Origin of the sequence: Solwaraspora sp. WMMD937 (assembly GCF_029581175.1) — a bacterium.
In the GTDB taxonomy this organism is placed as follows: domain Bacteria; phylum Actinomycetota; class Actinomycetes; order Mycobacteriales; family Micromonosporaceae; genus Micromonospora_E.
Genome location: NZ_CP120738.1, coordinates 2,877,031 through 2,933,035, shown reverse-complemented (window position 1 = coordinate 2,933,035; position 56,005 = coordinate 2,877,031). Strand labels below are relative to the sequence as shown.

56 protein-coding genes and 2 pseudogenes (1 of these 58 cut by a window edge) are annotated in these 56,005 nt (G+C 71.7%); 30 read left to right on the top strand and 28 right to left on the bottom strand.

Features of this window, described 5'->3' with window-relative positions; genetic code table 11:
• The first annotated feature begins 18 nt into the window (after positions 1-18).
• Positions 19-570 carry an ATP/GTP-binding protein gene (locus O7621_RS12900; RefSeq protein WP_282234574.1) on the top strand — a complete coding sequence of 184 codons (552 nt, stop codon included), beginning with the start codon at positions 19-21 and terminating at the stop codon, positions 568-570.
• A gap of 21 nt (positions 571-591) precedes the next feature.
• Positions 592-1,014 carry a hypothetical protein gene (locus tag O7621_RS12895; protein ID WP_282234174.1) on the top strand — a complete coding sequence of 141 codons (423 nt, stop codon included), beginning with the start codon at positions 592-594 and terminating at the stop codon, positions 1,012-1,014.
• Between the two features lie 45 nt (positions 1,015-1,059).
• Here O7621_RS12895 and O7621_RS12890 read toward each other — a convergent pair whose 3' ends face one another.
• Positions 1,060-1,452, bottom strand: a complete 393-nt coding sequence (locus tag O7621_RS12890) for a cupin domain-containing protein (protein ID WP_282234173.1) — start codon at positions 1,450-1,452, stop codon at positions 1,060-1,062.
• Positions 1,453-1,527: 75 nt separating this feature from the next.
• The gene (locus O7621_RS12885) at positions 1,528-2,118 is read right to left on the bottom strand and encodes a TMEM165/GDT1 family protein (RefSeq protein WP_282234172.1); all 591 of its coding nucleotides are present in this window, start codon (positions 2,116-2,118) and stop codon (positions 1,528-1,530) included.
• A 382-nt stretch (positions 2,119-2,500) separates the two neighbouring features.
• On the opposite strand from O7621_RS12885, the gene O7621_RS12880 reads away from it, so the two are divergent.
• Together O7621_RS12880 and O7621_RS12875 are read left to right on the top strand one after the other, a co-directional pair.
• Positions 2,501-4,579, top strand: coding sequence for an Hsp70 family protein (locus O7621_RS12880; RefSeq protein WP_282234171.1), 2,079 nt, complete (start codon positions 2,501-2,503; stop codon positions 4,577-4,579).
• Positions 4,563-5,918 (top strand): Hsp70 family protein, encoded by a 1,356-nt coding sequence (locus O7621_RS12875; protein WP_282234170.1) that lies wholly within the window; start codon positions 4,563-4,565, stop codon positions 5,916-5,918. Before O7621_RS12880 ends, O7621_RS12875 begins: the two co-directional genes overlap by 17 nt.
• An 83-nt stretch (positions 5,919-6,001) precedes the next feature.
• Here O7621_RS12875 and O7621_RS12870 read toward each other — a convergent pair whose 3' ends face one another.
• Complete coding sequence (locus O7621_RS12870) at positions 6,002-6,922, bottom strand: Gfo/Idh/MocA family oxidoreductase (protein ID WP_282234169.1); 921 nt, start codon at positions 6,920-6,922, stop codon at positions 6,002-6,004.
• 28 nt (positions 6,923-6,950) lie between these two features.
• Entirely contained in the window at positions 6,951-7,634 is a 684-nt protein-coding gene (locus O7621_RS12865; protein ID WP_282234168.1) for a hypothetical protein, read from the bottom strand.
• A gap of 199 nt (positions 7,635-7,833) precedes the next feature.
• Between O7621_RS12865 and O7621_RS12860 the strand changes: the two genes are divergently transcribed.
• The 5 genes from O7621_RS12860 (at position 7,834) to O7621_RS12840 (ending at position 12,950) form a co-directional block, all read left to right on the top strand.
• Positions 7,834-8,202 (top strand): hypothetical protein, encoded by a 369-nt coding sequence (locus O7621_RS12860; RefSeq protein WP_282234167.1) that lies wholly within the window; start codon positions 7,834-7,836, stop codon positions 8,200-8,202.
• Entirely contained in the window at positions 8,195-8,659 is a 465-nt protein-coding gene (locus O7621_RS12855; RefSeq protein WP_282234166.1) for a hypothetical protein, read from the top strand. The genes O7621_RS12860 and O7621_RS12855 overlap by 8 nt, the downstream gene beginning before the upstream one ends.
• Before the next feature lie 246 nt (positions 8,660-8,905).
• Positions 8,906-9,928, top strand: a complete 1,023-nt coding sequence (locus O7621_RS12850; protein ID WP_282234165.1) for a LacI family DNA-binding transcriptional regulator — start codon at positions 8,906-8,908, stop codon at positions 9,926-9,928.
• A gap of 79 nt (positions 9,929-10,007) precedes the next feature.
• Positions 10,008-10,676, top strand: a complete 669-nt coding sequence (locus tag O7621_RS12845) for a DedA family protein (RefSeq protein ID WP_282234164.1) — start codon at positions 10,008-10,010, stop codon at positions 10,674-10,676.
• A 300-nt stretch (positions 10,677-10,976) separates the two neighbouring features.
• Positions 10,977-12,950 carry a heavy metal translocating P-type ATPase gene (locus tag O7621_RS12840; RefSeq protein ID WP_348775315.1) on the top strand — a complete coding sequence of 658 codons (1,974 nt, stop codon included), beginning with the start codon at positions 10,977-10,979 and terminating at the stop codon, positions 12,948-12,950.
• Positions 12,951-13,010: 60 nt separating this feature from the next.
• On the opposite strand, the gene O7621_RS12835 is transcribed toward O7621_RS12840, so the two are convergent.
• Entirely contained in the window at positions 13,011-14,384 is a 1,374-nt protein-coding gene (locus O7621_RS12835; RefSeq protein ID WP_282234162.1) for a cellulose binding domain-containing protein, read from the bottom strand.
• A gap of 101 nt (positions 14,385-14,485) precedes the next feature.
• Positions 14,486-14,668: pseudogene (locus tag O7621_RS12830) on the bottom strand (DUF664 domain-containing protein); the annotation flags it as partial.
• 88 nt (positions 14,669-14,756) lie between these two features.
• On the opposite strand from O7621_RS12830, the gene O7621_RS12825 reads away from it, so the two are divergent.
• On the top strand, positions 14,757-15,752 hold the full coding sequence (locus O7621_RS12825; RefSeq protein WP_282234161.1) for an aldo/keto reductase: 996 nt from the start codon (positions 14,757-14,759) through the stop codon (positions 15,750-15,752).
• Here O7621_RS12825 and O7621_RS12820 read toward each other — a convergent pair.
• Positions 15,727-17,145, bottom strand: coding sequence for a carbohydrate-binding protein (locus tag O7621_RS12820; RefSeq protein WP_282234160.1), 1,419 nt, complete (start codon positions 17,143-17,145; stop codon positions 15,727-15,729). The genes O7621_RS12825 and O7621_RS12820 overlap by 26 nt on opposite strands.
• Before the next feature lie 370 nt (positions 17,146-17,515).
• On the opposite strand from O7621_RS12820, the gene O7621_RS12815 reads away from it, so the two are divergent.
• The 4 genes from O7621_RS12815 (at position 17,516) to O7621_RS12800 (ending at position 21,629) form a co-directional block, all read left to right on the top strand.
• Positions 17,516-18,304, top strand: coding sequence for a hypothetical protein (locus O7621_RS12815; protein ID WP_282234159.1), 789 nt, complete (start codon positions 17,516-17,518; stop codon positions 18,302-18,304).
• Positions 18,305-18,373: 69 nt separating this feature from the next.
• Positions 18,374-19,540: a glutamate--cysteine ligase gene (locus O7621_RS12810; protein ID WP_282234158.1), complete on the top strand. Its 1,167-nt coding sequence runs from the start codon at positions 18,374-18,376 to the stop codon at positions 19,538-19,540.
• A 1-nt stretch (position 19,541) separates the two neighbouring features.
• Positions 19,542-20,921 (top strand): FAD-dependent oxidoreductase, encoded by a 1,380-nt coding sequence (locus O7621_RS12805; protein ID WP_282234157.1) that lies wholly within the window; start codon positions 19,542-19,544, stop codon positions 20,919-20,921.
• Between the two features lie 63 nt (positions 20,922-20,984).
• Positions 20,985-21,629, top strand: coding sequence for a DUF1707 domain-containing protein (locus O7621_RS12800; RefSeq protein ID WP_282234156.1), 645 nt, complete (start codon positions 20,985-20,987; stop codon positions 21,627-21,629).
• Positions 21,630-21,639: 10 nt separating this feature from the next.
• Here O7621_RS12800 and O7621_RS12795 read toward each other — a convergent pair whose 3' ends face one another.
• Positions 21,640-22,524 (bottom strand): DNA-formamidopyrimidine glycosylase family protein, encoded by an 885-nt coding sequence (locus O7621_RS12795; RefSeq protein ID WP_282234155.1) that lies wholly within the window; start codon positions 22,522-22,524, stop codon positions 21,640-21,642.
• A gap of 294 nt (positions 22,525-22,818) precedes the next feature.
• Positions 22,819-23,340 carry a MarR family transcriptional regulator gene (locus O7621_RS12790; protein WP_282234154.1) on the bottom strand — a complete coding sequence of 174 codons (522 nt, stop codon included), beginning with the start codon at positions 23,338-23,340 and terminating at the stop codon, positions 22,819-22,821.
• Between the two features lie 164 nt (positions 23,341-23,504).
• On the opposite strand from O7621_RS12790, the gene O7621_RS12785 reads away from it, so the two are divergent.
• The 3 genes from O7621_RS12785 to rocD all read left to right on the top strand — a co-directional run bounded on the left by O7621_RS12785 (position 23,505) and on the right by rocD (position 26,493).
• Positions 23,505-24,158 carry a hypothetical protein gene (locus tag O7621_RS12785; protein WP_282234153.1) on the top strand — a complete coding sequence of 218 codons (654 nt, stop codon included), beginning with the start codon at positions 23,505-23,507 and terminating at the stop codon, positions 24,156-24,158.
• Between the two features lie 311 nt (positions 24,159-24,469).
• Positions 24,470-25,279, top strand: coding sequence for a dimethylargininase (ddaH, locus tag O7621_RS12780; RefSeq protein WP_282234573.1), 810 nt, complete (start codon positions 24,470-24,472; stop codon positions 25,277-25,279).
• Complete coding sequence (gene rocD, locus O7621_RS12775; protein WP_282234572.1) at positions 25,279-26,493, top strand: ornithine--oxo-acid transaminase; 1,215 nt, start codon at positions 25,279-25,281, stop codon at positions 26,491-26,493. The genes ddaH and rocD overlap by 1 nt, the downstream gene beginning before the upstream one ends.
• A 92-nt stretch (positions 26,494-26,585) precedes the next feature.
• On the opposite strand, the gene O7621_RS12770 is transcribed toward rocD, so the two are convergent.
• Entirely contained in the window at positions 26,586-27,224 is a 639-nt protein-coding gene (locus O7621_RS12770; RefSeq protein WP_282234152.1) for a hypothetical protein, read from the bottom strand.
• A 67-nt stretch (positions 27,225-27,291) separates the two neighbouring features.
• Entirely contained in the window at positions 27,292-27,981 is a 690-nt protein-coding gene (locus O7621_RS12765) for an HNH endonuclease family protein (RefSeq protein ID WP_282234151.1), read from the bottom strand.
• A gap of 235 nt (positions 27,982-28,216) precedes the next feature.
• On the opposite strand from O7621_RS12765, the gene O7621_RS12760 reads away from it, so the two are divergent.
• Positions 28,217-29,044 carry a DUF72 domain-containing protein gene (locus O7621_RS12760; protein ID WP_282234571.1) on the top strand — a complete coding sequence of 276 codons (828 nt, stop codon included), beginning with the start codon at positions 28,217-28,219 and terminating at the stop codon, positions 29,042-29,044.
• 149 nt (positions 29,045-29,193) lie between these two features.
• Positions 29,194-29,682, top strand: coding sequence for an SRPBCC family protein (locus O7621_RS12755; protein ID WP_282234150.1), 489 nt, complete (start codon positions 29,194-29,196; stop codon positions 29,680-29,682).
• Between the two features lie 100 nt (positions 29,683-29,782).
• On the opposite strand, the gene O7621_RS12750 is transcribed toward O7621_RS12755, so the two are convergent.
• The 3 genes from O7621_RS12750 to O7621_RS12740 all read right to left on the bottom strand — a co-directional run bounded on the left by O7621_RS12750 (position 29,783) and on the right by O7621_RS12740 (position 32,113).
• A complete protein-coding gene (locus O7621_RS12750) occupies positions 29,783-30,370 on the bottom strand; it encodes a hypothetical protein (RefSeq protein ID WP_282234570.1) in 588 nt (195 codons plus the stop codon).
• A 539-nt stretch (positions 30,371-30,909) separates the two neighbouring features.
• On the bottom strand, positions 30,910-31,710 hold the full coding sequence (locus O7621_RS12745; protein WP_282234149.1) for an NPP1 family protein: 801 nt from the start codon (positions 31,708-31,710) through the stop codon (positions 30,910-30,912).
• Between the two features lie 103 nt (positions 31,711-31,813).
• Positions 31,814-32,113, bottom strand: coding sequence for a SelT/SelW/SelH family protein (locus tag O7621_RS12740; RefSeq protein WP_278167378.1), 300 nt, complete (start codon positions 32,111-32,113; stop codon positions 31,814-31,816).
• A 124-nt stretch (positions 32,114-32,237) separates the two neighbouring features.
• Between O7621_RS12740 and O7621_RS12735 the strand changes: the two genes are divergently transcribed.
• Together O7621_RS12735 and O7621_RS12730 are read left to right on the top strand one after the other, a co-directional pair.
• Entirely contained in the window at positions 32,238-32,861 is a 624-nt protein-coding gene (locus tag O7621_RS12735) for an XRE family transcriptional regulator (protein ID WP_282234148.1), read from the top strand.
• Positions 32,858-34,036: a sugar efflux transporter gene (locus O7621_RS12730; RefSeq protein WP_282234569.1), complete on the top strand. Its 1,179-nt coding sequence runs from the start codon at positions 32,858-32,860 to the stop codon at positions 34,034-34,036. The genes O7621_RS12735 and O7621_RS12730 overlap by 4 nt, the downstream gene beginning before the upstream one ends.
• A 21-nt stretch (positions 34,037-34,057) precedes the next feature.
• Here the strand turns inward: O7621_RS12730 and O7621_RS12725 are convergent, their stop codons facing one another.
• Positions 34,058-34,882: a helix-turn-helix transcriptional regulator gene (locus tag O7621_RS12725; protein ID WP_282234147.1), complete on the bottom strand. Its 825-nt coding sequence runs from the start codon at positions 34,880-34,882 to the stop codon at positions 34,058-34,060.
• 103 nt (positions 34,883-34,985) lie between these two features.
• Here O7621_RS12725 and O7621_RS12720 point away from each other — a divergent pair, with 103 nt between their 5' ends.
• Entirely contained in the window at positions 34,986-35,909 is a 924-nt protein-coding gene (locus O7621_RS12720) for an oxidoreductase (RefSeq protein ID WP_348775301.1), read from the top strand.
• A gap of 104 nt (positions 35,910-36,013) precedes the next feature.
• A complete protein-coding gene (gene xylB, locus O7621_RS12715) occupies positions 36,014-37,399 on the top strand; it encodes a xylulokinase (RefSeq protein WP_282234146.1) in 1,386 nt (461 codons plus the stop codon).
• A gap of 51 nt (positions 37,400-37,450) precedes the next feature.
• Here xylB and O7621_RS12710 read toward each other — a convergent pair whose 3' ends face one another.
• A complete protein-coding gene (locus O7621_RS12710) occupies positions 37,451-40,762 on the bottom strand; it encodes an SNF2-related protein (protein WP_282234145.1) in 3,312 nt (1,103 codons plus the stop codon).
• Between the two features lie 88 nt (positions 40,763-40,850).
• On the opposite strand from O7621_RS12710, the gene O7621_RS12705 reads away from it, so the two are divergent.
• Positions 40,851-41,312 carry an SRPBCC family protein gene (locus tag O7621_RS12705; RefSeq protein ID WP_282234144.1) on the top strand — a complete coding sequence of 154 codons (462 nt, stop codon included), beginning with the start codon at positions 40,851-40,853 and terminating at the stop codon, positions 41,310-41,312.
• A 24-nt stretch (positions 41,313-41,336) separates the two neighbouring features.
• Here O7621_RS12705 and O7621_RS12700 read toward each other — a convergent pair whose 3' ends face one another.
• The 3 genes from O7621_RS12700 to O7621_RS12690 are packed head-to-tail and all read right to left on the bottom strand — an operon-like array spanning position 41,337 to position 43,154.
• Positions 41,337-41,975, bottom strand: a complete 639-nt coding sequence (locus O7621_RS12700) for a hypothetical protein (protein WP_282234143.1) — start codon at positions 41,973-41,975, stop codon at positions 41,337-41,339.
• Entirely contained in the window at positions 41,948-42,811 is an 864-nt protein-coding gene (locus O7621_RS12695) for an ImmA/IrrE family metallo-endopeptidase (RefSeq protein ID WP_282234142.1), read from the bottom strand. The genes O7621_RS12700 and O7621_RS12695 overlap by 28 nt, the downstream gene beginning before the upstream one ends.
• Entirely contained in the window at positions 42,801-43,154 is a 354-nt protein-coding gene (locus O7621_RS12690; RefSeq protein WP_278174377.1) for a helix-turn-helix transcriptional regulator, read from the bottom strand. The genes O7621_RS12695 and O7621_RS12690 overlap by 11 nt, the downstream gene beginning before the upstream one ends.
• A 165-nt stretch (positions 43,155-43,319) precedes the next feature.
• Between O7621_RS12690 and O7621_RS29175 the strand changes: the two are divergent.
• Positions 43,320-44,242 (top strand): annotated as a pseudogene (locus tag O7621_RS29175) (questin oxidase family protein).
• Positions 44,243-44,387: 145 nt separating this feature from the next.
• On the opposite strand, the gene O7621_RS12670 reads toward O7621_RS29175, so the two are convergent.
• From O7621_RS12670 to O7621_RS12660, 3 genes are all read right to left on the bottom strand, one after another.
• Complete coding sequence (locus O7621_RS12670; protein WP_282234140.1) at positions 44,388-44,792, bottom strand: hypothetical protein; 405 nt, start codon at positions 44,790-44,792, stop codon at positions 44,388-44,390.
• Positions 44,793-44,977: 185 nt separating this feature from the next.
• A complete protein-coding gene (locus O7621_RS12665) occupies positions 44,978-45,172 on the bottom strand; it encodes a DUF397 domain-containing protein (protein ID WP_282234139.1) in 195 nt (64 codons plus the stop codon).
• Positions 45,159-45,932: a helix-turn-helix transcriptional regulator gene (locus O7621_RS12660; RefSeq protein ID WP_282234138.1), complete on the bottom strand. Its 774-nt coding sequence runs from the start codon at positions 45,930-45,932 to the stop codon at positions 45,159-45,161. Before O7621_RS12660 ends, O7621_RS12665 begins: the two co-directional genes overlap by 14 nt.
• Before the next feature lie 142 nt (positions 45,933-46,074).
• Between O7621_RS12660 and O7621_RS12655 the strand changes: the two genes are divergently transcribed.
• Genes O7621_RS12655 through O7621_RS12645 form a run of 3 tightly spaced genes read left to right on the top strand, consistent with a single transcriptional unit; the run spans position 46,075 to position 47,279 of the window.
• A complete protein-coding gene (locus O7621_RS12655; RefSeq protein WP_282234137.1) occupies positions 46,075-46,458 on the top strand; it encodes a hypothetical protein in 384 nt (127 codons plus the stop codon).
• Positions 46,448-46,735, top strand: coding sequence for a hypothetical protein (locus O7621_RS12650; protein WP_282234136.1), 288 nt, complete (start codon positions 46,448-46,450; stop codon positions 46,733-46,735). Before O7621_RS12655 ends, O7621_RS12650 begins: the two co-directional genes overlap by 11 nt.
• Positions 46,725-47,279: a Uma2 family endonuclease gene (locus O7621_RS12645; RefSeq protein WP_282234135.1), complete on the top strand. Its 555-nt coding sequence runs from the start codon at positions 46,725-46,727 to the stop codon at positions 47,277-47,279. The genes O7621_RS12650 and O7621_RS12645 overlap by 11 nt, the downstream gene beginning before the upstream one ends.
• Before the next feature lie 12 nt (positions 47,280-47,291).
• Here O7621_RS12645 and O7621_RS12640 read toward each other — a convergent pair whose 3' ends face one another.
• Both O7621_RS12640 and O7621_RS12635 read right to left on the bottom strand, forming a co-directional pair.
• A complete protein-coding gene (locus O7621_RS12640; RefSeq protein ID WP_282234134.1) occupies positions 47,292-48,407 on the bottom strand; it encodes an FHA domain-containing protein in 1,116 nt (371 codons plus the stop codon).
• A gap of 103 nt (positions 48,408-48,510) precedes the next feature.
• A complete protein-coding gene (locus tag O7621_RS12635) occupies positions 48,511-48,804 on the bottom strand; it encodes a 4a-hydroxytetrahydrobiopterin dehydratase (RefSeq protein WP_278167350.1) in 294 nt (97 codons plus the stop codon).
• Between the two features lie 264 nt (positions 48,805-49,068).
• Between O7621_RS12635 and O7621_RS12630 the strand changes: the two genes are divergently transcribed.
• Positions 49,069-49,431 (top strand): hypothetical protein, encoded by a 363-nt coding sequence (locus O7621_RS12630; protein ID WP_282234133.1) that lies wholly within the window; start codon positions 49,069-49,071, stop codon positions 49,429-49,431.
• A 218-nt stretch (positions 49,432-49,649) separates the two neighbouring features.
• A complete protein-coding gene (locus tag O7621_RS12625) occupies positions 49,650-50,426 on the top strand; it encodes a hypothetical protein (RefSeq protein WP_282234132.1) in 777 nt (258 codons plus the stop codon).
• Positions 50,427-50,674: 248 nt separating this feature from the next.
• Here O7621_RS12625 and O7621_RS12620 read toward each other — a convergent pair whose 3' ends face one another.
• From O7621_RS12620 to O7621_RS12605, 4 genes are all read right to left on the bottom strand, one after another.
• Positions 50,675-51,700, bottom strand: a complete 1,026-nt coding sequence (locus tag O7621_RS12620) for an acyl-CoA desaturase (RefSeq protein WP_282234131.1) — start codon at positions 51,698-51,700, stop codon at positions 50,675-50,677.
• A gap of 177 nt (positions 51,701-51,877) precedes the next feature.
• A complete protein-coding gene (locus O7621_RS12615) occupies positions 51,878-55,360 on the bottom strand; it encodes a hypothetical protein (RefSeq protein ID WP_282234130.1) in 3,483 nt (1,160 codons plus the stop codon).
• Positions 55,361-55,488: 128 nt separating this feature from the next.
• The gene (gene cutA, locus O7621_RS12610; protein ID WP_123605207.1) at positions 55,489-55,809 is read right to left on the bottom strand and encodes a divalent-cation tolerance protein CutA; all 321 of its coding nucleotides are present in this window, start codon (positions 55,807-55,809) and stop codon (positions 55,489-55,491) included.
• A 10-nt stretch (positions 55,810-55,819) separates the two neighbouring features.
• Positions 55,820-56,005 carry the final stretch of a 1-acyl-sn-glycerol-3-phosphate acyltransferase gene (locus tag O7621_RS12605; protein WP_282234129.1) on the bottom strand. It continues 837 nt past the right edge of the window, so the window shows 186 of its 1,023 coding nt (coding positions 838-1,023); its start codon lies beyond the right edge, outside the window; the stop codon is at positions 55,820-55,822.

Genomic DNA, 56,005 nt, shown 5'->3' with positions numbered 1-56,005 from the left:
GCACCCCGGACCGCTCCGATCCCGGTCAAGATCGTCGTGGCGGGTGGCTTCGGGGTCGGCAAGACCACCACCGTCGGGGCCATCTCCGAGATCGCCCCGCTCACCACCGAGGCGGAGATGACCACCGTCTCCGTCGGGGTCGACGACCCCGGCCCGGAGTCCGGCAAGACCACCACGACCGTCGCGATGGACTTCGGCTGTGTCACGATCGACCGGAGTCTGAAGCTGTACCTGTTCGGCACCCCGGGTCAGACCCGTTTCGGGTTCATGTGGGACGACCTGGCCCGAGGGGCGTTGGGCGCACTGGTCGTGGTGGACAGCTCACGCCTGGACGACTGCTATCCCGCCGTCGACTACTTCGAGCGGGCCGGGCTGCCGTTCGTGGTGGGAGTAAATACCTTCCACGGCCGCCTTGGTCATAGCATTGACGAGGTCAGGTGGGCGTTGGCGACCGGCCCGGCCGTTCCGGTCGTCGCGTACGACGCCCGCGACCGGCTGTCGGTCCGGGACGCCCTGCTGGTGGTCCTGGACCGGGCGCTGGACCGAGCGGTACGGAGTCAGCCATCCTGAGGTGGTAGCAGAGGAGGACAGATGCGTGGTGACCTGGACGACGCGCTCGCCCGGCTCGCCCGACGCGACCAGCTGCAGAAGCGGGTCAGCCAGGGCAACGACCGGACGGCGTCGGCGGCGCACGAGATCACTGCGGCGGTCCGGCAGGTGGTCGAGCGCCACCCTGGGTTGACCGCGACGGTCCACCTCACCGACGGCGGTCAGGCCGTTCAGCTCACCGTCGGCAACCGGGACGGCCGGGTGCAGGTGACGGTCGACGGCGGTACGCCTGCGGCGGGGCCGAACCCGCCGTCCGGCGACCCGGCGGCGCCCGGGGTGCCGACCGCCGGGCGCCCACCGGAGTGGCCGCCGCGCGGACAGCCCGCCCAGGACGGTCCGGCAGCCCGCCTGGCAGAGCTGATCCGACGCGATCCGTCACTGCTCAACGGGGCGACGGAGGGCTGAATCGACTCGTCGCCGGATGGTCGAGGTGTACGGCACAGGCCGCCGTCACGACGTGGGTGGCTCGTCCCGGCCGGACGCCTCCGCCGCGTCCGCCTCCTCCTTGGTGTGGTGCACCGCACCGTCGGCGTGCTCCGGCGGACCGTAGACGGTGTAGAGCACCAGTGGGTTGGGGCCGGTGTTGACGAAGTTGTGCTTGGTACCGGCCGGCACGGCGACCAGATCACCGGCGGCGACGGCCTGCCGCTCGCCGGCCACCAGCGCTTCGCCGACACCGCTGACGAAGGTGAGGATCTGGTCGATGTCCTCGTGGACCTCCTCGCCGATCTCACCGCCCGGCGGAATGGTCATGATCACAAGCTGGGAGTGCTCACCGGTCCAGAGCACCCGACGGAAATCGGGGCTCTGCTCAGCGACGGTGGCGATCGTGAAGTGCTGCATACCGCTCAACGTACCCAGGACCGGCCGTCGGTACGCGTGTTGCCGTGCTCACGGCCGGCATCGACGGGCGCCGGGTCAGCCGGCCAGTTCGACTACCGCCTCGACCAGCAGCCAGCAGCCGAACGCGAAGAACAGCGCGGCCGCCCCGTACGCGATCACCCGATCGGGAAGCCGCCGGCCGAGCAGCCGGCCCACCACGATGGCCAGCGCGTCGGCCGCGACCATGCCGAGTGTGGAGCCGAGCCAGGTGCCGAACCAACCGTGCCGGGTGGCCAACGTGATCGTCGCCAGCATCGTCTTGTCCCCCAGCTCGGCCAGGAAGAAGGCGGTGAACACGGCGATCACCGCCGTCCTGGTGGTCCGCTGCGCCCGGCGGGACTCCTCATCGGTGAGGGTGTCGCCGTGCAGCGTCCAGAAGCCGAACCCGATGAACGCCAGCGCGGCGGCCAGCGCGATCCAGCCGGTGGGCAGGGCCACGCCGAGGCCGTACCCGAGGGCGACCGACACCAGGTGCACGACGGCGGTGGCCGTAGTGATGCCGATCAGCACCGGCCAGGTCCGGAATCGGGTGGCGAAGGTCAACGCCATCAGCTGTGACTTGTCACCCAGCTCAGCGACGAAGATCACGCCGAAGCTGATCGCGGTCGCGGCAAGGAAGCCGTCCATGGTGCCTCTCATCCGGTCGGGGGCCGGATCGGGGCACGCGGACCTCGACCCGGCTGCTGCAGCCTGGGTCGAAGGTCTCGCCCACCCGACGTACTGCCGGGTCGCCGCGGCCGGGTGCGCAGCACCAGTGTGTCGACCGCGATGTTGGGAGCTACTCCCCTTCGCAGTCGCTGAGTCTAGCGGTTCCAGCAGCGACGATCGCGGTTGGTGACCGAACACACGGGGGCGGGTCCACCAACGCGACCAGTTTCCGTTACGTTCACCCCTGTCCGTGGCGTACCGCGCACATCGCCCAGGGTGGACGTGACGGCGGCACTCACGGACACTGTCCCGGAACTTCCAGGACGATCAATCGCCGAACTGCTGTGGTGAGGGCGGGAACATGACCGAGCCGATCCTGGTGGTCGATGTCGGCACCTCGGGCACCCGGGTGGCGCTGGTCGTCGCGGACCAGACGACCCTGGTCAAGGAACCGGCCAGCGGAGCGACCAGCTGGCCGTCGTCGGTGTGCCTGGCGGACGAGGGCTTCCTCGTCGGCACCCCGTCCGAGGTGCGTAAGCGGGCCATGCCGCGGCGGTACATCGACGGGCCGCGCCGGGCCGTCGACGCCCAGGCAGCCATGTGGCTGGAGCACCGGGAGGTCACCGGCGCCGAGGCGCTCACCGCGTACCTCACCGTGGTCGCCAACGAGGTTCGCCAACTGTACGGCGGCCAGATCGACCGGCTGACCCTGTCCGTGCCGGCGGACTACCTGCCCGGTGATCCCCGTCGGGACACGATGCTCGCCGTCGGTGCGGCCGCCGGGTTCCGCGACGTGGAGCTGATCGACAGCGCGGTGGCGGCGGCGCTGGACCCGACGACCGGCGACAACCTGCCGGCCGGCGCGCTGGTGCTGGTCTGTGACCTCGGCGCGACCTGGACCGTCGCGCTGGTGCAGGTGTACGGCAGCCACACCGTCCAGCTCGCTCAGCAGACCTGCCCGGCCGGGCAGGAGCTCGACGCGCTGCTCATCAACGACCTGCGCACCGAGGGGCGGGCCTGGCTGGAGCCGATGCTCGCCGCACCCGGTGACGCCGGGCTGCGCGCCTACCACGAGGCGATCGACTTCGCCCGCCGACTCAAACACCAACTGGTCGACGCCGACGAGGTGGTCGATCACCTCACCCCGCTCACGCCGCCGTACCGGCTGACCCGGGCCTGGCTGGACGCATTCGCCGAACCGGCGCTGCGCTGGCTGGTGGAGGGCGCCGCAGGTGTGCTGGGCGCGGTCGGCGCCGCACCGGCCGACCTGGCCGCGGTGGTCGTCGCCGGCGGCAACGCCTACCTGCCGGCGGTGCACACCACGTTGCGGTCCGGCCTCGGCATCATCGACGCCGGGTCGCCGGGGCCGCTGCGCTGCGGCCCGGACCCGGAGCTGGCGGTGCTGCGCGGTGCGGCCCGGTTCGCGGCCGGTGCCAGCGGTCGCACCGTCACCGCCGAGCCGCAGCGGTGGCGCACCGAGCCGACCTCGTGGGAGATCCCGGGCGGTAGGGCCCGGCTGCTGCGCTGGTGTGTACCGCCGGGCGAGCCCTACCCGGCCGGGGCGGTGCTCGCTCATATCCGTACCCCCGACGAGCGGGTCTTCGAGCTCACCGCCGCCCAGCACGGCCGGCAGTTGGGCCAGCAGGCGTACCCGGGCGACCTGGTCGGCCCGGTCCTGGTGGTGGCCACCGCGAAGGACGCGGTGGCCCTGCAGCGCCAGCCGCCACCCCGGCGGCGGCACCTGGAGTCGCCCGGTAGCTGGCTGCTCACCCCGGACCGCGAGCATCTGGTGGAGTGCGACCCGGCGGCCCGGCTGGTCCGGCTCCGGGCGATCGCCGACGACACGGTCCGCGCCGAGTTCCGTCCGGAGCACACCGCCGGCGCGCAGCCGACCGGCCGGGTGTTCGTCGACCCGGATGGCCGGCTGGCGGTGGTGGCCTGGGCCACGGACGGGTTCATCTCGGTGTGGGACATCGAGACCGGCAAGCTCAGCGCCCGGTTCCGCGATCCGGGCGAGCCGCACCGGGTGCTGATCGACGAGGCCGGATGGCGGGCGGCGGCCGAGGGCCGGGCGAAGGCGGTGGGCCGGTACCGGCGCATTGTGACGACCCTGTGGGACCTGCGTACCGGTAGCCAGATCGACCGGATCACCGACGACCAGTGGGAGCAGCGAATGCCGGAGTTCGCCGAGAACAGCCGGCGGGAAGGGTTCGGCACGGCTGCGGTCAGCGCCGACGGGCAGCTACGAGCCGCGGTCGCCGACGCGCTCGACGGCATCGCCGCGGTGGTCCTGCAGGACACGTCGACCGGGCAGGAGCTGTTCCGGGTGCTGGGTGGCACCGGGCAGCGGGTCCGGGTCGGGTTCAGCGCCGACAGCCGGCACCTGCTGGCCAACTGGGAGTCCAACGAGCGGAGCCTGATCGATGTCTGGGATGTCTGACCAGCCCGTCCTGGTGGTCGACTTCGGCACCTCCTCCTCCGCCGCGATGGTGGTCACCGGTGAGACCGGCGAGCTGGTACCGGACCCGGTCACCGGCGCGCCGACCTGGCCGTCGGCGGTGCACTGGGACGGCCAGAGCATGATTGTCGGCGCGTTGGCGGAGCGGCGGAAGCGGTCCGAGCCGACCGCGTACGCTGCCGAGTTCAAACGCGGCATGGCGGCCGATGTGCCGATGATGCTCGGCGACCGCCGGTTCCGGCCGATCGAGCAGGTCGCGGCGGTGCTGACCGCGCTGCGGGCGGAGGCCCAGCGGCGGTACGGCGCCCCGGTGCACCGCACGGTGGTGACGGTTCCGGCGTCGTACGGCCCGGACGACCCGCGCCGCGCGCAGATGATCGCCGCAGCCGAAGCGGCCGGTCTCGGCCCGGTCGAGCTGCTGCCGGAGCCGGTCGCGGCCGCGTTCGCCCCGGTCGCCGGCCCACCGCCGGTCCCCGGCGAGCTGGTGCTGGTCTACGACCTGGGCGGAGGCACCTTCGACACGGCGCTGGTGCGCATCGACGAACGCTGGCACGAGGTGCTCGGACACGCGGCGATCGACGACTGCGGCGGACGGGACATCGACGCGCTGCTTGCCGGACGGATTCACGCCGACGGCCAGCAATGGCTGGCGCCGCTGCTGGCCAGTGCCGCAGCCAGCCAGTCCGCCCCGGCCACGTTGCGGCTCGGCATGGCGGTCACCGACTTCGCGAACCGAATCAAGCACCAGCTCAGTGACACCCCGGCGGTGGAGGACTTCCTGCTGCCGGACACCCCGGCGTACCGGCTGACCCGAGCGGACCTGGCGCAGCTGGTGGCTCCGCTGCTGGACCGCACGATCGCCTGCTGCCGGCAGATGCTGGCCGCCGTCGGGGTGCCACCGGCCAGCATCGGATCGGTGCTGCTGGTCGGCGGCGGGGCCCGGATGCCGGCCGTGGCGCAGGCGGTACACGACGCTTTCCAGCGCCCGCTGCGTCAGGTGGAGGAGCCGGAACTGGCGACCGTGCACGGTGCCGCCCGGTGGCTGCCGCGCAGTGGCCCACGGACCATCCGCGCGTCGACGGAGACCACCGCGATGGTTCCGCTGTCGTTCGGCATCCCGGGCGGGTCCGCGCGGCTGCATCGCTGGCTGGTGGTGCCGGGCCAGCCGTATCCGGCGGGCACCCCGCTGGCCCGGGTCCGGCTGCCCGGCGGCGCGCTGTGGGATCTGGTGGCCGCGACGCCGGGCACCCTCGACCGGCTGCTGGTGCCGCCCAGCGCCGAGGTCGCCAGCCACCAGTGGCTGGCGCTGGCCACCGGCTGAGGCGACGGGTCAGCGGGCGGTGATCAGCCGGAACAGGGTGAGCCACTGCTCCGGCCAGTGGCAGGCCAGCCGGCGGGGATCGCTCAGGCGACCGGTCTTCCAGCCGGGACGTCGATGATGCGCTGCTCGACCCGGGCGGTGTCGGCGGCGGCCAGGACGGCCACCACCTGCCGGCCGAACCGGACGTCGCAGGGGTGTCCGGGCCGGCCGGCGGTGACCTGCCCGAGCAGCGCGTCGACGGCCGCGTGGAACGCCTGCCCGGTGGTCACGTCCCGGTGCGGCACCGGCACGATCCCAGGCTCACCGAAGAACGTGACGTCGAAGGTCTTCGCCGCCACCGGGCCGTCCAGATTGAGCGACAGCGTGCTGGTGGCCCCGCCGGTGTGCCGCAGCAACAGGTGCACCCCGCCGGCCGGGCCGGGCATCGCGGCGACCCGGGCGACCGGGCCGAGCACCGGCAGCACCACCGACAGCGCGTGCGGGCCGATGTCCCACAGCCCGCCGTAGACGCGCCGCCAGGGCGAGGCACCGTACGGGTTGCCGGGCTCGGAAATGGCCGCGAACAGCGCTCCCCGGGCGCCGTGCCAGGCACCGTCGGCCGACCGGCCCAGGAAGTCGATCATGGCCGGGTTGAACCGGCTGGTGAAGAAGACCACCGAGGCGACGTCCCGCCGGTCGACCGCCGCGACGATCCGGTCGGCGTCCGGCAGGGTCAACGCCAACGGCTTGTCCAGCAGCAGGTGCCGGCCGGCGTCGGCGGCGCGGACCGCGATCCCGGCCTGCACGTCGGGCGGCAGGGCGACGGCGACCGCGTCGACGTCGGCGAGCAGCGCGTCCACGTCCTGGTACGGCGCGACGCCGTACCGCTGCGCCAGCGCCGTGGCCTTCGCCCGGTCCCGTCCCCAGACCCCGACCAGCTCCGCGCCGGGGTGTGTGGCGAGCCCGGCCGCGTGGGTCTCGGCCGCCCAGTGCCCGGTGCCGAACAGACCGAACCGCAATGTCATCGCCGCGTTTCCCTTCGTAGGCCGGAGTTCAGTGTGACCGCTCGGCCCGGTCGGCGACGTAGCGGGCCTCCTCGGCGTCGGCTGCGGCGGCCGCCGCCTCCTCGGCCAGCGCGGCAGCGCTCAGCTCGGCGATGTAGGCCGCTTCCACGGCCCGACGCGCGGCGGCGGCGACCACGTCGTACTCCCGGCGGGCCGCCTGGTCGCGGACGCGGTGCCGGTCGACGGTTCGGTCGGCCCGGTCGGCCGCCGTCGGATCCGGCGGCGCGCCACCGGCCCGCCGCCACACCGTACGCAGTTGCTGCACCGAGATGTCGCCCCGGCGGTACGCGGTGAGCGCGGCTCGGCTGACGTCGCGGCCGTGCTCGGCGGGCAGCGGCGCACCGGTGCCGACGGCCGCTGGCCGGTCCTCCTGGTCGGCGAGCAACGCCTGCTGATAGGCCCGGCCGGCGGTTTCCTGCCGCTGCCAGGCGTCGTCGCGGGCCAGCTCAGCGGCGGCCGCCCGATCGCGCAGCTGGTCGGCGGCGGTCCGGGCGTTGTCGGCCGCGACGGCGATGGCCTGCGCCTCTACGGCGAGTTCGTCGGCTTCGACCCGCAGCGCCCGCCGGTCGGCCGGGTGCTCCGCCGTACGGGCGGCCAACGCGGCCAGTGCGAGCAGGGCGAGCAGGACGAGACAGCTGGCGATCAGGAGGCCCCAGATGCCGACGCCAACCACCACACCCTCCCCAGGGTGGATCGGACCGTCCCGGACTGACTATAGACTCCGGCTGATACCGAGAGCCACCGTCTGGACACTGCGGATCGAAGCGCCGGCCATCAATCCTCGGCGACCCGCGGGACGCACCTCGGCGGGTCGGATAGCTGGTGAGTAGGGTGTTCGGCGTGACTGTGGCAGCTGAGCCGGTGGTGCGGCGGTGAACGGGCCGATCGCCGCCGTGGTCATCGTCGGCGCGCTGGCCGTCGCTGGCTGGGCGCTGCTCTGCGCGGCGTTGGACCGGCCGCCGGGTCTGATCCAGTACGGCGGGCTGGCGGTGGTCGAGGTCGCCCTGCTCGCACTGACCGTGGCCGCCGTGGTGGCGCTGGTCGGTGGGGAGCGTCCCGGTGAACCACCGGTCTTCGCCGGCTACCTGATCACCACGCTCAGCCTGCCGCCGATGGCGGGGGTGCTGGGTCGGATGGAGCCGACCCGGTGGGGCTCGTTGACCGTCGGCGTCTTCGCCCTGGTGATCCCGGTGCTGGTGGTCCGGCTGCAGCAGACCTGGACGGTGGTCGGCGGTGGCTGACCCGACGTCGACGGACGGCCGGACGGCGCGCACCGAGCGGACAGCGCGGACCCGCAGCGGGCCGGGCCGGGTGCTGATCGGCGTCTACATCCTCTTCGCGATCGCCGCCTCGTCCCGGGCCGGCGTGCAGATAGCCACCCGGTTCGGCGAGGCGCCGGTGGCGTATCTGCTCTCCGCCTTCGCCGCGGTGGTGTACCTGGTGGCGGCCGCCGGACTGATCATCGATGGCCTGGTCGGCCGGCGGATCGCGTACGGCTGCTGCACGGTGGAGCTGGTCGGCGTACTCGGCATCGGCGCGGCGAGTCTCGCGGTGCCGGCGGCGTTCCCGGACGAGACAGTCTGGTCGGGCTTTGGCAGCGGGTACGGCTACATCCCGCTGGTGCTGCCGGTGATCGGGCTGCTGTGGCTGCGTCGCAGCCGAACCTCGGCCGATCCGGAGGCTGACACAACGGCGTAGTTCGGCCACCGGCGCTCGGGCCGGCTCGGCCACCTGCCGTCCGGCGTCCGGTGTGGAACTGTCGTTGATGTCGGTATCCCGACAGTGGACGGTCGATGCATCGCAGCTCAGCGCCGGACGGTATGCGCTACGTCCTGGATGTCCGAACTGGTGGACCATCGCGCTCCGTACCTGGTCTGTAATCATCGTCCCGGGTCCGTGACCGGCACCCCTCGGGTCGGGAGCAAGTGAAGAGGGCGATGAACGATGGCGACCATCTATGACGTTGCGCGGAAAGCGGAGGTCTCCCCAGCTACCGTCTCCCGGGTCGTCAACGGCCACACCAACGTGGATCCCGCGCTGGCGGACCGGGTCCGGCGGGCGATGCGCGAGCTGGACTACCGGCCCAACGCGGTGGCCCGCAACCTGCGCCGCAGCCGGACCACGTTGTGGGCGGTGGTGATCAGCGACATCGGCAACCCGTTCTTCACCGCCCTGGTCCGCGGCGTCGAGGACCTCGCCCAGCAGGCCGGCTACTCGGTCGTGCTGTGCAACACCGACGAGGATCCGGCCAAGGAAAGCCGCTACCTGAACGCCGTCCTCGCCGAACAGGTCGCCGGGGTGATCATCGCCCCGTCCGGGCCGGCCGCCGATCTGGGGCAGCTCACCGCCGCCCGGGTACCGGTGGTGGTGGTCGACCGGCAACTGCACGGCAGTCTGATCGACACCGTACTGGTGGACAACGAGCACGGCGCCCGGCTGGCCACCACGCACCTGCTCGACTCGGGCTACCGGCGGATCGCCTGCATCACCGGGCGACGTGGCGTCTGGACCGCCTGCCGACGGCTGGGTGGCTACCAGCGGGCACTGGCCGATGCCGGGCAGCCGTACCAGGAGGAGCTGGTCCGCCATGCCGATTTCCGCTCCGACGGCGGCTACCGGGCGATGACGGAGCTGCTGCGGCTACGACCGCGACCGGATGCGCTGTTCGCGGCGAACAATCTGATGACCGTCGGTGCGGTGGAGTGCCTGGTCGACCAGGGCATCGCGGTGCCGGCGGAGATGGGTGTGGTCGGCTTCGACGACCTGCCGTGGGCACATCTGGTTCGGCCTGCGTTGACCACCTTGACCCAGCCGACGTACCAGTTGGGCGAGACCGCCGCCCAGCTGCTCATCGAGCGGATCGCCGACCCCGACCGGGCCGCGACCACCGTCACCCTGCCCACCAAGCTGCAGGTCCGGGAGAGCTCGGTACGTCGCCGGCCGCCAGCGGTCGTTGAATCCGGGTGAGGCGTATCCGGTCGTTGAGCAGGTGTAGCGCTGTAGGCCGCCGGGTACCGGATGGGCTTACCGCAACGCAGGGAGCACCATGGCAGTCACCGTCGACACCCCGCAGGACCAGGTCGGTGGGCTGACCGGTTGGGTGGCTGACGTCATCGCCCGGCTGGGCGAGATCGGGGTCGGCCTGCTGGTGGCGTTGGAGAGCGTCGTCCCGCCGATCCCCAGCGAGGTGGTGCTGGCGATGGCCGGCTACCTGGCCAGCCAGGACCGGGTGAATCTGGTCGGGGTCTGGGTCGGGGCGACGATCGGCTCACTGGCCGGCGCGTTGCTGCTCTACTGGCTGGGCGCGGCGATCGGCGAGGCACGACTGCGACGCTGGTTGGACAAGGTGCCGCTGGTCGATCTGGAAGACCTGGACAAGGCCGACCGCTGGTTCGACCGGTACGGGCGGTGGGCGGTGCTGTTCGGCCGGATGGTGCCGGTCGTGCGCAGCCTGGTCTCGGTGCCGGCCGGCGCCGACCGGATGCCGTTGACCCGGTTCAGCGCCTTCACCACGCTGGGCAGCGGGGTATGGAACGCGCTGTTCGTCGGTGCCGGGTTCGCGCTCGGCTCACAGTGGCAGCAGGTCGAGCGGTACAGCCGCTGGTTCGACGTGGGGGTCTTCGTACTGCTCGGCGGACTGGTCGTCTACTGGGTGGTCAACCAGGTCCGGCGTCGCCGCCGTCGGACTGCGGCCGGCCCCCGACCGTTGCCCTGATGCCAGGAACGGTTCGGCCGACGAGCCGCCGGCGCTGTCGATAAGCCCCCGGCCGACCGGCTCAGCGCCACCCGACGGGACGAGGGACCCGTCCAGCCTCGATGCCACAGGTGCATCTTGATGCACCTGTGGCATCAGACCCGCGGAGACACCTCGAGTTCCCCGGAGCCGCGAGGTTCATGAACCCCTTGCGGATATACCCCTAGGGGGTATTGTGACGGCGTGGAAACGGACGGAACCCGAAACGACGAGCACACCGGCCACGGTGGCCACGACAAGCACGCGGGGCACGACCCGGAGATGTTCCGCCGCAGGTTCTGGCTGAGTCTCGCGCTGACCGTACCGGTCGTGGTCACCAGTCATATGGTGATGGACTGGTTCGGCTACTCGCTGAGTTTTCCCGGGATGTCCCTGGTCGGCCCGGTGCTCGGCTCGGTGGTGTTCTTCTACGGCGGCTGGCCGTTCCTGGTCGGCGGGGTACACGAGGTCCGAGACCGTGCCCCCGGCATGATGCTGCTGATCTCGATGGCGATCACCGTCGCCTACCTGGCCTCACTGGCCACCAGCGTCGGTGCCTTCGACCTGGACTTCTGGTGGGAGCTGGCGGCGCTGGTGGCCATCATGCTGCTCGGCCACTGGCAGGAGATGAAGGCGATCGGCCAGGCGCAGGGCGCGCTGTCCGCGTTGGCCGCGCTGCTGCCCGACGAGACGGAACGGGTCGCCGACGACGGACAGGTCCAGCAGGTCACGGTGGCCGACCTGCGAGCCGGCGATCTGGTCCTGGTGCGCTCCGGTGCCCGGGTACCCGCCGACGGGCGGATCACCGACGGCGAAGCCGAGCTGGACGAGTCGATGATCACCGGAGAGTCCCGGCCGGTGCACCGGCGCGTCGGAGACCAGGTGGTGGCCGGCACCGTCGCGACCGACTCGGCGATCCGGGTACGGGTCGAGGCCGTCGGCGAGGACACCGCCCTGGCCGGCATCCAACGCCTCGTCGCACAGGCTCAGGCCTCCAGCGGCCGGGCCCAGATGCTGGCCGACCGGTTCGCCGCCCTGTTGTTCTACGTCGCGATGACCGCCGCCGTGCTGACCTTCGCCGCCTGGTGGGCGCTCGGCAGTCTCGACGACTCCGTGGTACGGACGGTCACCGTACTGGTGATCGCCTGCCCGCACGCCCTCGGCCTGGCGATCCCCCTGGTGATCGCGTTGTCGACGGCCGTGGCGGCCAAGGCCGGGATCCTGGTCAAGAACCGGCTGGCCCTGGAGCGGATGCGCACCGTCGACGCGGTGCTGTTCGACAAGACCGGCACCCTGACCAGGGGCGCGCACACCGTCACCGGGGTCGCGGCGGCCCCCGGGCACACCGAGGACGACGTACTGCGACTGGCCGCAGCGGTGGAAACCGACAGCGAGCACCCACTGGCCCGCGCCATCGTGGCCGCCGCCACCGAACGGGGTCCGACGAGCGCCGCAACCGACTTCCGGTCGTTGACCGGCCGGGGCGTGCAGGCAAACGTGGATGGCACTCAGTACGCCGTCGGCGGCCCGGCGCTGCTGGGCGAACTCGACGCCTCGGTCCCGCCGGAGCTGACCACCACGACCGAGGGCTGGTCGCAGCGTGGTGCCGCCGTACTGCATCTGCTGCGGCTCGGCGGCGGCCGCGCCGAGGTGCTCGGCGCTGTCGGGCTGTCCGACGAGGTCCGGCCCGAGGCCCGGCAGGCGATCGCCGAACTGCGCCGACAGGGCATCGGCAAGATCATGATGATCACCGGTGACGCCCGGCCGGTCGCCGAGGCGGTCGCCGCCGATCTCGGCTTCCGGTCCGGCGTGGACGAGGTCTTCGCCGAGGTGCTGCCCGCCGACAAGGACAAGACGGTGGCGGACCTGCAGGCCCGGGGGCTGACCGTGGCGATGGTCGGCGACGGCGTCAACGACGCACCGGCGCTGGCCCGTGCCGACGTCGGCATCGCGATCGGGGCCGGCACCGACGTCGCGATCGAGTCCGCCGGAGTCGTTCTCGCCTCGTCCGACCCGCGCGGGGTCACCGGGGTGATCCGGCTGTCGAAGGCCTCCTACCGCAAGATGCTGCAGAACCTGGGCTGGGCCGCCGGCTACAACGTCGTCGCGATCCCACTCGCCGCCGGCGTGCTTGCCTGGGCCGGGCTGACGTTGAGCCCGGCGGTCGGGGCGATCCTGATGTCCGCGTCCACCATCGTGGTCGCCCTCAACGCGCAACTGCTCCGCCGGGTGCGGCTCGCCCCGGACGAGCGGTAGCGGCGGGTGGCCGGGCCGGTCGTCCGGCCCGGCCACCCGCACGGGTGGCCGGGCCGCCGGTCAGGGCAGCGTCGCCAGGTGCGGCTTGACGGTCCGGGCGAACCCGTTGCCGTTGGTCACGTCCCAGTTGATCGACCAGGTCATCGCACCCCGGATGCCGGGGTAGGTGCGCGGCGGCCGGAAGCTGCCGCAGCTGGTGCCCCGGGCCAGGCAGTCGAGTGCCTGGTTGACCATTGTCGGGGCGACGATCCCGCCGCCGGCCGCTCCCGGGCCGGCGGGCAGGCCGAGGGCCACCTGGTCGGGGCGCAGGCCCGCTTCCAGTTGCAGGCAGGCCAGTGCGGTCATGAAGTTGACCGTGCCCTGGCTGTAGGCGAACGCCTGGTCGCAGCCGAGCATCGACCCGGAGTTGTAGAACTGGGTGTGCACCACGGTCAGGATGTCGCGGATGTCCAGCGCCAGTTTGAAGTACGACACCGACGGTGACTGCATGTCGATGGTCTGTGGAGCCATCGTGATGATCAGCCCCGGCCCGGTTCGGCTGCGCAGCGCGCGCATCGCCTGCGCCATGTAGGTCGGGTTGAGCCCGTTCTCCAGGTCGATGTCGACACCGTCGAAGCCATAGTCCTGGATCAGCCGGTGCAGGCTGTCGGCGAGCGCCGTGGCGGACGCGGGGTCGTTGACCGCGACCCGGCCGGTCTCCCCGCCGATCGAGATGATCACCTTCTTGCCGCGCTGGTGCAGGGTGGCGACGTCAGCCTTGAACTGACCGTCGGTGTAGCCGCCGAGCGAGGCGGACAGACCCGGGTCGATGCCGAAGCTGACCGCGCCGGGGGTGCTGGTGGCCTCGGCGAAGGCGACCGCGATCAGGTCGTACTCGGCCGGCACGTCGCGTAGCCGCAGCTCGACGGCCGGGTTGTCGAAGTTGTGCCAATAGCCGGTGAGGAAGTGCTCCGGCAGCCCGTCGTCGGTCGGCGGCGGCGTGGGAGGTGGGGCCGTCGTCGGGGGCGCGGTGGTGGGCGGGGCCGTGGTCGGCGGCGGCTGGCCGCCGCAGGGCGCACCGTTGAGGGTGCAGTTGGTCGGGCTGCCCGGCCCGCTGCCGAGGAATCCGAACGAGACCGACGCGCCTGGCGCGAGGTGGCCGTTCCAGCTGCGGTTGGTGAAGGTGAACCGCTGCCCGGAGACGTTGAGCAGGGCGTCCCAGTAGGTGCCGACCGTGGTGCCGGCCGGCAGGTCGAAGGCGACGGTCCAGGCGGTGATGGCGGTGGCGCCGCCGTTGGCGACGGTGACCTTGCCTTCCCAGCCGCTGCCCCAGTCGGAGGTTTTCACGAAGGTCGCGGTGGGGCCGGCGGCCAGGGCCGGGCCGGCCGCCCAGATCACCCCTGCGGCGGCGAGGACCGCGGCCAGCACCGGGGCGGCTATCCGTACGGGTTTCATCGACATCCCTCCCTCGAAGCACCAGTGCGGCAATTATTAAGACTCTTAACAGTTTTGTAAACACCTCGGCCGAGGTCGACGCGGCGGGCGGCGGGCGCGTACTACTCGTTGACGAGCTGCTCGCGGAGGATGTCCGCGTGCCCACAGTGCTGGGCAAGCTCGCGCAGCACGTGCAGGCACACCCAACGCAGCGGAAGCGGACCTCGCCGGTTGCCCTGCAGAACGTCGTCCAGCTCCAGAGACGACGTCGCCCGGCGGGACGCTTCGCAGGCTTCGTGGTGTGCGTTGACACCGGCGGCGGCTGGGTGACGACCTGGTCCGGGAACGCCTCACCCGGGAACCGGCCACCGCCAGTGAACGTACCGTCCCCCAGTGGATCTCGGTTGCGCCGACCTGCTTCTAGTTGAGACCACTGGCAGACGCGTAGACGCCGACGCGGGCGGCTGCCGCTGCCGCAAGGGCCGGCGCGACGCCGTGCTGATCTCGACCAAGAGTGGCCTGCCGACCGGCGACGGACCGAACGACGCGGGAACCTCACACACGCGGCTCATCCGGTCGGTCGACGCGGCGCTGCGCCGGCTCGGCACCGACCACATCGATCTGTTCCAGCTGCACGCCTTCGACGCCGCGACGCCCGTCGACGAGGTCGTCGCGACCCTCGACGACCTGGTACGCGTACGCGACGGGAAGCTCCGCTACCTCGGCGTCTCCAACTTCGCCGGCTGGCAGCTGATGAAGTCCCTCGCCGCAGCCGACCGGGACCACCGCCGCCGGTACGTGGCTCACCAGGTCTACTACTCACTCGTCGGCCGGGACTACGAGTGGGAACTCCTGCCCCTGGGCCTCGACCAGGGCGTCGGAGCCGTCGTGTGGAGCCCGCTCGGCTGGGGACGACTCACCGGTCGGATCCGCCGCGACACACCACCACCGCCCACCAGCCGGCTGCACGCAACCGCCACCTACGGTCCACCGGTCGACGACGAGTACGTGTTCCACGTCGTGGACGTCCTCGAGGAGCTGTCCCGCGAGACCGGCCGGGCGGTGCCGCAGATCGCGGTCAACTGGCTGCTGCAACGACCCACCGTGGCCACCGTCATCATCGGAGCCCGCAACGAGGAGCAACTCCGGCAGAGCATCGGCGCTGTCGGCTGGTCGCCCACTCCCGAACAGACGGCCCGGCTCGACCACGCCAGCAGCCGTACCGCCCCGTACCCGTACTTTCCCTACCAGCGGCAGGAGGGCTTCGCCAGGCTGAACCCTTCGCCGCTCGCGCCCATCGCGGGCCAGGGGAGCCCGGCTCGGCCCACCGAAGCGGGTCGACCGGCCGGGCTCCCCGTCGGGGTCAGCGGCGGAAGTGGAACCAGTTGACGTTGACGAAGTCGTTCGGCTGGCCGCTGCTGAAGGTCAGGTAGACCGTCTGCCGGCCGGTCACCCCGGAGACGTTGCCGGGCACCGTACGCCAGGTCTGCCAACCGCCGGTGTCACCGACGGCGAAGCTGCCGATCGGCGCGGCGGTCGGGCTGCCGATGCGGACCTGGACCAGGCCGCTGACCCCGGCACCGGCGCCGGAGGCGACCCTGGCGACGAAGTCACGCGGCGGCGTCGATCCGAAGTCGACGTTGTCGTAACGCGCCCAGTCGCCGTTGGCCAGCCAGCCGATGTTCTGGCCGCCCTCACTGCACGCCTCGGTCCCGACCCCGTTCTGGGCGTTGAACGCCTCGGCCTGGATCGCGGCGTACGCGTTCACCCCACCGCCGGGCGGCGGGGTGGTCGGCGGCGGTGGGGTGGTCGGCGGCGGGTTCGACCCGCCGCGGGTGTAGACCGCGACGTAGTCGACCAGCATCGGTACGCCGGAGACGGTGTTCGCCGTCGGCGTGGTGGAGCCGGCGACCCCGTTCGGGAAGGCACCGCCCATCGCCACGTTGAGCAGGATGAAGTAGCCGGCGTGGGTGGTCATGTTGGACCAGTGCGGCTCGGGGATCTGCCCCTGGGTGACCGTGTGGTAGTGCTGTCCGTCGACGTACCACCGCAGTTGCTGCGGGCTGGCGCTGGCGTCCCACTCGAAGCGGTAGGTGTGGAACGCCGACTGGCAGGAGGCGCCGGGGCAGGGCCGGGATCCGCCGATGCCGTTGAACTCGTCGCACGGTCCGCCCGGGGCGACACCGCAGTGCAGTACGCCCCACACGTTGTTCAGCCCGTTGACGTTCTCCATCACGTCGAACTCGCCGATCGCCGGCCAGTTCTGGTAGTTGCCCCGGTACGGCGAGCCGAGCGCCCAGAACGCCGGCCAGTAGCCGGAGGCGGCGGCCCCGGTCACGTTGGGCACCTGGATCCGGCCTTCGATCGCCATCACACCACCGGACGGTGGCTTGAAGTTGCTGCGTACCGTCTCGATCCGGGCCGAGGTCCAGTTGCCGGCGCCGTCGCGGATCGGGGTGATCCGCAGGTTGCCGTTGCCGTCGTGCCGGACGTTGGCGGTGCTGTTGGTGTAGGTCTGGATCTCGCCGGTGCCCCACTGCGGCGGACCGCCGGGGTAGCTGGTGCCGGTGTCGATGATCCAGTTGGCCGATGAGGGCAGGGTGTTCGCGGCGCCGGTGAAGTCGTCGCTCCAGACCAGGTCCCAGCCGCTGGGGGTGGGCGGGATCGCGGCGTTGGCGTGCGCGGTGACCGAGGTGATGACGGCGGTCGCGGTGAGCGCCGCTGCGGCGGCGACGATCCGGGTACGGATGCGGCGACGAGGGCGTCGCGGGGGTGAGTTCATCACTGGCCTCTCTGCTGGGGTGTGGGCCGGTCACGGCCTGCTGGGGATGGCCGGTCGCCGATTCTTGGTCCGGGTCGGGGCAGATGCCGTCGACCGGCTGAGAGCGTTTTCTCCGGTGTGGTTGTCGATCTTCGGTCTTTGGACATCAGGACTGATGGGGACGGTCGGGGAGCACTCAACTCGTTTGGGAGAGCGCTCTCCGGATTTGTACGTCTCCAGGCCGGACTTGTCAACCGATGTCGATGTCGCAACCGGCGTGGAGACTGGCTCTGAACCCGTCCGGCCAGGCCGGGCAGCTCGTAAAGTCAGGTAAATCCCTGCATAGCAGTGGATAAGGAGACAGGGTGCGCGTGTCGCATGGAGGAGTCCGGTGAACGGCTGGTTCGAGCAGACCATCGTCTCGACCGGGCGGCTGCCGCTGTTCTGTTTCTTCGTCGGCGTCGTCCTCGGCTTCGCGTTCATCCGCTTCTCGGTCCGGATGATCCGGGCCCAGGTGCGCTGGTGGCCCGGCAACGTCACCCGGGGCGACCTGCACATCCACCACGTCGTCTTCGGGGTGGTCTTCATGCTGGTCGCCGGGGTCGCCGGGCTGGCGATCCCGGTGGAGACGACCTTGTGGCGAGCGGTGGCGGCCGCGCTGTTCGGCGTCGGCGCCGCGCTGGTGCTCGACGAGTTCGCCCTGCTGCTGCATCTGAGTGACGTCTACTGGTCGGAGCGCGGCCGCACCTCGATCGACGCGGTCTTCGTCGCGATCGCCGTCTCCGGGCTGCTGCTGCTCGGCCTGCGACCACTGGGAGCCAACGAATTCCTCACCGGCGAGACCGACCCGGCACAGTTCGCCGGTGCCGCGCTCATCGTGATCAACCTGGTGCTGGCGGCGATCACCCTGCTCAAGGGCAAGATCTGGACCGGGCTGCTGGGACTGTTCCTGCCGGTCCTGCTGATCGTCGGCGCGCTGCGGCTGGCCCGGCCGCACGCGCCCTGGGCACGCTGGTTCTACCGCGGCGAGAGCCGCTGGGCCGAGTGGCGGCGAGCCAGGTCCGCCGACCGCGAGCGCCGCTACCGGCAACCGATCATCCTGGCCAAGATCCGGGTCCAGGAGTTGATCGCCGGTCGGCACGACGTGCCGCTGCCCCGGCCACCCCGCCGCGAACGCTGAGCCGACCGGCGCGGCGGGCGGCACCGCAAAGCCGTACCGCCGGGTCGCGCGAAGGCGCAGGATGGCCCGATGACCAGCAGTACTGTCGCCGCCGAGCCGGCCCGGCACCGGCCCGACGCGCTGACCGTCGGTGTGGAGGAGGAGTTCCTGCTCGTCGACCGCCGGTCGGGCGCCGCCGCACCGGCGGTCGCGGCGGTGCTCGCCGAGATCCCGCCGGAGCTGCGCGGGCAGGTGCAGCGGGAGTTCCAGACCAGCCAGATCGAAATCGGCAGTCCACCCGGCCTGGACCTACGGGCACTGCGGCGCACGCTCGGGACGCTGCGCGGCGGGGTCGCCGACGCCGCCGATCGGGCCGGTGTCCGGCTGCTCGCCGTCGGCACCGCACCGGTCGCCGGACCGCGGCCCGACGTGGTCGACGTGGTCGACGTGGTCGACGACCCACGCTTCCACCGGATCGTCGAACGGTACGGCAGGCTGCTGCCCGGCCCGGGTACCAACGGGCTGCACGTGCACGTCGCGGTCCCGGACCAGCAGGTCGGCGTACAGGTGCTCAACCACCTCCGCCCGTGGCTGCCGGTGCTGCAGGCGGCGACCGCCAACTCGCCGTTCTTCCACGGCACCGACACCGGATACGCCAGTTGGCGGTCGGTGATGTGGCAGCGTTGGCCGGCGGTTACCCCGGCCCCACGGTTACGCTCGTACGAGCACTACCGGTCGCTGGTCGACGACCTGACCACCGCCGGTCTCATCCTTGACGAAGGGATGCTCCACTGGCACGCCCGGCTGTCGGCGCACTACCCCACCGTCGAGGTCCGCATCGGCGACGTCTGCCCGAGCCTGGACGACACGATCCTGCTCGCCGCACTGGTCCGCGGTCTGGTCGGCACCGCGCTCACCGCGGTGGAACAGGACCGGCCACCGGTCGACGTGGAGCATCATGTGCTGGTCGCCGCCCACTGGCGGGCCGCGCACGACGGGCTGGAGGGGCAGGCCGTCGACCTGATCACCGGGGCACCCGCGTTGCGTCCCGGCTGGCATCTGCTGCGCCGGCTGGTCGACACCGTCCGCCCCGAGCTCGACCGGCACGGCGACGTCGCGCTGGTGGACTCGCTGCTGGGCCGGCTGCGGGCCCGGGGCACCGGGGCGGCCCGGCAGCGGGCCGTGCACGCCGGCAGCGGCGACCTGGGCGCCGTGGTGGACTACCTGGCCGCGCAGACCCGACTGGAGACGATGTGAAATGACGCAACGGATGGTGGTGATCGGTGGTGACGCAGCCGGTATGTCGGCCGCGTCTCAGGCCCGGCAACTGCGTGGCCCCGACGAGCTGAGCATCGTCGCGTTCGAGCGGGGCCGGTTCACCTCGTACTCGGCCTGCGGAATCCCGTACTGGATCTCCGGCCTGGTCGACGACCCACAGGAGCTGATCGTCCGCGACCCGGAGACGTTCCGCCGCGACCACCACATCGACGTGCGCATCCGGCACGAGGTCACCCGGATCGACCTGGCCGCGCGGGAGGTGGTGGCCACGTCGTTCGGCGACGGCGGGCGGGAGGTCCGCGAGCCGTTCGACACCCTGGTGTACGCCACCGGAGCGGCGCCGGCGCAGCCGCCGTGGGCGGGCAACGCCGCCTCCGGCGTGTTCGGGGTGCAGACCCTCGACGACGGCGCGGCGCTACGGGACTGGCTCGACCAGGAACCGGTGCCGCGCCGAGCGGTGGTGGTCGGCGGCGGGTACATCGGGGTGGAAATGGCCGAGGCGTTGATCCGGCGTGGCCTGGCGGTGACGCTGGTGGAGCGCAGCCCACAGCCGATGTCCACTGTCGACCCGGATATGGGGGCGCTGGTCCGCTCGGCGCTGGTCGGGCTCGGCATCGACGTGCGTACCGGCGTGTCAGTCACCGGCCTGCACGAACGCGACGGGCGGGTCTGCGAGGTGCTGACCGACGCCGGCGCGGTGCCGGCCGACGTCGTGGTGCTGGGTCTGGGCGTACGGCCGAACACCGGGCTCGCCGAGCAGGCCGGCCTGCCGATCGGCGTCACTGGCGGGGTCCGTACCGATCTGCAGATGCGGGTGGTCGGGGTGCCCGACGTGTGGGCGGCCGGTGACTGCGTCGAGACCTTCCACCGGGTCAGCGGCCAGCCGGTGCACATCCCACTGGGTACCCACGCCAACAAGCAGGGCCGGGTGGCCGGAATCAACATCGGCGGCAGCTACGCCACCTTCCCCGGCGTGATCGGCACCGCGATCACCAAGGTCTGTGACCTGGAGGTGGCCCGCACCGGGCTGCTCGAACGCGAGGCGGCGAAAGCCGGGTACGCCTATGTGAGCGCCACCGTGGAGTCGAACAACCGGGCCGGCTACTTTCCCGGTGCCGCACCGATGACCATCAAACTGATCGCCGAGCAGCACACCGGGCAGCTGCTGGGTGGTCAGATCGTCGGCACCTCGGAGGCCGCGAAGCGGATCGACGTGCTGTCCGTCGCGGTGTGGAACCGGATGTCGGTAGCCGAGATGACCGCCCTCGACCTGGGCTACGCCCCGCCGTACTCGCCGGTCTGGGATCCAGTGCTGGTCGCCGCCCGGCGGGCCAACAACGCCGTCGCCGAGACCCCGTGAGCCGGCGCCCGCCGGACCGGGCGGGTGGCGGTTGCCGTTGGGCGTGGCCGTTAGGCTTGGCGGGTGGACCCGGCGACCCACCCCAGCGACGATCACTTACGCGTCTCCGACGCCGAGCGGGAGCAGGTGGTGGAGCTGCTCGGCCAGGCGACCGCGGAAGGCCGGCTGACCCTCGACGAGTACGCCGACCGGGCCACCGAGGCGCATCAGGCCAAGACCCGGGGTGAGCTGGCCCGGCTCACCGCCGACCTGCCCACCGAGTCGTCGGGTGGGCTGCCGGCCGCCGCCGGACCGGGTGCGCTGGCGGCGCGCTATCCGGCGTACCAGGCGGTGCCGGGCGGCGGCGCGACGCCGCCCGCCCCGGTGGAGCGGATGGTGGCGATTTTCGGTGACGAGGTGCGCAAGGGACACTGGCTGGTGCCGGACCGGCTGGAGGCACGGGCGGTCTTCGGCGACTGCAAGATCGAGCTGCAGGACGCCCAGATCCAGCATCAGGTGACCACTATCGAGGCGGCTGCCATCTTCGGCTCGGTCACCGTGTACGTGCCGGAAGGGGTCGACGTCCGGATGACCGGCACGGCGGTGTTCGGCGACAAGAAGTCGAAGCTGACCGCACCGCCCCGGCCCGGCGCCCCGATCATCCAGGTGGGCTGCAACGTGATCTTCGGTTCGGTCGTGGTGCGGCCGCCGAAGCGCAAATGGTGGTGACGACGGCGGCTCAGCCCGGTTGGCAGGTCGGGCACCAGTAGGTGTTCCGGGCGGCCAGCACCCCGGCGGCCACGGTGGCGCCGCAGCACAGGCAGGGTTGGCCGGCGCGCCGGTAGACGTACACCTCGCCACCGTGCCGGTCGTTGCGCGGCGCCCGGCCCATCGCCTCGGGCAGGTGCTCGTCGCGTACGGTGTCGATCCGGCCCCGGCGCACCCCGATCCGCATCAGGGTGACCAGGTCGGCCCAGATCCGCTGCCACTGGTCGGCGGTCAGCCGCCGACCCGGCGTACTCGGCGCGATCCCGGCCCGGAACAGCACCTCGGTGGCGTAGACCAGGCCGACCCCGGCGACGATCGTCTGGTCGAGCAGCAGCGCGCCGAGCGGTCTGGCGCTGCGCCGGATTCGGCCGCCGGCAGTGTGCGGGTCGGCGTCGTCGCGCAGCGGATCGGCACCGAGCCGGTCGCGCAGGGCGTCGGCCTCCGCCTCGGTGAGCAGTTCGCAGGCGGCCGGTCCGCGCAGGTCCAGCCAGTGCTGTCGGTCCGTCGCGCCGGCTGTCGCGGGCGGCCCGCTGGCGGGCGATCCGTCGGCTGTCACTGCCGGCCCGCCGACCAGCCGCAGCCGGATCTGCCCGACCGGTGCCGGCGGCTGTCCCGGCCCGTCGGCGACGGTGCCGTAGAGGCCCAGGTGCACGTGCAGGATGCCGCCGCCCGGACCGCCCCGGTAGTGGTGCAGCAGGTGTTTGCCGTACGCCTCGGTGGCGGCCAGGGTGGCGCCGGTGAGCCGGGCGGCGCCAGCGGTGAACCGACCCTGCGGGCTGGTCGCGACGACCCGCGCTCCGCCGAGTACGGCGTCGTGGTGGGCGGCCAGCCGGTGGATGGTGTGGCCTTCGGGCATGGCAGCAGAGCCTATCGGCCGCAGCCGTCTTGACCATGATCAGACCCGGCTGATTGCATGTGAGTCAACTGTCGATCACCTGACGATTACCTGTTGATCGACGGCGGCGACCTCGTCGCCGGAGACCTGGTCGCCAGCTCGATGCTGGGCCTGCCCGGCAGCCGGCCGGCCGATGCTGGCCCTCGGCCCGGCGACGCTGCACGTCGGGCACGGCGGCCCGCTCGACCCGCGCCGGGTCGCCCGCTGGGCGGCAAGGGAGGGAAGCAGCTCAGCCGGTTGGCCGGGCGCGGCCGACTAGCCCGTCGTCGGGCCGGCGTCGGAACCGATCAGTAGCTTGCCGATCAGGCCGACCAGCTGGTTCCGTTCGTCGGCGGTCAGGCGCTCGAAGAACCGGGTCTCGAGGGTCGCCGCGTCGGTCGCGATCGTCGCGAGGGCCGCCCGACCGGCCGGACTGATGGTGACGATGTACGCCCGCCGGTTGGTCGGATTGCGCTGCCGGGTGACCAGGCCGGCGCGTTCCAGCGCGTCGACCGTGCCGACCATCGTGGTCCGGTCTGTCCGTAACCCGTCGCTGAGCTCCTGTTGGGAGCGGGGACCGGTGGCGTCGAGCATGCCGAGCACCAGGAACTGGGTGAGGTTACGGCCGGTACGCGCGGCGGCGGCCTCACCGATGCGGGTCGCGGCAGCCCCGGCGCGGCAGAGACCGACGATGTGCCGTCGCCACAGCAGCTGACGGAAGTAGTCCGTGGGCTCCGGCGGACCGTCGGGACCGCGCGTTCCATGATCCGCTTCCGGTCCTGCTGGCCGCACCGTCACCGCTACTCCCGCCCATGATCGGAACCTGACCGCCCGAGGGTATCGCCACCCGCTTGACCGTGACTGGTGTGGCGGACCGGACATCCGGGTACTGCAAGCCGACAACCGTCGGAGACCCCCGCGCAGCCGCAGTGCGGTCCGGCGTACCGATAAGGAGGTCTGTCATGGTCAGGATTCCCTCGCTGTCCCGGCGCACGGAGCCGACGCGGTCGGCGGACGGCCCGCCACCGACCGGCGGTACCTCCACGACCGCGACCGGCACGGCCGACGCCGCAGAGGCCGACAGGACGCGGGCCGGCAGGACGCGGGCCGACAGGACGCGGGCCGACACGACCCGAGCCGACACGACCCGAGCCGACACGACCCGGACCGGCACCCGGGACGGGGTCACCGACCCGGCCACCCGGCCGACGGCGCCGAGACCGCGCCCCGAGCCGCCCGCCCGGGAGGGCAGCGACCCCCGGCCGGCTCCCCCGCCGGCACCGGCCGGCCCCCGGCCCCGGGCCAGCCTGCTGGCCACGGTCAGCCTGATCACCGGGGTCACCGGCGCGTTGTTCGTGCTGTCCGGGCCGCTGGCACCGTACGGCATCGCGATCGGGGTGGTCGCCCTCGCCACCGGCCTCGGCGGGATCTCGGCGACGGCCCGCCGGCACATCGCCGGCCGGACCGAGGCGCTGATGGGCATCGTCCTCGCCCTCGGGACGATGATCGTCGGCAGCCTGGCGCTGACCGGCGCGCTGAGCTGGTTGACCACCGAGACCGACATGGTGCAGCAGGTACGGCAGTGGCTTGACTCACAGTTTGTCGGAATCTTCTGACGGGCAATCGTGACGTCGGGACGGTGGTTCACCGCCCGCAGGGGCCTGGCAGCGGTGGTTCACCGCAAGAGGGCCGACCCGGTGGTTCACCGGGCACCGCATCTTCGGGGGGCGACGGCGTGGTCGCCCCCCGAAAGCAGGTGTACGCAACAAAACACACGTCGCACCCGGCGACGACGCAACGATTCGCCGCTACAAGCAACTCTTGACAATGGTTTCTGCGGGTCTCAGCCCTTAGCGTGGAGGGCAAGCGCCAGCCCACGGCCACCGCCGAGGCGCGCCTTCGACCCTCAGGAGCCAGTCGCATGACGATGCACGCCACCCGCCGGCAGTACCTGATGTGCCGGCCGACGTACTTCGCCGTGGAATACGCGATCAACCCGTGGATGGACCCGGCCCGCCCCGTCGACCGGGAGCTGGCGATCGCGCAATGGGACCAGCTGCGCCGGACGTACCTGGAACTAGGGCACACGGTCGACGAGATCGAGCCGCTACCCGGTCTGCCCGACATGGTGTTCGCCGCCAACGGCGCCACCGTCATCGACGACCGGGCGCTGGCCGTGCAGTTCCGCGAGCCGCAACGGGCCGACGAGGCACCCGCCTACCGCGACTGGCTGGAGCAGGCCGGCTTCCCGGTGCACGAGGCCAAACACGTCAACGAAGGCGAAGGCGACTTCCTGGTGGTCGGCGACTATCTGCTGGCCGGCACCGGGTTCCGCACCTCGCACGCCGCGCACGCCCACGCCCAGGAGGTGTTCGGCCGTCCGGTGGTCACCCTGCAACTGGTCGACCCGTGCTTCTACCACCTCGACACCGCGCTCGCCGTGATCGACGAGCGAACCATCGCGTACCTGCCGGAAGCGTTCTCCCCCGGCAGCCAGGCGGTACTGCGCCGGCTGTTCCCGGACGCCGTCACGGCCAGCCTGGCCGACGCCGCCGCGTTCGGCCTCAACGCGGTCAGCGACGGCCGACACGTCGTGCTACCGGTGCAGGCCGATGGGCTGGCGGCGGCGCTGCGCGAACGCGGCTACCACCCGATCGGGGTCGACCTGTCCGAGCTACGCAAGGCCGGCGGCGGCCCGAAATGCTGCACCCTGGAGCTGAGGGGGTCGAGCCGATGATCGTCGACGGGATGCTGCGGACACCGGGGGCGGTACGGGACGCACAACGCTGGACCGCGCACAACTACCACCCGCTACCGGTGGTGATCAGCGAGGCCGCCGGCGCCTGGGTCACCGACGTCGACGGCCGACGCTACCTCGACTGCCTGGCCGGCTACTCGGCACTCAACTTCGGCCACCGGCATCCGACGTTGACCGCCGCCGCGCACGCCCAGCTGGACCGGCTCACCCTGACCAGCCGGGCGTTCACCCACGACCGGTTCGCCGACTTCTGCCGCGAGCTGGCCGAGCTGTGCGGCAAGGACATGGTGCTGCCGATGAACACCGGCGCCGAGGCGGTGGAGACCGCGATCAAGGTCGCCCGCAAGTGGGGCTACCAGGTCAAGGGCGTACCGGACGGCCAGGCGACCATCATCGTGGCCGACGGCAACTTCCACGGCCGGACCACGACGATCGTCAGCTTCTCCACCGACGCCGAGGCCCGCGCCGACTTCGGGCCGTACACCCCGGGGTTCACCATCGTGCCGTACGGCGACCTCGCCGCGCTGGCCGACGCGATCGACGAGACCTGCGTCGCGGTGCTGCTGGAGCCGATCCAGGGCGAGCAGGGCGTGGTGGTGCCGCCGGACGGCTACCTGACCGGGGTACGCGACCTGTGCACCCGCAACGACGTGCTGTTGCTCGCCGACGAGATCCAGTCCGGCCTGGGCCGCACCGGGGCGACGTTCGCCTGCGACCACGAGGGCGTGGTGCCGGACATGTACGTACTGGGCAAGGCGCTCGGCGGCGGCATCGTGCCGGTGTCGGCGGTGGTCGCCGACCGGCCGGTGCTCGGCGTGCTGCGCGCCGGCGAGCACGGCTCGACGTTCGGCGGCAACGCCCTCGCCTGCGCGGTCGCCACCGAGGTGGTCCGGCTGCTGGCCACCGGCGAGTACCAGCGTCGCTCGGCCCAGCTGGGGGCCCGGCTGCATGCCGGGCTCGACGCGCTGCGCGACGACGGCCGGCTGCTCGCCGTCCGCGGTCGCGGGCTGTGGGCCGGACTGGACCTGGCCCCGCGGCGGATGACCGGTCGGCAGGCCTGCGAACGGCTCGCCGAGCGGGGCGTACTGACGAAGGACACCCACGGTGCGACGATCCGGCTGGCCCCGCCGCTGGTCGTCGACGAGGCCGACGTGGACTTTGCCATCGAACAGCTTTTCCACGTGCTGCGCTGAGCGCACCGGCCGGCCGGGGGGCGATGCGCCGCCCGGCCGGAAGCCGGTCGTCCGGCGGTACGGGCAGGGTCGGGAGTCAGGTTCCGGGTCAGTCAGTGGAACACGAGGGCCCGGCCGCAGGCGATGCTCGCCCGACACGCCTCGTGCAGGGTGAGCCACGCCTGCGTCTCGGCGGAGAAGGCCGTGCCGTCGGGCACCGCGAACAGCCGGGCCGCCTCGGTGTCCGGCAGATCTCCGGCCGGATCCAGCCGGACGCCGATCGCCGGGGCGCAGCGCCGCAGCTCGGCGAGCAGACCCTGACCCGAACCGACGATGCCGCCGCCGGCCACCCCGGCCTCGGCCGGCAGGAACACCGGTTCGCCGAGATCGGCCGGCACGTAGTAGCCGGCGGTGTCGGAGTGGCACAGCAGGTGCGACTCCAGCAACGACGCCTGATCGTCGATCAGCTCCCGGTCCGCGATCAGCCCACTCGCGTCGGTGATCGGGGTGACCGGCCGGGCCAGATCCACAAGGGCCAGCACTCGGCGCAGCTGGTGCAGCCAGCTGGTCGGCAGGCTACGCAGGTGCGGCCGGGTCGACGGCACCACTGCGGCGTACTGCTCCTGCCAGCTGACGCCCTCGGCGGCCAGCGCGGCGCTCAACTGGTCGAGGGCGGCGCGGCTACGCGCCGCCCCCTCGTCGTCAATGCCGGACAGTGCCGTGGTGATCCCGACCGTTACCGCAAGACTCATGCGGGGCAGGGTAACCGGGTTGCCCGACAGGTCGGTCAGGCCAGCAGGTGGCCAACATGCCGCCGGGTCAGCAGGTGGCCAACATGCCGGACAGGGCGGACTTCTCCGCGCTGTCCACTGTCATGTCGTAGTACCACTTCACCTGGATCCAGGCTCGGGCGTAGGTGCAACGGAACGAGACGAGTGGCGGCTGCCAGTCGGCCGGGTCCTTGTCGCCCTTGGCCTGGTTGACGTTGTCGGTGACCGCCCACAGCTCCGGCCCGCCGAGGTCGTTGGCGTACGTCTGACGCCGAGCGGTGGACCAGGCCCAGGCACCGGAACGCCACGCCTCGGCGAGCGGCACCATGTGGTCGATGTCGACGTCCGACGCCTGCGTCCAGGTGGCCCCGTCGAACGGGCTGTACCAGGACCCGGAGGTCGGGTAGCAACTGCTGTTGACCACGACGTTGCTGCCGTCGCGCTTGAGCACCTGCTCCCGGGTGTTGCAACTGCCGGTGATGGTGATCCAGTGCGGGAACAGCGACCGGTTGTAGCTGGACTGGTGTGACTCGGCGGCCACGGTCAGCGAGTTCAGCCGGCTGAGCGCCGTGCTGTACGACGGGATGTTGGGCGGCGTGGCCTGGGCGGGGACAGTGGTCAGGGTGAGTGCGACGATGACGGCGACCGTCGCGGCCACGGCGGCGCTGACGGCACGGCGGACGCCGATGGCAGGGCGGGCACTGACTGCTGGTCGGGCACTGACGGTACGGCGGGTCATGGGTGCTCCTGGCGTCGCTGCCCGCCGCAGCCGGGTTGGGCGCTCCGGCCTGGGGATACGGCGGGCAGGTCGACACCGGGAATCTAAGCTTCTCAGTCGCCTCAATCAAAACAGGTCGATGAATAAGGCGTTAAGTCCAGCGCTCCAACCAGGTGGCTCTATCGTTGTCGCCGTGCCGAACACCGACACCGCCTCCCCGTCGCCGACCAGACCCGGGCTGTACGTTGGCTGTGCGATGTGGACGCACAAGTCCTGGCAGGGGCGACTGATCGCGCACCCGCTGCCGCCGGCCGAGCGGCTGCGCCACTACGCCGCCTGGTGCACTGCGGTCGAAGGCAACACCACCTTCTACGCCATCCCGACCCGGGAGACCGTGGCCACCTGGGCGGCGCAGACCGACCCCGACTTCCGCTTCGTGCTCAAGCTGCCGAAGACCGTCACCCACGAACACCGGCTCACCGACGCCGACGAACCGCTGAACACCTTCCTCGACGCGATCGCCCCGCTCGGGCCGCGTACCCATGCGATCTGGGCCCAACTGCCGGCATCGTTCGGCCCTGACGACGTGCCCGTCCTGGCCCGCTTCCTGCGCCGGCTCCCCCGCGACCACCGGTACGCGGTCGAGGTCCGGCACCGGGCGTTCTTCACCGACCCGGCCGCGACCCGGCTGCTCGAAGGGGTACTGAGCGACGTCGACGCCGAGTGGGTGCCGTTCGACACCACGACGTTCTTCGCCGCCGGGCCGACCAGCGACGCCGAACGCGACGCCTGGGTCAAGAAGCCCCGCGCCCCGCTGCGCACCCGGGCACTGACCTACCGGCCGATCGTGCGCTACCTCGGCCGCGACGACGTCGAGCAGACCGTCGCCGGCTGGCGGCGCTGGGTCGAGGCATCGGTGGCCTGGCTGCGGCAGGGCCGCTCGCCCACGGTGTTCATCCACACCCCGGACAACGCCGACGCCCCGGCCCTGGCCCGCCGATTCCACGACGAGGTACGGGCCGCACTGCCACAACTCGACCCGTTGCCCGAGCCGATCCCGGCACAGCCGCTGACCCTGTTCTGACCGGCGCGGCCGGGGTGCCGGCTGCCAACTTACGCGGGCCGGGGTGCCGGCTGCGATGGGACGGTCCCGGGTCGGCTCGGTGGTGGTGTGCGGTCATCGCCGACCTGGTGGCCCACCGTCTGGCCACCCCGGTGGCGGAGGATGGGCCGATGCCTGTGGTCGAAGCAGTGGTCACCGTCCCCGTACCGCCGGATCTCGCCTTCGCGGTGTCCCAGACCACCACGCCGGTCCGGCACCGCTGGGACCCGTTCATCCGCGCACAGCACTTCGTCAACGGTGCCGCCCGCCCCGGCAAGGGCGTCCGTACCTTCACCCGGTCCCGGCACGGCCTGACGATGCTCAGCGAGTACGTCTCGTACGCTCCACCGACCAACGTCGGCATGAAGATGGTCCGTGGTCCGTGGTTCTTCGAGATGTTCGCCGGCGGTTGGCGGTTCGCCCCGGCGTCCGAGCCCGGTCACACGGTGGCGACCTGGCGGTACAGCTTCCGCTGCCGGCCGGCACCGCTGCGCCCGGTCGCCGACCGGATCGGGGTGTGGCTGCTGGGCCGCGACATTCACCGCCGCATCGCCGGCTACGCGACCGGTTGCACCGACCCGGTGGTCGTCGCCGCCGCCCGCCGGTCACTGTCCGGCTGATCCTGGTCAGTTTCCCAGCGGCTCGGGATCCGACGCAGCGCGAGGGCCGGACCCCGTGCCCGGGGTCCGGCCCTCGCGGTGAGCTTCTGGGTGTTTCGGGTCAGCTGTTCCAGTGCTGGGCGACCAGTTCGGCGGCCTGGGTCTCCCACTGGGCGTAGTGGAACGGGAACGCCGACACCTGCACCGCCTGGGCGGCCTCGGTCAGCGGCATGTCCTGCCAGCCGTCGACCTGCTTCAGGGCGTCGAGGAACGCGGTGGTGGAGTACTCGACGTCGGTGATCTGCTCGACGGTGCCCCAGCCCGACGACGGGCGCTGCTGGAACAGGCCCTGCGAGTCGTGGTCGTTGCGGTCACCGAGGTGGCCGAGGTTCTCCAGCTTGGACTCCTGCAGGGCGGTGGCGATGGCGACCACGGCGGCCCGCTCGTCCATGCCGGCCTTCTTCGTGGCGGCGATGATGCCCTTGACGTTGTCGGTCTGCTCGCCGGACAGGGTGATGCGGGACTGTTCGCCCTGCACGCCGTGCGGGGTCAGCTTGTCGGTGTCGACGCTGTCGCTGCTGGCGGCGGCCACGGGTGCGGCCAGGGCGGTGGGGGCGTGGTCGGCGGCCAGGGCGCCGCCGGCGACCGCGCCGCCGGCGAGGGTGATCCCGGCGATGCCGAGGGCGGTGGTGCGCAGGCTGGTACGCAGGGTGCGGGTGATGATCGTGGTCATGGGGGGTCCACCTTCCGTTTGCCGAGGGGGCACACCCGTCACGGGCGGGCGGGTGCGCGGTAAACGGTCATCCGGGTGGTACGGGATCTCAGACGTGCGATGTCGGCTCGCGGCGGCTCCGGCACGCCCCGGGGTGGGGCGCGGGTGCGCTGCTGCGCGCCGTGACCATGTACAACCACGCCGGCCCGCCGACGATTCCCGACCGGGCCCACCGACCCGATCCACTGGCCGGGCCGGAGCCTGACTGCCGATTGGCGGCTGCGAACCGGAGTGCGCGGCGCGACCATGCACAACGACCCCGCCCACCGGATCATTCCGCGCCGGGCTGCGCCTCAGGAACCGCGCAGGTTCGGCGCGCAGCGTCACCTCGATGAGCCCACTGGCGAGGTGGCGGGAGACCGGGCCGCACCAGAGTCGTCGCACAGCCCGCTGATGGTCGGTCGATCTGAGCGAGGCTGATGCCACAGGTGCATCTTGATGCACCTGTGGCATCAGGGCAGTGCACACATCATGGGTCAGGCCCACGGATTGAAGGGGATACCTGCCGGTTTAGACCTGTTCAGCAGGTTACGAAACCGGTCGTCCCGATCAGTGATCTTGATGCTGGCAGAGCCGAAGTCGGCGGTCATCAACCGGTCCCGCAGCGCCGTGCTGGGCCAGCCGTTCCAGTCGACGACCGGCGGGTACCGCCAGGTGCCGTAGTGGTTCTCCGGCGGGTCGTCGTTGCCGTTCGCCAGCCGGAAGTTGTGCGAGCCGAAGGCGCCTTCCTTGTGGTACACGATCTTTGGATGCGTGCCGTCGAACCGCACCGAGGACCGCGGATAGGTCTGCACCTCGCCGTGCACCGTGCGGGACACGTAGTCGACCTGGTCCGACGCCTGGTTCACCCAGGAGACGACGTGCTCCCAGTCGTGCCGGTGGCCGCAGCAGCCCGGCAGGACCTGGTCCTTCTCAAAGTAACTCGCGTACACGATGGCGCACCAGCCGTTGTTGCACTTCGACCTGGCGTACGTCTGGGTCCGGTCGAGATCGGACTGGTCACGGCAGTTGCCGTTGACCGCCCCGGTGGTGTTCAGTCCGCCGTTGAGGGTGCCGTCGGGGGCAATCGCCGCGACCGGGTAGCACCCGTCGCCGTCGTAGTCGTAGGCCGGGGAGAACGTCAGCTCGTAACCGCCGGCGGACTGGGGCAGGTTGGGCAGGTTCGCGGCCCGCGCGGCCGTGGCTGGAGCGACTACCAGCACAGTGGACAGCGCTGCGGCTGCGATCCAGGTCCGGCTGCGGATCGCGGTACGGTTCAGGCTGGCGGATCGACGCAAGGCGGCCTCCCTGGATGACCGAAGTGACCAGCGTATTTTGGTCGACGTCGATATCCAAGGGGTTGACTCCCGGTGGCCGTACGGTGCACAGCCGAGCGGCGGATCAGAGCCCGTGCGGCAGGGCCCGGTCGGTGTGGCCGAGGCTGAAGTCGGGCGCGATGCGGTCCCGTACCAGTCTTTTCAGCTCGGGGATCCCCGGGAAGCCGCTCTCCCCGCGCGACCAGATCGTCTCACCGTCCAGCCTGACCTCGAACACCCCGCCGGTGCCCGGCACCAGCGCCACCTCACCGAGCCGAAGCGCGAATGTGGTGAGCAGCTCCTGAGCCGTCCATGCGGCGCGCAGCATCCAGCGGCACTGCGTGCAGTACTCGATCTCCAACCGTGGCTGTTTGGTAGTGGTCACCAACCGAGTATGCCTGCGCCGGGCACCGGGTCGACAAGGCCGCTGCCCGGCATGTCCGGCACGGCACCGTCGACCATGCCACCGTACCGGCAAATGCTCTTGCCGGTCTGGCAAGCTGGGTGGCATGGACGACGACCTCGACCATGCCCTCGACTCGGTCGGCCCGCGGCTGCGGGCGCTGCGCAAACAGCGCGAGACGACCCTCGCCGAGTTGTCGGCAGCCACCGGCATCTCGGTGAGCACCCTGTCCCGGCTGGAATCCGGCACCCGCCGACCCACCCTGGAGCTGCTGCTACCCCTGGCCCGCGCCCACGGGGTCAGCCTGGACGAACTGGTCGACGCGCCGCCGACCGGCGACCCACGCATCCACCTGCGGCCGGTCAGCCGCTTCGGGATGACCGTTCTTCCACTCAGTCAGCGGGCCGGCGGTATCCAGGCGTACAAGCTGATCATCCCGACACGCAGCCCACGCCGCGAGCCTGAGCTGAAGACCCACGAGGGCTACGAATGGCTGTACGTCCTCGACGGGCGGCTACGTGTCCTGCTCGGTGAGCACGATCTGATCCTGGCCCCCGGCGAGGCGGCGGAGTTCGACACCAGGGTGCCGCACTGGTTCGGCGCGGTCGGTGATGAGCCGGTCGAGTTCCTCAGCCTCTTCGGCCAGCAGGGCGAACGCGCCCACCTGCGGGCCCGCCCCCGGTCCAGAGAGCAGTCCGGGGATCGGGCCGGGGAGGGTGGCAGGCCCTGAACCGCGTACGCACCTGGGCCGCGCTCGGTTTCGTCTGCGTCGCCGTCGGTCTGTCGACCGCGATGGCCTCGCCGTACCTGACCCTGTTCCTCGACGACGCGGTCCGGGCCAGCGCCGGGCAGATCGCGCTGTGCCTGGTCGCCGCCCCGGTCTCGGCGGTGGTGATCGCCACCGTGGTCGGACGGCTGTCCGACCGGCTGCCGAGCCGCCGGTGGCTGCTGGTCGCCGCCGCGTCGGCCGGGTGCCTGTCCAGTGCACTCACCTCGGTCGTACGGAACTTCCCGGTCTTTCTGCTCATCACCGTCACACTGACCGCGTCGGCGCAGGTGGTGGTCCCGCAGATGTTCGCCTACGCCCGGGAGGCGCTGGCCGGGTCCACGCGGATCGCGATGGCGATGAGCACGTTCCGTACGCTGTTCTCCGTCGCCTGGGTGGCCGGCCCGCCGCTGGCGTCGCTGCTGCTCACCGCCGGCGGGTTCCGGCTCACCTACGGCGTCTCCGCCCTGGTGTACGCCGTTGCCGGCGGCGTCGTCCTGCTCGCCTTCCGGCATCGTCGCCGCCCGGACGTCGGTGCGGCGCGGGACACCGACCGGCACGGGGCGGACGCCTCCCGCCGGATGATCTGGTTGAGCGTCGCCGCGTTCGTACTCACCTGGGCCGCCAGCAACCTCGCCATCCAGGCCCTGCCGCTGCACGTCACCCGGGACCTGGGGTCCGGTGTCGGGACCGCAGGTCTGCTGCTGGGCCTGTGCGCCGGGCTGGAGATCCCGCTCATTCTCGGCTTCGGTTGGCTGTCCACCCGGCTCCCGGTGCACCGGCTGCTGCTCGTCGGAGCCGGCTGCGGGGCGGCGTACATGACGGTGGTCGCCGTCTCGGACCAGGTGTGGCCGCTGCTGGTCGGTCAGTTACTCAACGCGGCGTCGATCGCCGCGCTCGGTGGTCTCGGCATCACCTACATGCAGGACATGCTGCCCCGGCAGCAGGGGCGGGCTTCCACCCTCTACTCGAACGCGATCCCCACCGGCGCGCTGCTCGCCGGCCCGGTTCTCGGCGCCGCCCAGCACGCCGGCTACCGGATGCCGTACGCGGTCGGCGCCCTGCTCTACGTGGGAACGCTCGGTTTGCTGCTGCTCGCCCGCCGCCGACCCGACCCAGTGGTACCCGTCACCCAGTGAGACGTCAGCTCGGCCACGACGTCAGCTCGCGTACGCGCTGAGCAGTTGCAGCCGTTCGGCGTCGGCGCTGCCCGGCGCGGCGGTGTAGACGATCAGGATCGGGCCGGAGCGCCCCGGCGGGGTGAAGGCATCCCAGTCCAGCCGCAGGTCACCGACCTGCGGATGCGGGAACGTCTTGCTGCCGCTGACCGACTCACGCACCTCGTGGCGGGCCCAGAGCTGGCGGAACTCCTCGCTGCGGATGCTGAGCGTGCCGACGATCTCCCGGGCGCGTGGGTGCTCCGGGTCAGCGGCGACCGCCGCCCGCAGGAAACCCAGATAGTCCAGCACCGTCTCCTCCCAGCCGGGACAGCGGCCGTGCGCCTGCGCATGGTCGAACATGTCGATCAGCGCGTTGGCCGGCCCGATACCCGGGTAGAGGGCGGCAGCCATGGCGTTCCAGGCCAGCAGGTCCAGGTGCCGGCTGACCACCACGGCCGGGGTGTGCAGGCTGTGCATCAGCCGGCAGGTGCTCTCCGGGACCGTCTCCCTGGTACGCCGTCGTGGTTTCGGTGGCTGCTGTGCCCGGCGGGCCAGGGCCCGCAGGTGCCGGGTCTCCTCGGCGTTGAGCGCGAGCGCGCGGGCGATGCCGGTCAGTACGTCGTCGGAGGGGCGCACGTCGCGGCCCTGCTCCAGCCGCTGGTAGTAGTCGGTGCTCACCCCGGCGAGCAGCGCCAGCTCCTCACGGCGCAGGCCGGCGACCCGCCGACGCGGGCCGGGTGCCAGCCCGATCTCCTCGGGCCGCAGCCGGGAGCGGCGGTTTCGGAGGAAGTCGGCCAGCTCGCGGGCGTAGACCGTGCTCGTCACACCGTCGAGTGTGCCGGTCGACGCACCCCGCAGGGTAGGTCCCGTGGTCCCAGGTTGGCCAGGTCTCTCCGGTGGTGCGTCCAGCTACTTAGCGTCGACGGTCATGCAGGACATGCGGAACTGGACCGAAGAGCAGATCCCCGACCAGCACGGTCGGCGCGCGGTGGTGACCGGCGCGAACTCCGGCGTGGGGCGGGTCACCGCGCTGGAGCTGGCCCGGCACGGGGCCGCCGTGGTGCTGGCGGTACGCAACGTGGCGGCCGGCGAGGAAGCGGCCGCCACGATCCGGCGCGAGGTGCCGGGTGCCGACGTCGAGGTACGCCGACTGGACCTGACGTCACTCGCGTCGATCCGGGCCTTCGCCGCCGACCTCACCGGTGGCCTCGACCTGCTGGTCAACAACGCCGGGCTGGTGCTGACCGGCCCGCGACCGCCGCTGACCGTGGACGGGTTCGACCTGCAGGTGGGCACCAACGCGCTCGGTCCGTACGCGCTGACCGGGCTGCTGCTGGACCGGCTGACCGCCGGCAAGGAACCCAGGGTGGTCACCGTGTCGTCGATCGTCCATAAATGGCGCAATCTCGACCTGAATGACCTGATGTTGGAGCGGTCCTACAACGGAAACCGGGCGTACGCGTTGTCGAAGCTGGTCGGCACGATCCTCGGCCTGGAGCTGGACCGGCGGCTGCGGGCCACCGGGTCGCCGGTGGTCAGCGTGCTCGCCCACCCCGGCATGACCCGCACCAACCTCACCCCGCGCGCGATGGCCGACCGGGGCCGGCTGATGCGCGCCGCCAGCCGACTCATGTCACTGGTCGTCAGCCCGGTCGAGGCCGGGGCCCGACCCCAGCTGTACGCGGCGACCGCTCCCGGCGTACGGGGTGGGCAGTTCTTCGGGCCGCGCGGGTTCCAGGAGATCCATGGCCCGGTCACCGAGGTGCGGGCCAGCGCCCAGGCCCGCGACCTGGGCAACGGCCGGCGGATGTGGGCGGCGGCGGCCCGGCTCACCGACGTCACGTACCTCTGACCGCCGCTCTCTGACCGTTGCGGGAGATCACCATTGGACCGGTCCATCGATGGGCGTAAGGTCGACCTCGACTGACCGTGGGTTCGACACGTGCGAGGTGTGCGTTGACACTAGTTGCCGGGGTCGACTCGTCGACCCAGTCGACGAAGGTCGTGGTGTGCGACGCGGACACCGGCGAGGTGCTGCGCGAGGGCCGCGCCCCGCACCCGGACGGCACCGAGGTCGATCCGCGCGTGTGGTGGGCCGCCTGGGAGCAGGCCAGCGCCGGGCTGCTGGACGGGGTCGCCGCGGTCGGCGTCGGCGGGCAGCAGCAGGGCATGATCTGCCTCGACGACGCCGGCGAGGTGATCCGGGACGCCCTGCTGTGGAACGACACCCGGTCGGCGCAGGCCGCGGTCGACCTCACCGACGAGTTCGGCGGCCCGAAGGCGTGGGCCGAGGCGGTCGGGCTGGTGCCGGTGGCCAGCTTCACGGTCACCAAGCTGCGCTGGTTCGCCCGCGCCGAGCCGCAACTCGCGGCCCGGACGGAGACGGTGCTGCTGCCACACGACTGGCTCACCCACCGGCTACGCGCCGACGGCGGCGGGCCGACGACCGACCGGGGTGAGGCCTCCGGCACCGGCTACTGGTCGGCGGCGGCCGGGGACTACCGGCGGGACCTGGTGCGGCTCGCGTTCGGCCGGGACGTGGCGCTGCCCCGGGTCGCCGGTCCGGCTGAGGTGGTCGGCGAGACCGCGTCCGGCGCGCTGCTGTCGGCCGGCACCGGCGACACCATGGGTACGGCGTTCGGCGTCGGCCTGCGCCCCGGCGAGGTGGTGGTGTCGCTGGGCACCTCGGGATGTGTGTCCGGGGTGAGTGAGATGCCGACCGCCGACCCGAGCGGGCTGGTGGCCGGCTACGCCGACGCGACCGGCCGGTTCCTCCCGCTGGTGTGCACGCTCAACGCGGCCCGGGTGCTGGTCACCGTCGCCGACCTGCTGGGCCGGTCGTTGGCCGAGTTGGACGGGTTGGCATTGTCGGCGCCGCCGGGCGCGGGTGGGCTGACGCTGCTGCCGTACCTGGACGGGGAACGCACCCCGAACCTGCCGGACGCGCGCGGGCTGCTGGCCGGGATCACCCGGGCGAACGCGTCGGCGGCGAACCTGGCCCGCGCGGCGGTGGAGGGCATGCTCGGCGGCATCGCCGACGCCCTCGACGCGCTGCGCGACCAGGACGTGCCGGTCGACCGGGTGCTGCTGGTCGGCGGCGCGGCGCGGTCCCATGCGGTACGGGCGATCGCGCCGGCACTGTTCGGCGCGCCGGTGAGCGTGCCCCGCCCCGCCGAGTACGTGGCGCTCGGCGCGGCCCGGCAGGCGGCCTGGGCGCTGTCCGGTGCCGCCGAGCCGCCACAGTGGCCGGTCGAGGCCGAGGAGGTCACCGCCGCCGCCACCCCGCAGGTGCACGAACGCTACGTCGACGTCCGCGACCGGGCACTGCCGCTGCTCACCTGAGGCCGGCCGCCGCGCACGCCGACGCGATCCGGTCCCCGGTGCCAGATCGGCTCAGTCAAGGTCGAGCAAATCCCGGATGTCGGCGGCGGACAGCTGCGCCGAGGCGAACTCGCCCCCGTCCAGCACACTGCTGAACAGCTCGGCCTTGCGCTGCTTCAATGCCATGACCTTCTCCTCGATGGTGTCTTTGGCGACCATCCGGTAGACCATGACGTTCGATTTCTGACCGATCCGGTGGACGCGGTCGACGGCCTGGGCCTCGGTCGCCGGGTTCCACCACGGGTCGAGCAGGATGCAGTAGTCGGCCTCGGTCAGGTTGAGACCGAAGCCGCCCGCTTTGAGGCTGATCAGGAACACGTCGGCGTCGCCGCGTTTGAACTCGGCGATCACGGCGGCCCGGTTGCTGGTCGATCCGTCGAGGTAGCCGCACCGGAAGCCGGCGCCGACGAGCCGGTCACGCGCCGCGCCGAGGAACCGGGTGAACTGACTGAACACCAGCGTACGGTGGCCTTCGGCGACCAGGTTGGTGATCTGGTGGGCCAGCACGTCCAGTTTGGTCGACGGGACACCCTCGTGTCTCGGGTCGACCAGGGCGACGTCGAGACTGGCCTGGCGCAGCAACGTCAACGACCGGAAGATCTCGAACCGGTTTTTTTCCAGGTCCCCGAGCAGGCCGAGGACCTTCTGCCGTTCCCGCTGCAGATAGGCCTGGTAGATCCGGCGATGTTTGCGGTCAAGGTCGAGTTCCAGCACCTGCTCCTGCTTTTCCGGCAGGTCGGCGGCGACGTCGGCCTTGCGGCGACGCAACATCAGCGGCCGGATGCGGCGGCGCAGCTGGGCGAGCCGGTCACCGTCGCGGTCCTTCTCGATCGGCGTACGGTAATAGTCGGTGAACCGGTCCAGCCGGGGGAACAACCCGGGGGCGGTGATCGAGCAGAGCGCCCAGAGTTCGAGCAGGTTGTTCTCCATCGGCGTACCGGTGATGGCCAGCTTGAACGGCGCGGTCAGCTGCTTGGCGCAGCGGTGGCTCTGCGACTGGTGGTTCTTGACGAACTGTGCCTCGTCGAGGATCAGGCCGGCCCAGTCGAGCGCCTGGTAGTCGTCGAACTCCAGCCGCAACAGCGTGTACGAGGTGACGACGATGTCCGCCCCGGCGGCCGCCCCGGCGAGTTCCATGCCACGCCGTGCCGAGGTCTGGGTGACCGCCCGTACGGTCAGGTCCGGGGTGAACCGCGCGGCCTCGGCGACCCAGTTGTGGATGACGCTGGCGGGGGCGACGACGAGGAACGGTACGTCGGCACGGGCGTGCCGGATCAGGGCCAGCGCCTGCAGGGTCTTACCGAGACCCATGTCATCGGCGAGGATGCCGCCGAGCTGGTGCTCCCGCAGGGCGGCGAGCCAGCGAAACCCGTCGAGCTGGTACGGGCGCAGCTCCGCCCGTACCAGCGGGGGCACCTGGTGGTCGACGGCGGCGCCGGCGGTGGCCAGCTCGCGGACCGCGCGCTGCCAGGCGGCGGCCTGGCCGGTGATCTCCCCCAGCTCGGCCAGTTCGGCCCAGAGGCCGGCCTGGAACCGGCCGACCCGCAGCACGCCCGGCGGCCGGTCCTCCAGTGCCCGCGATTCGTCGATCAGCTCGCGGAGCTGGACGAACTCGGGGCGGTCGAGGCTGAAGTACGTGCCGCTGGGCAGGATGAGGTACTGCCGGTCCTGCGCCAGCGCGGTGAACAGCTGATCGAAGACGACCTGTTCGCCGCCGACGCTGACCTGCACTGACAGGTCGAACCAGTCGTGTTCGCCGGGATGGTCGGTGCCGGCGAACCGAATGACCGGCGCCTCGTCGGATTCCCGGTAGTCCGGTACGGGCTCCGCTGCCGATTCGACCACCTCGACGCCGTCGATGTCGGCGAGCCGGGGCACGACCTCGCTGAGGAACCGGATCATGGCGTCGCCGCGGAGCGTGGTCAGGGCGGCGAGTCGCGGGCCGTTCGGGGTCGACTCGATCGCCTCCGGGACCGCTTTGGCCGTCACCTCGGTGACCTGGTCGACGACGGCGTCACGGGGGTCGGCCTGCCCACGTGAGTCGGCGTGCCCGCGCGGGCCGGTCGCCCACAGCGGCTCGGTCTGCCGGTGCGCGCCGACCGTGCGGACCCACTGCCAGTGGATCGACAGCGCCTGTTCCGGCATCGGGGTCACGGCGAGGGCGAGCGTGGGCGGCGACACCGGTGGCAGGTGCACCGCCGGGCCGGCGGCGACGACCTCGACCTGTTTGAGCAGCTCCGGGTAGAACCGTTCGAAGAACCGTGCCTCGTCGGCAGCGGGGACGCGGATCGGGGAATTGGCCAGGGCCTTCGCCGCCGCCGGGGACACCGCGCCGGACAGGGGTGCCAGCCGCAGCACCCGGTCCCGGGGTTGCGGCTCGACGCCGCCGCGCTCGGCCCACCAGGCGATCCCGTGCGCCGGTCGGCCGACAAAGACGGAGAACTCGGCGGCGACGGGTACGCCGTCGGCCAGCAGCACCGGCTGCACGACCAGCTCGTCGCCGGCGCGGTCGACCTGCACCGACAGCCGGGCCGGCTGCCGGCCGACGACCACCGGCCGGGCGTACTTGCCGGGCTGGACCAGCGGCAGCCCGGCGTCGTCGGCCTCGGCCAACAGGTCCCAGATCCGCCGGCTCGCGAACGCGTCCAGGAAGACCGTCGTCGGGCCCCCGTAGTAGCCGTACCGGTCGTCGTCCACCGTCGACAGCTTCAGGATCTCGCCGAGCAGCTGGCGGTGCCGTTTGGACTCCGGCGACCGGCCGTAGCTGGCGTACTGCACGTTCGACCAGCTGATGCCGGAGCGGACCCAGCCGTTCTGGCCGGGTACGACCGGACGCAGTGCGATGCGTCCGCCGTGCCGGCCGCCACCGGCCGCGCCCGGTTTGACCAGCTCGAACTGCAGGCCGACGGTGGCCTGGGCCGGCGCGGCGGTGACGACCGGGGCGACGTCGCAGACCAGCGCCGACAGGCTCTTCTCCCAGTCGGCCGTTGGCGTGTCCGGTGTCTGCCGCTGCTTCGGGACGGTCGGCGCGGCACCGACGACGGCCTGCAGCACCAGCGCGTACGGGTGTCCGCAGGACCGCTCGCCGCAGGAGCAGGCCCCGTCGACGGTGGCGACGAGCCCGTCGGGGTCGGTGGTGATCGCCGCCGTCACGGTGCCGCCGCGACCGGGGGCGAGGCGGCCCTGGGCGTGCCCTGTCGTCGGATCCCAGCGGGCGTCGGTCAACTCGCCGTCGGCGAGTTGGGCACGGGCGCGCAGGAACGCCCGTACGCCGACGATCTCGCAGAGCGCCGCTTCTTCGACGGTGAGTTCCAGCTTCGCCACTGTTCGTCGTCTCCCGATCGGGCCGCGTCGCGACGTAGGTTAGCCGGGTGTCAGCGCAACGATTGAACGCCGGTCCCGGTGACGCGCCGTGACCCGTACCGATTCGGCAGCCCGGGTGATGGCCGCCCCGATCACGCGCGTCTACGCCGCCCTGGTCGACCCGGACGCGCTCGCCGCGTGGCTGCCGCCGCAGGGGATGACCGGCCGGTTCGAGCGGTTCGACGCCCGGCCCGGCGGCGGGTACCGGCTGGTCCTGACCTACGCCGACGCCTCGACCGCGCCGGGCAAGGCCACCGCCGACTCCGACATCGTCGAGGCCCGCTTCGTCGACATCGTCCCCGGCGTACGGGTCGTGCAGGCCGTCGACTTCGTCGCCGACGATCCGGCGTACGCCGGCACCATGACCATGACCTGGGAAGTGACCGCCGTCGACGGCGGCACCCGGGTGGCGATCCGCGCCGACGACGTACCGGTCGGCATCAGCGCGGCGGACCACGCCGCCGGCCTCGCCTCCTCGCTGGCGAACCTCGCCACGTACGTCGAGCGGTAGCCTCCGCCGGCCAACCGAGGCCGGTCACACCCACTGGCCGGGAGACAGCAGTGACGTCGCCTCGATCGGCTGCAGCCCGTCGTCCAAGCCACGGAGACGCTGGTAGATGTCACGCATGGCAGCTCGGTCCGGAATATGTTGCGTACCGGCCGCCCGCTGCAGCACCGTCAGCGTGCTGACCAGTCGGATCGACCCGACTGGCTGACCGGCGGCATGGAGTTGTCGCAACCGACCGATTTCAGCGGCTGCGATCCGGGCTCCCGCTCCGTCGTCGATGAGCACGGACATCGCTGCGCCCGCTTCTGCTGCGACGACAGCGTGCGCCACCACCATGATTTCGCCCAGATCTTTCGGCTGTTGCATCCGTTTCTGCATCGGTTGCTGGGTCATCCGGCGTACGGCCACCGCGAGTTCTGGCGTCTCATCGTCAGACAGCACCTGGATCCACCGTGGTGTCAGTTTGCGCCACACACTGCCTGCCGTACGGAATCGTGGGTCCGCCCGCGCCTTGCGCAGCACCTCGTCCTGCACCGTCTCCGGGGCACTCAACGGCCCGAGAACACCGATGAGGAGCCGTTCCTTGTTGATCGACAGGAAGTTCAGACCAGGGCCTGCATCGATGATCGGCCGTGGGCTCATTGCTTCCCTGTCTCCGTGGTCCACTCCTCACCGTCGCCCGCGTCGCGGAGATAGTCGTCGAGCTCCGTCACATCGACTCCGACATCCGGCAGGTCCGCCGGATCAGCCCAGACCGTCTGCTGGGCCGCCGGTCCGATCCCAGCCTCGGCCAGTTCCGCTTCGGCTGCTTCGAGGGCGACGCCGCGCAGGTTGGCGATGACCTGGGCGGAGAGCACACCTGCCGCGTAACCCTCGATTGCCCGGGACAGTAGTCGTTGTGGCGCCCGCCGTCGGTTCGAGTCAGCCTGCAGCGCGTTGTACTGGTCGATCCAACCGAAACGGACAGCGAGTTGGGGGGTCGTCACTCCCATCCACTCCGCTTTCCTGCCCGCGTCGATGTACCCGGCCTGCTCCAAGGCGATGGCGGCGACGGCTGGAGACACCAGGTAGCGCTGGACGACGGCAGACAGCACGGACCGATCAGTCACCCGCAGGTCCGCGAGGAACTGCCGCAGACCGTCCAGCGGCAGCAGCAGGTGCCGGGCGAAAGCATCGGCCCGGACCTCGACCGGTGACCGCTGGCCGCAGCTGCCGGCACCGTCTGCCGCCCAGTCACCGAACTGCACGTGGCCGAGCTCGTGGGCGAGCGTGCTGCGCTGCCGCATCGGGTGCCGGGTCCGGGCGACGCCGATGAACACAGTGCCGTGGGCCGGGTCACACATGGTCAGACCGTGTTCGTCGGGTCCAGCGTCAAGAACCGCCACATCGACGCCGGTGGCCTGTTCAATGACCGCGACGAGATCACCCAGCGGCTGAATCCCGAGGTGGTGCTCCAGGCGGAAACGGCTGGCCGCCGCGCGTCCCTGTGCTTCAGGTGTCACGCCCGGAACCGATGTCGCTGACGGCCGGGATGGCATATTGGTGAAGATAGTCATCGAGTTCCAGAAACCCTAGTAGGGCCTGCCTCATCCCTTCCATGTCCGAACCACCGGTCGCCCTGGCCGCGAACTGGACGCGGTCCGCCACCGCCACCGCCCCGGTGAGTTGAGCGACGGTGTGTCCGGTGGCCCAGGCAATAGTGACGATCTCGGGCATCTTGGCCACTCGGTCGCCGGAGATGATGCGCGACAGGGTCGACTGCGAGACGCCTGAACGTTCGGCGAGAGCTCGCTGACTCAGACCAGCGGCGATCCGGGCACGCTCGATCCGGGCACCAGTACTCATTGCCGCCGCCCCTCCCGACTTGAATCACTTTCTCGTATGATGATTCAGTCTACCTCCCCCAGGGCCTTCTGTCTCGCGCTGCCGGCGCCCAGCAGCCAGAGCCACCGCAACGACGCGGGCGCCTGGCTTGACCTCAAGTTCGATCGAAGTTGCAGACTGCGGAACATGGCGGACGGAGTGCTTGACGAGGCGTACGAACGGATCCTGGCGACCGGGCCGGAGCGCGACGGCTGGCTGTCGAACCACGCGCCGATGGCCGCCGAGGCACCGGCCCGGCATGGGCGCGGCGACGTCGTCCACAAGTGGTTGGACGGGTACGCCGACCGGCTCGAGCCTCGACCCCGAGGTGTCAGCCCGATCGCGGCGCAGCAGTGGCGCGACCCGCTCGGTGACCCGGTCCGCACCGGCGACTGGCTCGACTACTTCGAGCGGGAGCTGGCCCTCGCCCCCTGGCGGGAAGTGCTGACCCGGTGGTGGCCCCGGCTGCTGCCGGGGATCGCCGCTGGCGCCACGCATGGGGTCATCCGGGTCGGTACGGCATCCGGGCTCGGCTGGCGCAGCTCGCCGATCTGCCTGACTGGCCCGCTACAGCAGGCGCGGTGCCCGACCTACCGGCCGCTTCGGGCGCGGAGCCGGGCAGCGCGGCCGGGTCGGCTCCCGACCGGCTGGCGGAGATCGTCGCGGCCGCCGTCGCCCGGCACGCCACCCACGGGTACGCCAGACCGGTCATGCTGGTGCACGCGGCCACCGCGCCGAACGCCGTCCTGCGCGCCCTGCCAGCGCTGCCCGAACGGCTCTGGGAGCCGAGCCTCGCCGCGGCCTGGGCCGCGACAGCAGCGGTGACCGCCGCCTAATCCCCCGCCGAGCCCCGGCCAGTGCCTGACCCGGCCGGCGACACCGAAAGCTGTACGGACTCAGTACACGACGCGGAGCAGGCAGCCGAACTGTTCGAGGTCGCTGCCCGCACCACCGATCCGCACGCGATCAAGTTCGCGGACACCGCCCTGGACGTGTACGCCGCCACCGGTGACCCGACCACGCTCCGCAGAGCCCGACACTGCGTCCATCTCGTCGCGACCGACATCTGACCCGCCAACCAAGTAGTCAGGAGCATCAGAAGGTGAGTCTGCCGATGACCGTTGCCGCACTTGATCACCCCGAAGCCGAAGGGTCCGCCCGCTCGCAGACCGATTTCAGCCAGTTGTCGATGGAGTGGGTGAGTCTCGTGCGGCACTACGCGGCGGCCTGCCGCGCATGCGCGAGAACCTGGTGCTTGGACTCCCACACCTGCCGGACCTGTGGAGGCAGGACCAGCGTAGGCCAGATGCGGACCAGCGTCGGGCCGTCCAGCCATTGAACAAGGTCATCCACTGTCGTCGCTTCGCGGAGCACTGTCTCGTCCATGCTGGCGAGCCTGCGAGGGTTGGCCAGGTCGTACTGCGCCCGCCCCGACCAGTCCAGACTTCTACTCAACGTGACCTGCCCACTGACCGGGCCATGGAGATCGTCCAGGTTCTCGCTGACCACGTACGGACGCTGGTCGGCGTAACGCGACCCGCTTGGTGCGCCACGCCCCGCCCTGCCGAACTCGTCCACGTCCCAGTCCCCGATCCTGGCCAACACATCGTCAACTACCACGAATCATAACGACGGCGGGCTCGGCTCACCGCCAGCGCGCCGTCAGCCCACGCTGCCACACCAGCATTGTCCCGCCACCGGTCACTCGATGGTGTCCGACCGGCTCGCCCGCTGATGAGATGGGGGCGAGCCGGTCGGCTGAGCGCACATGCCCGAGGGCTTGGTGGGGCGGCGTTGGGGGTGGGTCAGCGTACGGCTGACGGGGTGTGGGCGACGAAGACGGACCAGGCGGCCGACGCGAAGGCCAGGGTGCCACCGGCCCGGTCCTTCGAATCCCGGACCAGCACCCGGCCCGGCAGGTTGTCGGCGACCTCCACGCAGTTGCCGCCGTTGGAGCTGCTGCGGCTCGACTTGCGCCAGATCGGCTCACTCATGTTCATCGATCATCCTTAGCATCAGGTCGCGGCTCTGGCTGACGGTGAGTGCCAGTCCCGACAGAGCATCCCACGTCTGTTCCAGGTCGAGCACGTCCTGAGCCTCGGTGACGATCCGACCGCTCAGCTGGTCGTCGAGGTAGCCGATCCGCCGGTCGTTGGAGAGGCAGGCGACGACGAACGCGCCCGCGATCCCGGGGTGCATGCCGACGTCGGCGGGGAGCACCCGGATCTGCACATCCGGGCGGTGACCGATGTCGACCAGGTGCTCCAACTGGTCCTTCATGAAGGCACCGGTCACGCGCAGCGCCGCCTCGGCGATGATCGAGGTGAACTGGATGTCCTCGTCGCGGTCCAGCGTGGCCGACTGGCGTTCCAGTCGAATGGCGAGCGCCTCGTCGAGCCGCCGTCGGGTGCGCGGCCCGACGGCGAGGACCGCGCGGGCGTACGCCTCGGTCTGCAGCAGTCCCGGGATCACCAGCGGCTCGAACGAGCGCAGCACCAGCGCGCGGCGCTCACTCTCCAGCCAGGAGCGCAGCCACAGGGCCTGCGCGTCCTCCCGGGCGGTCCGGGACAGCCGCTGGATCTGGTCGCCGGTCTCGTAGATGCGGTCGAGGTCGACGGCGGTGTCCGGCAGCGGGATCGACTTGCCGGTCTCGAACGCGCCGATGAGGGAATTGCTGACCCGGATGGCCTCACCCACCTGGGCCTGGGTCAGGTTGCGCTTGAGGCGCTCACTGCGCAACAGATCCTGAAGTTCACTCATCTCCTGGCCTCCATTGGAATCCATTGGTACACGCTGGAATGACTGACGCACGGCATTCGGTGGTCTGAGTATTCCGTGTCGAGGTCGCACAGTCCAGGGTGGAAATCACCAGAGGCGCTTCGACGACGGCAAGGGAGATCACGTGTTGCGCAACGACGGGATCGGCGGCACACCCCGCCTCGCCCGCTACACCTCGATCGGTACGCCACCCGGGAAAAAGGATCATGATCCGACGCCGAACCGACCACCACTGCCGGACAGCGTCCACCGGTCAGTTGATCATCCGGTGGTACGGCGGGCGCGGGAAATCGTCAGCACGCATCTGCCGAGCCGACTCGCCGAATGCCGGGTGTGCAATTCCGCCGCGCTCTGCGAGCCGTTCACGAAGGCGCTCGCGGTGCTGCGCCGGCATGATCCGGGAAAGGCCCGACGGATGATGGCCGTACTCTATTTCGCCGGCCTGTGGCCTCCGGTGACCCCCGACGACGAAGCCGATGGGAATGGGGATGGTGACGATGTCGCGTAACGAACTGCTCCGTGTCGGCGACACGCTGCGCCTCGGCAAGGCCGACTGGGTGTACGCCGACCGGTCGATGATCGTCCGTGTCGCCGACATCCGCTACGGGCTCGACCAGGAGCAGTCGCAGGTCGTCGGTCTCATCGGCACCGTCGTCGCCGGTGGCCGGGACGGCCGGATGGTGGCGATCGCGGTCTACAAGAGCGCGCTGACCCGCCCCGGTGTCGTCGAGCGCCCCCGCCCCGTCAACGGCGCCGACCATTACAATGAGCCGCATGAGCGCTGAGGCCGTCGGCATGCACATGCCCGCCGTTGTCACGCTCGACGACGCGGCCGCAATGAACTCCGCCGATCCGAACGGCCACCGCTACGAGACCAGCCCTGAAGGGGTCCTGTCGGTCATGCCCCCACCCGACTCTGCGCACGCGATGACCGCGAGCCGCCTGTTCGCCTGGCTCATCATGGCGGGTTGGCCGGCAGAGCAGGTTCTTCAGGCGGCTGGGGTCCGGATCCCCGGGCCAGACGGCGACGGGGGCAGGATCCCGGACATCAGCGTCTGGCAAAAGCCTCCGCCCAGGAGCGTCTGGTCAGCGGTGGCAGACATCGTGCTCGTGATCGAGATCGTCTCGCCCGGTTCGGAAGGCATCGACGCGGTGACAAAAGTCCGCGAGTACGCCTCGGCGGGCATCCCCCAGTACTGGGTGGTCGACCGAGACGGCGCGCAGACCGTCACCCTGCACCGGCTCGCCGCGCACGGCACCTACCAGGAGAGCGCCAAGATGCCGCTGGCCTGGCTGCTGCAGACGTCACCGGCCGACCACCTCGGCTGAGCGAGACAGGGGTCAGGGGCGGTCCATCATCCGCAGCGCCATGGTCGGCGCGTCGGCCATCACCGACGTCGGGTTCGACACACCACCGGTGGCCCAGACCTTCGACCGGGCGATGTGCACCCCCGGGTAGAGCTCGACGACGTCGGTGGCCTGCAACGGCCGGGCCTGACGTTTGATGGTGCGGCGTTCGTCGTCGTCGGGTGAGCCACCCGGCCGTACGCCGGTGCCGTTGGTGCTGACATCCTGCACGACGAGGTCCCTGCCGTGCAGCTCGAACCGCACGTGGCTGCGGCTGATCCAGCGCCGCGCCTCCTCGGTGAGCCACTGGCCGAGCATGATGCCTTCGCCGCGCTCGGGTGCCCGGCCGACCACCATCGGGTGGTCGGCGGAGACGACGAACCGCTGCCGGACCATTCCGTCGATCCGGATCGACAGCACCTCGGCCGGCGGGCGGGCACCCGCCTCGGTGAGCCGTTCCCCGTGCCGGGGACAGGTCGGCTGGCCGGTACGCAGCGTCGGCGGCGGCTGCCCGCCGGGGCGGCCGACCCGCATCCGGCCGAACAGCGCGCATTCCGGGTCGGGGCAGCTCCACAGTCGGGCCAGCAGTTGCGCGCCGGCCGGCGACGGCTCGGCGGTCGCCGGTGTGTTGCCGCCGCCGGCGCGGGCGGTCAGCGCCGGGCCGCCGTGGCCGGGCAGCGGGGCGAGCAGCCGGCCAGGCTGATTGAGCCACTGGTAACGCCCGCGCATGCCGTCGAACCGGTGGCGGCTGAGCACCGGCAGGCCGAGCAGTTCGGCGACCTCCAGCAGCCGGTCGGCGGGGTCGGCGAGCACCTCCACCAGGCCGTCGTCTGACCACCGGCGGGCGACCATCCGCTCGTTGGAGGTCAGGTCGGCGTCGGAGAGCAGGCCGCGGTGCACGACCACGTACACCGGGACGTTCTCCTCGGCGACGCTGCGGCCGAGGGCGTCGATCAGCTGCCCGAGACGCAGCATGTTGGCCGGCCGCCCGTTGTCGAAGTCGACGTACCGGACGACCTCGGCCAGGTCCACGACGGCGCGTGCGGTCGCCGGATCGGTGCTGAGTCGGCGCTCGATCGCGTCGAGTACCTTGCTGACCTCGAATCTCACCGTGTACCTCCCCCGGTCAGGAATCCCACCGCGTACCTCTCCCGGTCAGGAATCCCACCGCGTACCTCTCCCGGTCTGGAATGTCACCGTGTCCGCTCCCCCGTCAACCCTGCGCCGCGACGATCTCGTCGATGCGGCGGGCCAGCTCGATGTCCAGGGCGGTGGTGCCGCCGGCCGAGTGGGTGCGGCACCGGAAGGTCAGGGTCCGCCACCGGATGTCGATGTCCGGGTGGTGGTCCATCTCCTCGGCGGTGATTGCCACCCGGGTCACCACGGCGACCGCGTCGGGAAAGGTCGCCAACGAGACGGTACGGGCGATCGCCTCAGGGTCGCCCACCCAGTCCGTCAGCTCCGCGAGCGCGGCCTGCACCTGTGCGGTGTCCAGCACCTCTGCCATGCGGTGACCTTACCGTCTGTCCCGCCCAAGTGATCGGCACGCGGGTCGCGGCGAGTAGGTTGTCTCGGCATCAGTCATTCCTCTTTGAGAGGCCTCAATGCCGCAAACGAGGCAAACCACTTCAATTGTCGGCGGGCTTGTTGTTTCCCTCGCCCTCGCCGTCACCGGGTGCGGCCGGTCGGGCCCTGCCACCGACCCGGACCCGACGGCCACCGCCTCGGCCAGCTCCGCCGACGACCGGGGCCCGGGGGCACCCTCGACACGATGGCCAGGGGTGACCTGATCGGCGCGGCCGGTCTGATCGGCGGCGTCACCACAGCCGAGTGGACCGGGGAGAACGTGATCGCCGGGACCGTCGACCTGACCGGATGGTCCTCTGTGGCCCTGCCCAACCTCGGCGACCTCGGTGAGCTGGGCGACACGATCGGCGCCGTGCCGTTCACCGCCGCCCTCGACAGGGAGCGCCGGCTCGTCGACCTGTCTCTCGGCGACGAACAGCAGCTGCCCGAGGTGCCGACGATCTGGCTGCGCCTCGGCAACTTCGGCCGGGCCGAGACCATCGAGGCCCCGACCTATGGCGAGATCGTGCCGATGCCGGAGGCGATGGTCGCCGCGCTCGACGAGTGACCCGACCGGCACCGGGCCGCGCGCCTGTCGGCAGCAGGCCGCGCACCGCTCGCCGGTGGTCCACCCCGGACCGGAGCCAACCGGTAGGCTGGCGCGGCACCAGCCGGCGGAAGCCCTACCGCAGAGGTACGGCAAAACGTCGAAGACGCCACCGTCGTGGCGTTCTCCCGCCGGCTGTCTTCACGAGGGGACGGAACATCTTCATGCACATTCGACGGTTGACGCACGCCGGAATCGGCGTCGTCGCCGCGCTCTCGCTCGCGGTCTCCGGCTGCGGCGGCACGGCTGACACCGACGCACCCGCCACCGACAGCAGCGCCGAGTCCGGTGCCGCCGACAACCGGGGTGACGCCACGGAGGCGATCGCCGCCGCCACCGCGAAGAGCACCGAGGAGAGCGCCCGGCTCACCATGAGCCTGGGCACCGAGGCCGACGGCGTTCTGATGGAGGTCGTCGGCGACGTCGACCCGGCCGGCGAGAAGTCGAACATCGAGATCAACATGGGTGCCGACGGCGACACGGTGAGCATCGTCCTTCGCCAACTCGGCACCGACATCTACATGCAGCTCGGCGGCACGGACATGGACGAGCTCGCCGACGTGTGGATGAAGTCGGACACGTCGAAGCTTCCCGCTGGTGCCGGCTTCAGCATGATGCCGACCGGTGACCCGGCCGAGATTATCGGCAGCGTCGCCGACGCCGAGTGGTCCACCGACACCGAGATCACCGGCACGATCGACATGACCAAGTCGCCGAGCGCCGACGAGGAGATGCTCGCCGATCTGGGTGACGCCGCCAAGGCGGTGCCGTTCACCGCGACGCTCGACGCCGAGGGCCGGCTGGTCGAGATGGTCATCGACCTGGAGAGCGTGTCGGCCACCTCCGGCACCATCACCATCGGGTACGCCAACTTCGGCGAGCCGGTGACCGTCGAGAAGCCGGACGGCGAGATCATCGACATGTCGGACGACATGCTGGACCTGTTCGACGTCTGAACCGACCGGCAGAGCAGTCTGACCGGCAGAGCAGGTACGACCGGCAGGTAGCGAGTCCGACCGACGGTGCGGGGCCACCCACTGGGTGGCCCCGCGCTTGCTACCCGGCGATCATCATGATCACTTGATGCTGAGCTGGGCGACACGCCGGCAGCAGACCGAATTTTCGTCAAGTGATCATGAGTGCGGCGGCAGCCGGGTGGGTCAGCGGCGGCAGCCGGGTGGGTCAGCGGCGGCAGCCGGGTGGGTCAGCGCAGCGGCTGGCCGACGGAGTGCAGGTGGCGCAGCGCCTCGGCGTACGAGTCGATCAGACCGGCCTCGGTGTACGGCAGGCCACGTTCCTGGCAGTAGCCGCGCACGATCGGTTGGGCGTACCGCAGATGCGGCCGCGGCATGCTGGGGAACAGGTGGTGCTCGATCTGGTAGTTGAGCCCACCGAGCAGTACGTCGACGAACCAGCCGCCGCGCACGTTGCGGGAGGTCAGCACCTGCTTGCGCAGGAAGTCCAGGTCGTCGTCGGGGCCGAACATCGGCATCCCCTTGTGGTTCGGCGCGAACGCGCACCCCATGTAGAGACCCCACAGCGCCTGATGCAGCACGATGAAGGCCACCGCCCGCAGCGGCGACAGCACCGCGAAGACGATCCCGAGGTACACGGCGGTGTGCACCGCCAGCAGCGCCCCCTCCACGGCGCGCCGCTTCACCGGGCCGTTGATCACCGCCTGGATGCTGGCCACCCGCAGCGACAGGCCTTCGAGCAGCAGCATCGGGAAGAACAGGTACGCCTGCCGGCGGGCCAGCCAGCGGCCGAAGCCCCGGGTCGCGGCGGCCTGCTCCTCGGTCCAGACCAGCGCTCCGGCTCCGACATCCGGGTCGTCGTCGACGTGGTTCGGGTTGGCGTGGTGCCGGGTGTGCTTGTCCATCCACCAGCCGTAGCCGAGCCCGACCCCGAGATTGCCGAGCAGCAGGCCGGCGGTCTCACTGGTCCGACGGGTGCGGAACATCTGCCGGTGTCCGGCGTCATGACCGAGGAACGCCACCTGGGTGGCGGCGACCGCCAACCCGACGGCGGTCAGCAACTGCCACCAACTGTCCCCGCCGGCCAGCAGTACCGTCCAGCCGGCCAGATACGCCCCGACGGTCAGCACGATCCGGGCGGCGTACCAGGCTGGTCGGCGGTCCAGCAGCCCGACCTGACTCACCCGCCGTGACAGGTCGGCGTAATCGCTGCCCCGCGGGCGGGGGTCGGGGCGGGTGGGCGCGGCAGCAGTCATCGAATGCCTTCCGTGGCTCTCCCGGCCCGTCGGGGCCGGCGATTCGGGGGGGGTGGTGCCGGGGCACTGGCGGTGCCGGAGATGGCCGGGTCAGCGGCGTTTCCAGTCTGCGGGGATCCGCCGCACGGGGTAATCCTGTCTGCCCCCGGAACCCGGGTGACGCTAGCCCCCTCCCGGTCAGGTCATCCGGCCGACAACAGTACGCAATCTGCGCAGATCCCGGCGACGGCGCTCGTAGGTGACCGCCAGAGTGATCAACGCCAGGCCGCCGACGGCCAGGAAGCTCCACCGGGGCAGCAGGTCCCAGACGGCGACGAGTTCCCGCACCGCGAGGACCGCCAGCACCGCACCGCCGATCATGACTGGGGCCTGCCGGCGGTACGCCGCACCGAGCAGCACCGCCGCCACCGCCCCGGCCCCGAGCAGCAGCCGGCGCACCGGCTGACCGTCGGCGACCAGCACCGAGCCGAGGCTGGGCAGCAGGGCGGCGGCCAGGCCGGGGGCGTACCCGAGCCAGCTGGACCGCTGCGGCTGGGCGCGCAGGGTCAGCCAGCCGACGCCGAGCGCGGCCAGGGCCACCGGCAGCGTGTACGCCTCGGCCAGCGCCACCTGCTCGCTGGTCAGCAGCAGCCACCAGGCGAAGATCTCGCTGGTCAGGGCCATCATGGTCAGCACCCACGGCCGGTGCGGCACCGCCTGCCGTTCGCCTGGCCGCAGCGGCACCGGGTGGACGGTTGCCAGCAGTGCTCGGACACCCAGCACGACGCCCCACAGGGTGCATACCCCGGCGGCGTACCGGGCCGAGCCGACTGTCATCAGCAGGGCCGCGCCGGCGGCGGCGTGCCCGGCTACTTCGACGCCGATCGACTCGGCCCGCCCCCGTACGCCCCCGGCGGCCGACCGGAGGGTCAGCACCGTGCCGACCGCCATGGCCAGCGCGGCGACGGCGAGGACCGCGTACCCGCCGACCCGGACCGGCAGGTCGGCGGCGCGCACGGCGGTCGCGGCGAGGACACCGCCGGCGACCACAGCGACGATCCCGCCAGCCACCCGCACCGGGGTACGGCGACCCGCCGCGCCGATTCCGGCGGCGCACGCCACCACGGCGGCCAGCGCGGTCAGGGTGGCGACCCGGGTGGGCAGCAGTCCGGCCAACCCGGCCCCGGCCAGCGGGGCACCGACCAGCAGGGTGACCGCCACCTGCGGTGCGGCGGTGGACCGGGCGGCGACCACCAGCCCGGCGAGTCCGGCGGCGAGGCTGATTGCCGGCACCACCGGCCACGGCGTACCGGCGCTGGCCAGGGCGGCCAGCAGGGCGACCAGCGCGACCGGTCCGCCGGCCAGCATCGCGTACCGGGCCCGGTGCCCCGCGACGGCTGCCACGGTGGCGGCGGCGAGCACGGCCAGGGTGACCGCCCCGGCGGCGGGGACCGACACCGGCAGCGCCGGGCCGAGTCCGGTCCCGGCCGGTACGCCGGCCCAGCTGGCGTCCAACCAGCGGTACGGGGTGAGCAGCAGCGACGCCAGCACCGGCAGGGTGCTGACCGCCGCCGGCAGCGCCAGCACCGCAGCCACGCCGGTCAGCAGCAACCGCAGCACGCCACGGGGGACGAGGGTCGCGGCGACGGCCAGCAGCAGCGCCGCCGCGGCGGCGTACCCGCCGGTGGACTCCCCCGGCATGTACGGCACGGCGCCGACGGCCGGAGCGACGAGGGTGCCGACGACGGTGACCGGCAGCGCAGCCCCGGCGTACCAGAGGTATCCGGGCCACCAGCGGCGGACCGCGACCAGCGCGACCGGCAGCCCGATGGCGGCGGCTGCCCCGGCGCGGGCCGGCCAGCCCGCCGACGGGTCGAGGGTGTGCACGGCGAGCGCGACGAGCGCTGGCCAACCGGCGACCGCGACGGCGACGCCGAGGCCGCCGATCGGGGCCTGCCACCAGAGGGCTCCGGGGCGCTGCACGGCGTGGCGGGCGACGGCGGCGACGGCGAGCGCCGTGCCGACGACGACCGCGACGGCGGTCGCGGCAACGGCCGGTCGGCCGGCGCTGACCAGCAGCGCGTGGCCGGTCAGCAGGACGGCGACGGCCGCGCCGGGCAGCGCGACGGCGGCATTGCGCGACCTGGCGGCCCGTAGCGCCGCCACCGCCCCACCGGCCAGGCCGCCGACGGCGACCGCCCACCACGGCGCCGGGACCGCCGCCGGTACGGTCAGCAGCACGGTGGCGGCCCCGACGGTGAGCAGCACCGGCCGGACCGCCCGGGGCAGCAGCAGAATCAGCGCGCCGGTGACCGCGACGACGGCGAACGGCAACTGCCAGTCCCCGGACGCGTCGACCGGGCCGGCACCGGCCCGCCACAGCGGGCGGGCCGCCGCGATACTTTCGGCGGCGACGGCCAGAGCGGTCAGCAGTACGCCGGCCCCGAGCAGACCGGTCACCAGGAGTGCACCCGCCCACGGCCCGGTACGGACCACCGCCGGCAGCCGGCCGCGCAGGTACCGGCCGGCGAGGGCGAGCCCGACGGCGGTGCCGGCGACGATGGCCAGCGCCCGCGACGGTGCCGGTTCGGTGCCGGCCCGGACCATGGCGATGGTCACCGCCGGCGCCAGCCCGGCCAGGCTGATCGCCAGCAGCGCCTGCACCCGGGTGAGCCGGCCGGCGACGACCAGCACGGCGGCGACGGCCAGTAGCGGCAACCCGGCCAGGGCGGGAGCGCCGGACGGGTGGCCGAGGATGACTGCGGCCAGGGCGGCGATCCCGGCGGCGGTCAGCGCCGCACCGACGGCCGCCCAGCCAGTGATCCGCAGCGCCAACCGGGCCGGCGGGGTGAGCGCGATCATCGCCAGGGTACCCAGGGCGGTGCCGAGCAGCAGCAGGGTGGTGCCGGCGGCGTCGGCGTGCAGGTCGACGGCGAGTAGCGGCAGCACCGGCTGCGCGGCGAGCAGGGCAGCGAAGCGGGCCGCGGCCAGGCCGGTCATCAGGTGGTAGCTGGCGGCGGCCAGCACGGTGACGGCGAACGTGGCGGCGGCGTACCGGGCGGGCGGCAGATCAGCGGCGCCGAACAGGTCGACGTAGCGAGCGGCGTAGCCGTCGAGCAACACCAGCAGCAGCCCGAGCGCGGCGAATGTCTCGGCGGTGCCGCGCAGGCCGCGCCAGTTGGCCAGCGGCGGCAGGGCGAGCAGTACGGCGGTGACGCCGGCCAGGATCGCGGCCCGGCCGCCGACGCCGACGCTGGCCCAGGCGACCGCGGTGAAGACGATCGCTGCGGTGCCGAGCAGCAGTCCACCGAGGACGAAGAGGATGGTCTGCACGGTACGGGTGGAGGTCTCCGGCCGTGGTGGCGGGCCGTCGGCTGGTGCGGCCGCCGACGCGGCGGTCGGGCGGGCCGGTGGGACGGTCGTCGCCCGTACCGCCGCCTGGACCTGGACTGCCAACTGCTGCCGGCGGACCTGCGCGGCGTGCAACTGCCCACTCAGCGTGGTCCACGCGTACCGAGCCTGTTCGACGCGGGCGGCCAGCCCGGCGATTTCGCCGTCGAGCCGGATCACCTCGGCTGCGGTTGGGTCGGGCCCCCGGCCGCAGCCCGGGCAGCCGGCGGCGAGGCTCGCCGGCGTGCCGCAGGCTGGGCACGGGTAGTGAGCTTTCGCGGTACTGCTCATGACCGCATCGTCGTCGCCCGGCCGGGGTGACCGACAGAGTTCGGGTACTCAGTCCGACCGAGCGGACGACTCAGGTGCGGACGGTTCAGGGCAGCTAGCCGACCACGAATGGAAGGCTGAGGAACAACTCAGGGACGGGTGTGGTCGTACACCCACCGGGCGTAATCGGGATTGCCGGCTTCGATGACGGCAACCAGGATCTCGGGTACGTCGTAGGGGTGCGCGGTGCGCAGATAGGTGACCAGTGGGTCGCTACGGTCGGTGGCGGTCTTGAACTGCACAGACCACTCCTTCGTGGTCTCCACCCGGCCTTCCCACCAGTAGGTGCTGGCCACCGGACCACCGATCTGGGCGCAGGCGGCGAACCGGCCGGCCACCGCGGATGCGGCAAGCACCTCGGCGACCGAACGGGCATCCACCACCGTCGTCACAACGGAGATTTGATCCACAGGGCGAACCCTACGCCCTCAAGGTGTCCGAGCGGTTCTTCTCGATCCACAAATCGATCCGCGCCCACCAGTCGTAGAGCCACTCGATGCGTTCGTCACGGCCGGCCGGGATCTCCTCGGGCGGCACCGACCAGAACCGCATCACGATCCGTTTGTCCATCGGCAGTTCCCGCCACACGTCGGCGCCGGTCAGCAT

Coding starts and splice junctions, on each gene's coding strand:
- O7621_RS12785 (WP_282234153.1), top strand. CDS start 23,505: ATGGTCAGGATTCCCTCGCTGTCCCGGCGCACGGAGCCGACGCGGTCG.
- O7621_RS12635 (WP_278167350.1), bottom strand. CDS start 48,804: ATGGCAGAGGTGCTGGACACCGCACAGGTGCAGGCCGCGCTCGCGGAG.
- O7621_RS12840 (WP_348775315.1), top strand. CDS start 10,977: ATGTTCCGCCGCAGGTTCTGGCTGAGTCTCGCGCTGACCGTACCGGTC.
- O7621_RS12765 (WP_282234151.1), bottom strand. CDS start 27,981: ATGACCCGCCGTACCGTCAGTGCCCGACCAGCAGTCAGTGCCCGCCCT.
- O7621_RS12875 (WP_282234170.1), top strand. CDS start 4,563: ATGTCTGGGATGTCTGACCAGCCCGTCCTGGTGGTCGACTTCGGCACC.
- O7621_RS12630 (WP_282234133.1), top strand. CDS start 49,069: ATGGCCAGGGGTGACCTGATCGGCGCGGCCGGTCTGATCGGCGGCGTC.
- O7621_RS12835 (WP_282234162.1), bottom strand. CDS start 14,384: ATGAAACCCGTACGGATAGCCGCCCCGGTGCTGGCCGCGGTCCTCGCC.
- O7621_RS12870 (WP_282234169.1), bottom strand. CDS start 6,922: ATGACATTGCGGTTCGGTCTGTTCGGCACCGGGCACTGGGCGGCCGAG.
- O7621_RS12755 (WP_282234150.1), top strand. CDS start 29,194: ATGCCTGTGGTCGAAGCAGTGGTCACCGTCCCCGTACCGCCGGATCTC.
- ddaH (WP_282234573.1), top strand. CDS start 24,470: ATGCACGCCACCCGCCGGCAGTACCTGATGTGCCGGCCGACGTACTTC.
- O7621_RS12890 (WP_282234173.1), bottom strand. CDS start 1,452: ATGCAGCACTTCACGATCGCCACCGTCGCTGAGCAGAGCCCCGATTTC.
- O7621_RS12770 (WP_282234152.1), bottom strand. CDS start 27,224: ATGAGTCTTGCGGTAACGGTCGGGATCACCACGGCACTGTCCGGCATT.
- O7621_RS12665 (WP_282234139.1), bottom strand. CDS start 45,172: ATGAACATGAGTGAGCCGATCTGGCGCAAGTCGAGCCGCAGCAGCTCC.
- O7621_RS12810 (WP_282234158.1), top strand. CDS start 18,374: ATGACCAGCAGTACTGTCGCCGCCGAGCCGGCCCGGCACCGGCCCGAC.
- O7621_RS12615 (WP_282234130.1), bottom strand. CDS start 55,360: ATGAGCAGTACCGCGAAAGCTCACTACCCGTGCCCAGCCTGCGGCACG.
- O7621_RS12660 (WP_282234138.1), bottom strand. CDS start 45,932: ATGAGTGAACTTCAGGATCTGTTGCGCAGTGAGCGCCTCAAGCGCAAC.
- O7621_RS12880 (WP_282234171.1), top strand. CDS start 2,501: ATGACCGAGCCGATCCTGGTGGTCGATGTCGGCACCTCGGGCACCCGG.
- O7621_RS12720 (WP_348775301.1), top strand. CDS start 34,986: ATGCAGGACATGCGGAACTGGACCGAAGAGCAGATCCCCGACCAGCAC.
- O7621_RS12620 (WP_282234131.1), bottom strand. CDS start 51,700: ATGACTGCTGCCGCGCCCACCCGCCCCGACCCCCGCCCGCGGGGCAGC.
- O7621_RS12885 (WP_282234172.1), bottom strand. CDS start 2,118: ATGGACGGCTTCCTTGCCGCGACCGCGATCAGCTTCGGCGTGATCTTC.
- O7621_RS12735 (WP_282234148.1), top strand. CDS start 32,238: ATGGACGACGACCTCGACCATGCCCTCGACTCGGTCGGCCCGCGGCTG.
- O7621_RS12795 (WP_282234155.1), bottom strand. CDS start 22,524: ATGCCCGAAGGCCACACCATCCACCGGCTGGCCGCCCACCACGACGCC.
- O7621_RS12645 (WP_282234135.1), top strand. CDS start 46,725: ATGAGCGCTGAGGCCGTCGGCATGCACATGCCCGCCGTTGTCACGCTC.
- O7621_RS12895 (WP_282234174.1), top strand. CDS start 592: ATGCGTGGTGACCTGGACGACGCGCTCGCCCGGCTCGCCCGACGCGAC.
- O7621_RS12690 (WP_278174377.1), bottom strand. CDS start 43,154: ATGAGTACTGGTGCCCGGATCGAGCGTGCCCGGATCGCCGCTGGTCTG.
- O7621_RS12845 (WP_282234164.1), top strand. CDS start 10,008: ATGGCAGTCACCGTCGACACCCCGCAGGACCAGGTCGGTGGGCTGACC.
- O7621_RS12820 (WP_282234160.1), bottom strand. CDS start 17,145: ATGAACTCACCCCCGCGACGCCCTCGTCGCCGCATCCGTACCCGGATC.
- O7621_RS12650 (WP_282234136.1), top strand. CDS start 46,448: ATGTCGCGTAACGAACTGCTCCGTGTCGGCGACACGCTGCGCCTCGGC.
- O7621_RS12760 (WP_282234571.1), top strand. CDS start 28,217: ATGTGGACGCACAAGTCCTGGCAGGGGCGACTGATCGCGCACCCGCTG.
- O7621_RS12805 (WP_282234157.1), top strand. CDS start 19,542: ATGACGCAACGGATGGTGGTGATCGGTGGTGACGCAGCCGGTATGTCG.
- O7621_RS12850 (WP_282234165.1), top strand. CDS start 8,906: ATGGCGACCATCTATGACGTTGCGCGGAAAGCGGAGGTCTCCCCAGCT.